At 46.7% G+C, this 57,393-nt stretch carries 53 protein-coding genes and 6 pseudogenes (2 of these 59 cut by a window edge); 30 read left to right on the plus strand and 29 right to left on the minus strand.

The genetic code is table 11. The annotated features are described in order from the left end of the window. Both HUN05_10690 and HUN05_10695 read left to right on the plus strand, forming a co-directional pair. Window positions 1–513: pseudogene (locus HUN05_10690) on the plus strand (peptidylprolyl isomerase) (it extends 426 nt beyond the left edge of the window). Window positions 514–721: 208 nt separating this feature from the next. Continuing rightward, window positions 722–1,630 (plus strand): lysophospholipid acyltransferase family protein, encoded by a 909-nt coding sequence (locus HUN05_10695; protein ID WDP85539.1) that lies wholly within the window; start codon window positions 722–724, stop codon window positions 1,628–1,630. 94 nt (window positions 1,631–1,724) lie between these two features. On the opposite strand, the gene mtgA is transcribed toward HUN05_10695, so the two are convergent. Beyond that, the gene (gene mtgA, locus HUN05_10700) at window positions 1,725–2,426 is read right to left on the minus strand and encodes a monofunctional biosynthetic peptidoglycan transglycosylase (protein WDP85540.1); all 702 of its coding nucleotides are present in this window, start codon (window positions 2,424–2,426) and stop codon (window positions 1,725–1,727) included. A 140-nt stretch (window positions 2,427–2,566) separates the two neighbouring features. On the opposite strand from mtgA, the gene HUN05_10705 reads away from it, so the two are divergent. Further along, entirely contained in the window at window positions 2,567–2,857 is a 291-nt protein-coding gene (locus HUN05_10705; GenBank protein ID WDP85541.1) for an AF1514 family protein, read from the plus strand. Here the strand turns inward: HUN05_10705 and HUN05_10710 are convergent. Beyond that, the gene (locus HUN05_10710) at window positions 2,854–4,023 is read right to left on the minus strand and encodes an IS4 family transposase (protein WDP88025.1); all 1,170 of its coding nucleotides are present in this window, start codon (window positions 4,021–4,023) and stop codon (window positions 2,854–2,856) included. The two genes, HUN05_10705 and HUN05_10710, sit on opposite strands and share 4 nt — an antisense overlap. Window positions 4,024–4,530: 507 nt before the next feature. On the opposite strand from HUN05_10710, the gene HUN05_10715 reads away from it, so the two are divergent. The 6 genes from HUN05_10715 (at window position 4,531) to HUN05_10740 (ending at window position 8,737) form a co-directional block, all read left to right on the plus strand. Further along, window positions 4,531–4,875, plus strand: a complete 345-nt coding sequence (locus tag HUN05_10715; GenBank protein WDP85542.1) for a hypothetical protein — start codon at window positions 4,531–4,533, stop codon at window positions 4,873–4,875. A 129-nt stretch (window positions 4,876–5,004) separates the two neighbouring features. Then, window positions 5,005–5,535, plus strand: a complete 531-nt coding sequence (locus HUN05_10720) for a FecR domain-containing protein (GenBank protein ID WDP85543.1) — start codon at window positions 5,005–5,007, stop codon at window positions 5,533–5,535. Window positions 5,536–5,546: 11 nt separating this feature from the next. Next, a complete protein-coding gene (locus HUN05_10725; GenBank protein ID WDP85544.1) occupies window positions 5,547–7,091 on the plus strand; it encodes a calcium-binding protein in 1,545 nt (514 codons plus the stop codon). 93 nt (window positions 7,092–7,184) lie between these two features. Next, complete coding sequence (locus HUN05_10730) at window positions 7,185–7,346, plus strand: hypothetical protein (protein WDP85545.1); 162 nt, start codon at window positions 7,185–7,187, stop codon at window positions 7,344–7,346. Window positions 7,347–7,424: 78 nt separating this feature from the next. Beyond that, window positions 7,425–7,961 carry a hypothetical protein gene (locus HUN05_10735; protein WDP85546.1) on the plus strand — a complete coding sequence of 179 codons (537 nt, stop codon included), beginning with the start codon at window positions 7,425–7,427 and terminating at the stop codon, window positions 7,959–7,961. A gap of 107 nt (window positions 7,962–8,068) precedes the next feature. Beyond that, window positions 8,069–8,737, plus strand: a complete 669-nt coding sequence (locus HUN05_10740) for a TetR/AcrR family transcriptional regulator (GenBank protein WDP85547.1) — start codon at window positions 8,069–8,071, stop codon at window positions 8,735–8,737. Here the strand turns inward: HUN05_10740 and HUN05_10745 are convergent. The 5 genes from HUN05_10745 to HUN05_10765 form a co-directional block, all read right to left on the minus strand. Next, the gene (locus tag HUN05_10745; GenBank protein WDP85548.1) at window positions 8,732–10,150 is read right to left on the minus strand and encodes an aspartate aminotransferase family protein; all 1,419 of its coding nucleotides are present in this window, start codon (window positions 10,148–10,150) and stop codon (window positions 8,732–8,734) included. The genes HUN05_10740 and HUN05_10745 overlap by 6 nt on opposite strands. A gap of 8 nt (window positions 10,151–10,158) precedes the next feature. Next, window positions 10,159–11,304: a DUF819 family protein gene (locus HUN05_10750; protein WDP85549.1), complete on the minus strand. Its 1,146-nt coding sequence runs from the start codon at window positions 11,302–11,304 to the stop codon at window positions 10,159–10,161. A 207-nt stretch (window positions 11,305–11,511) separates the two neighbouring features. After that, complete coding sequence (locus tag HUN05_10755) at window positions 11,512–12,222, minus strand: DeoR/GlpR transcriptional regulator (protein WDP85550.1); 711 nt, start codon at window positions 12,220–12,222, stop codon at window positions 11,512–11,514. A gap of 139 nt (window positions 12,223–12,361) precedes the next feature. Beyond that, window positions 12,362–13,531, minus strand: coding sequence for an IS4 family transposase (locus HUN05_10760; GenBank protein WDP88026.1), 1,170 nt, complete (start codon window positions 13,529–13,531; stop codon window positions 12,362–12,364). Window positions 13,532–13,723: 192 nt separating this feature from the next. After that, entirely contained in the window at window positions 13,724–14,893 is a 1,170-nt protein-coding gene (locus HUN05_10765) for an IS4 family transposase (protein ID WDP88027.1), read from the minus strand. Window positions 14,894–15,071: 178 nt separating this feature from the next. Here HUN05_10765 and HUN05_10770 point away from each other — a divergent pair. The 3 genes and pseudogenes from HUN05_10770 to HUN05_10780 all read left to right on the plus strand — a co-directional run bounded on the left by HUN05_10770 (window position 15,072) and on the right by HUN05_10780 (window position 17,823). Continuing rightward, window positions 15,072–16,631: pseudogene (locus HUN05_10770) on the plus strand (FAD-dependent oxidoreductase). After that, the gene (locus HUN05_10775; protein WDP85551.1) at window positions 16,628–17,056 is read left to right on the plus strand and encodes a hypothetical protein; all 429 of its coding nucleotides are present in this window, start codon (window positions 16,628–16,630) and stop codon (window positions 17,054–17,056) included. The pseudogene HUN05_10770 and the gene HUN05_10775 overlap by 4 nt, the downstream one beginning before the upstream one ends. Then, window positions 17,020–17,823, plus strand: coding sequence for an FAD-binding protein (locus tag HUN05_10780; GenBank protein ID WDP85552.1), 804 nt, complete (start codon window positions 17,020–17,022; stop codon window positions 17,821–17,823). The genes HUN05_10775 and HUN05_10780 overlap by 37 nt, the downstream gene beginning before the upstream one ends. Before the next feature lie 16 nt (window positions 17,824–17,839). Here the strand turns inward: HUN05_10780 and HUN05_10785 are convergent, their stop codons facing one another. Further along, complete coding sequence (locus HUN05_10785) at window positions 17,840–19,105, minus strand: MFS transporter (GenBank protein WDP85553.1); 1,266 nt, start codon at window positions 19,103–19,105, stop codon at window positions 17,840–17,842. Between the two features lie 367 nt (window positions 19,106–19,472). Between HUN05_10785 and HUN05_10790 the strand changes: the two genes are divergently transcribed. The 7 genes and pseudogenes from HUN05_10790 (at window position 19,473) to HUN05_10820 (ending at window position 25,434) form a co-directional block, all read left to right on the plus strand. Then, entirely contained in the window at window positions 19,473–20,063 is a 591-nt protein-coding gene (locus tag HUN05_10790; protein ID WDP85554.1) for a TetR/AcrR family transcriptional regulator, read from the plus strand. 21 nt (window positions 20,064–20,084) lie between these two features. Then, window positions 20,085–20,249: a hypothetical protein gene (locus HUN05_10795; GenBank protein WDP85555.1), complete on the plus strand. Its 165-nt coding sequence runs from the start codon at window positions 20,085–20,087 to the stop codon at window positions 20,247–20,249. A gap of 6 nt (window positions 20,250–20,255) precedes the next feature. Further along, window positions 20,256–20,483, plus strand: coding sequence for an SCP2 sterol-binding domain-containing protein (locus HUN05_10800; protein ID WDP85556.1), 228 nt, complete (start codon window positions 20,256–20,258; stop codon window positions 20,481–20,483). A 10-nt stretch (window positions 20,484–20,493) separates the two neighbouring features. Continuing rightward, window positions 20,494–21,702 (plus strand): annotated as a pseudogene (locus HUN05_10805) (aminopeptidase P family protein). A 384-nt stretch (window positions 21,703–22,086) separates the two neighbouring features. Continuing rightward, entirely contained in the window at window positions 22,087–23,298 is a 1,212-nt protein-coding gene (locus HUN05_10810; GenBank protein ID WDP85557.1) for an IS256 family transposase, read from the plus strand. 146 nt (window positions 23,299–23,444) lie between these two features. Then, on the plus strand, window positions 23,445–23,975 hold the full coding sequence (locus HUN05_10815) for an acetate--CoA ligase family protein (protein ID WDP85558.1): 531 nt from the start codon (window positions 23,445–23,447) through the stop codon (window positions 23,973–23,975). Next, complete coding sequence (locus HUN05_10820; GenBank protein WDP85559.1) at window positions 23,968–25,434, plus strand: CoA-binding protein; 1,467 nt, start codon at window positions 23,968–23,970, stop codon at window positions 25,432–25,434. Before HUN05_10815 ends, HUN05_10820 begins: the two co-directional genes overlap by 8 nt. On the opposite strand, the gene HUN05_10825 is transcribed toward HUN05_10820, so the two are convergent. From HUN05_10825 to HUN05_10850, 6 genes are all read right to left on the minus strand, one after another. Continuing rightward, on the minus strand, window positions 25,435–25,665 hold the full coding sequence (locus tag HUN05_10825; GenBank protein ID WDP85560.1) for a M23 family metallopeptidase: 231 nt from the start codon (window positions 25,663–25,665) through the stop codon (window positions 25,435–25,437). After that, the gene (locus tag HUN05_10830; protein ID WDP85561.1) at window positions 25,629–26,639 is read right to left on the minus strand and encodes a peptidoglycan DD-metalloendopeptidase family protein; all 1,011 of its coding nucleotides are present in this window, start codon (window positions 26,637–26,639) and stop codon (window positions 25,629–25,631) included. Before HUN05_10830 ends, HUN05_10825 begins: the two co-directional genes overlap by 37 nt. Before the next feature lie 191 nt (window positions 26,640–26,830). Next, on the minus strand, window positions 26,831–28,189 hold the full coding sequence (locus tag HUN05_10835; protein WDP85562.1) for a hypothetical protein: 1,359 nt from the start codon (window positions 28,187–28,189) through the stop codon (window positions 26,831–26,833). Between the two features lie 147 nt (window positions 28,190–28,336). Continuing rightward, window positions 28,337–29,032 (minus strand): methyltransferase domain-containing protein, encoded by a 696-nt coding sequence (locus HUN05_10840; GenBank protein WDP85563.1) that lies wholly within the window; start codon window positions 29,030–29,032, stop codon window positions 28,337–28,339. A gap of 200 nt (window positions 29,033–29,232) precedes the next feature. Beyond that, window positions 29,233–30,522: a 2-oxoglutarate synthase gene (locus tag HUN05_10845; protein ID WDP85564.1), complete on the minus strand. Its 1,290-nt coding sequence runs from the start codon at window positions 30,520–30,522 to the stop codon at window positions 29,233–29,235. Beyond that, the gene (locus HUN05_10850; GenBank protein ID WDP85565.1) at window positions 30,515–31,630 is read right to left on the minus strand and encodes a pyruvate flavodoxin/ferredoxin oxidoreductase; all 1,116 of its coding nucleotides are present in this window, start codon (window positions 31,628–31,630) and stop codon (window positions 30,515–30,517) included. Before HUN05_10850 ends, HUN05_10845 begins: the two co-directional genes overlap by 8 nt. A 209-nt stretch (window positions 31,631–31,839) precedes the next feature. Between HUN05_10850 and HUN05_10855 the strand changes: the two genes are divergently transcribed. Further along, window positions 31,840–32,529, plus strand: coding sequence for a GntR family transcriptional regulator (locus tag HUN05_10855; GenBank protein ID WDP85566.1), 690 nt, complete (start codon window positions 31,840–31,842; stop codon window positions 32,527–32,529). A 227-nt stretch (window positions 32,530–32,756) separates the two neighbouring features. On the opposite strand, the gene HUN05_10860 is transcribed toward HUN05_10855, so the two are convergent. Further along, window positions 32,757–33,365, minus strand: a complete 609-nt coding sequence (locus HUN05_10860; protein ID WDP85567.1) for a short chain dehydrogenase — start codon at window positions 33,363–33,365, stop codon at window positions 32,757–32,759. 373 nt (window positions 33,366–33,738) lie between these two features. Between HUN05_10860 and HUN05_10865 the strand changes: the two genes are divergently transcribed. Beyond that, a complete protein-coding gene (locus HUN05_10865) occupies window positions 33,739–34,593 on the plus strand; it encodes a LysR family transcriptional regulator (GenBank protein WDP85568.1) in 855 nt (284 codons plus the stop codon). Between the two features lie 163 nt (window positions 34,594–34,756). Here the strand turns inward: HUN05_10865 and HUN05_10870 are convergent, their stop codons facing one another. Both HUN05_10870 and HUN05_10875 read right to left on the minus strand, forming a co-directional pair. Then, entirely contained in the window at window positions 34,757–35,161 is a 405-nt protein-coding gene (locus HUN05_10870) for an OsmC family protein (GenBank protein ID WDP85569.1), read from the minus strand. A gap of 202 nt (window positions 35,162–35,363) precedes the next feature. Beyond that, on the minus strand, window positions 35,364–36,506 hold the full coding sequence (locus tag HUN05_10875; protein WDP85570.1) for an iron-containing alcohol dehydrogenase: 1,143 nt from the start codon (window positions 36,504–36,506) through the stop codon (window positions 35,364–35,366). Window positions 36,507–36,697: 191 nt separating this feature from the next. Between HUN05_10875 and HUN05_10880 the strand changes: the two genes are divergently transcribed. Genes HUN05_10880 through HUN05_10890 form a run of 3 tightly spaced genes read left to right on the plus strand, consistent with a single transcriptional unit; the run spans window position 36,698 to window position 39,888 of the window. After that, window positions 36,698–39,241, plus strand: a complete 2,544-nt coding sequence (locus HUN05_10880; GenBank protein ID WDP85571.1) for an AAA family ATPase — start codon at window positions 36,698–36,700, stop codon at window positions 39,239–39,241. A 60-nt stretch (window positions 39,242–39,301) separates the two neighbouring features. Continuing rightward, a complete protein-coding gene (locus HUN05_10885) occupies window positions 39,302–39,559 on the plus strand; it encodes a DUF3862 domain-containing protein (GenBank protein ID WDP85572.1) in 258 nt (85 codons plus the stop codon). A gap of 26 nt (window positions 39,560–39,585) precedes the next feature. Further along, window positions 39,586–39,888 carry a hypothetical protein gene (locus HUN05_10890; protein ID WDP85573.1) on the plus strand — a complete coding sequence of 101 codons (303 nt, stop codon included), beginning with the start codon at window positions 39,586–39,588 and terminating at the stop codon, window positions 39,886–39,888. Between the two features lie 7 nt (window positions 39,889–39,895). On the opposite strand, the gene HUN05_10895 is transcribed toward HUN05_10890, so the two are convergent. From HUN05_10895 to HUN05_10930, 8 genes and pseudogenes are all read right to left on the minus strand, one after another. After that, window positions 39,896–41,224, minus strand: coding sequence for a UvrD-helicase domain-containing protein (locus tag HUN05_10895; protein WDP85574.1), 1,329 nt, complete (start codon window positions 41,222–41,224; stop codon window positions 39,896–39,898). Between the two features lie 329 nt (window positions 41,225–41,553). Next, window positions 41,554–42,000, minus strand: a complete 447-nt coding sequence (locus tag HUN05_10900; GenBank protein WDP85575.1) for a hypothetical protein — start codon at window positions 41,998–42,000, stop codon at window positions 41,554–41,556. A 66-nt stretch (window positions 42,001–42,066) separates the two neighbouring features. Then, window positions 42,067–42,384: pseudogene (locus tag HUN05_10905) on the minus strand (transposase). Between the two features lie 14 nt (window positions 42,385–42,398). Continuing rightward, window positions 42,399–42,923 carry an IS630 family transposase gene (locus HUN05_10910; GenBank protein WDP85576.1) on the minus strand — a complete coding sequence of 175 codons (525 nt, stop codon included), beginning with the start codon at window positions 42,921–42,923 and terminating at the stop codon, window positions 42,399–42,401. Beyond that, window positions 42,920–43,231 (minus strand): hypothetical protein, encoded by a 312-nt coding sequence (locus HUN05_10915; GenBank protein WDP85577.1) that lies wholly within the window; start codon window positions 43,229–43,231, stop codon window positions 42,920–42,922. Before HUN05_10915 ends, HUN05_10910 begins: the two co-directional genes overlap by 4 nt. Window positions 43,232–43,284: 53 nt before the next feature. Then, window positions 43,285–44,139: pseudogene (locus HUN05_10920) on the minus strand (IS4 family transposase). A 194-nt stretch (window positions 44,140–44,333) separates the two neighbouring features. Further along, entirely contained in the window at window positions 44,334–45,548 is a 1,215-nt protein-coding gene (locus tag HUN05_10925) for an ISL3 family transposase (protein WDP85578.1), read from the minus strand. Between the two features lie 507 nt (window positions 45,549–46,055). Beyond that, window positions 46,056–46,241 carry a hypothetical protein gene (locus HUN05_10930; GenBank protein WDP85579.1) on the minus strand — a complete coding sequence of 62 codons (186 nt, stop codon included), beginning with the start codon at window positions 46,239–46,241 and terminating at the stop codon, window positions 46,056–46,058. A 68-nt stretch (window positions 46,242–46,309) separates the two neighbouring features. On the opposite strand from HUN05_10930, the gene HUN05_10935 reads away from it, so the two are divergent. After that, on the plus strand, window positions 46,310–47,662 hold the full coding sequence (locus tag HUN05_10935) for a TolC family protein (protein WDP85580.1): 1,353 nt from the start codon (window positions 46,310–46,312) through the stop codon (window positions 47,660–47,662). A gap of 68 nt (window positions 47,663–47,730) precedes the next feature. On the opposite strand, the gene HUN05_10940 is transcribed toward HUN05_10935, so the two are convergent. Both HUN05_10940 and HUN05_10945 read right to left on the minus strand, forming a co-directional pair. After that, complete coding sequence (locus HUN05_10940) at window positions 47,731–48,945, minus strand: ISL3 family transposase (GenBank protein WDP85581.1); 1,215 nt, start codon at window positions 48,943–48,945, stop codon at window positions 47,731–47,733. A gap of 54 nt (window positions 48,946–48,999) precedes the next feature. Continuing rightward, a complete protein-coding gene (locus tag HUN05_10945; GenBank protein WDP88028.1) occupies window positions 49,000–50,169 on the minus strand; it encodes an IS4 family transposase in 1,170 nt (389 codons plus the stop codon). 316 nt (window positions 50,170–50,485) lie between these two features. Here HUN05_10945 and HUN05_10950 point away from each other — a divergent pair, with 316 nt between their 5' ends. Both HUN05_10950 and HUN05_10955 read left to right on the plus strand, forming a co-directional pair. Further along, window positions 50,486–51,145, plus strand: coding sequence for a transglutaminase-like cysteine peptidase (locus tag HUN05_10950; GenBank protein ID WDP85582.1), 660 nt, complete (start codon window positions 50,486–50,488; stop codon window positions 51,143–51,145). 4 nt (window positions 51,146–51,149) lie between these two features. Further along, the gene (locus HUN05_10955) at window positions 51,150–52,595 is read left to right on the plus strand and encodes a diguanylate cyclase (protein WDP85583.1); all 1,446 of its coding nucleotides are present in this window, start codon (window positions 51,150–51,152) and stop codon (window positions 52,593–52,595) included. On the opposite strand, the gene HUN05_10960 is transcribed toward HUN05_10955, so the two are convergent. Both HUN05_10960 and HUN05_10965 read right to left on the minus strand, forming a co-directional pair. Beyond that, window positions 52,521–53,681, minus strand: a complete 1,161-nt coding sequence (locus HUN05_10960) for a hypothetical protein (GenBank protein ID WDP85584.1) — start codon at window positions 53,679–53,681, stop codon at window positions 52,521–52,523. The genes HUN05_10955 and HUN05_10960 overlap by 75 nt on opposite strands. 56 nt (window positions 53,682–53,737) lie before the next feature. Continuing rightward, window positions 53,738–53,920, minus strand: a complete 183-nt coding sequence (locus tag HUN05_10965) for a hypothetical protein (GenBank protein ID WDP85585.1) — start codon at window positions 53,918–53,920, stop codon at window positions 53,738–53,740. A 247-nt stretch (window positions 53,921–54,167) separates the two neighbouring features. Between HUN05_10965 and HUN05_10970 the strand changes: the two genes are divergently transcribed. The 3 genes and pseudogenes from HUN05_10970 to HUN05_10980 all read left to right on the plus strand — a co-directional run. After that, the gene (locus tag HUN05_10970; GenBank protein ID WDP85586.1) at window positions 54,168–54,638 is read left to right on the plus strand and encodes an EAL domain-containing protein; all 471 of its coding nucleotides are present in this window, start codon (window positions 54,168–54,170) and stop codon (window positions 54,636–54,638) included. Further along, a pseudogene (locus HUN05_10975) lies at window positions 54,635–56,775 on the plus strand (type I secretion system permease/ATPase). Before HUN05_10970 ends, HUN05_10975 begins: the two are co-directional and overlap by 4 nt. Continuing rightward, window positions 56,772–57,393 carry the 5' end (the start) of an HlyD family type I secretion periplasmic adaptor subunit gene (locus tag HUN05_10980; protein ID WDP85587.1) on the plus strand. 710 nt of this gene lie beyond the right edge of the window, so the window shows 622 of its 1,332 coding nt (coding positions 1–622); the start codon lies at window positions 56,772–56,774; the stop codon falls past the right edge of the window. The pseudogene HUN05_10975 and the gene HUN05_10980 overlap by 4 nt, the downstream one beginning before the upstream one ends.

Raw genomic sequence — 57,393 nt, forward strand, 5'->3', positions numbered from 1 at the left:
TCTGTGTTCGGCCGGGTGGTCAAAGGGATGGATGTGGTCAATGCCATAAGACAAGGGGATGTGATCAATAGCGTTAAGATCATTGCCAAGGGCGATGATGCAGGCGCCTTTCAAGCGGATCAGGCCGGATTTGATGCCATTGTCAAAACGCTTGAAAATAAAAAAAATCCCGATGCGTTAAAGACCGATTCCGGGTTGATGTATGTTCTGGTAAAACCCGGGACAGGCCCTGTTGTGAACCGGGGCGCCATAGTTTAGGTCCATTATACCGGGGTGATTTCAAAGGGCAAAAAATTTGATTCCTCCAGGGACCGGGGCCGGCCCATAGAATTTGTTCTGGGCAAAGGCGAGGTGATCCCGTTCTGGGACCTGGGGATTGCGGGAATGAAAAAAGGGGAGATGCGCAGGTTGCTTGTTCCCTATCATCTGGCCTATGGCCAGAAAGGATATCCCGGTGTTATTCCGCCGAAAGCCACCCTTATTTTTGATGTGGAACTGGTGGACTTCAATTAGGAAATATCTTGTTTTTTCACCCAGGGACTGCGGATTCAAAGTGAACTCCTCTCATCTGTGAATCTATTTTTTCTGGAAAAAAATCCAAATTATTTTGAGAAGAGAGTTTATGGTCCAGGCAATGATTTTTGCCTGGATCTTTTGTCAGGATAGATTGGAGCAAAGGCGATCTTAGGTTGCCATGACCCCTTAGGATAAAGGTATAATAATGACAGATGATACAATTTACCGGTTGCTGAAACTTATCGTCCAGCTCATCGGCTGGATTCCCCGCCCCATCTCCAGAGCCTTTTCCAATTTTTTAGGACGGTTATGGTATCAGATTGATAAACGTCATCGAACCGTTGTTCAGGAAAATATCAGCCACGCTTTTGGGTTTTCTCAGGACAGCCCCCAGGTCAGAAATATGACCCGGCAGATTTTTAAAAATATAATCGGGATCCTGTTTGAAATCGGGTGGGCATATAATCTTAAAGAAGAAAAATTTCCCCGGTATTTTATCTTTAAAGGGTATGAGAACCTGGAATCCGCCCTTGCAAAAAAACGTGGAGTGCTGGCTTTGACCTGTCATATGGGCAATTGGGAATTGCTCTGTCAGGCCATTTCCCAAACCGGTTTGAAAAATGCAATCCTTTACAGGAAAATGGATTTCCAGCCCCTGGAAAGATTTATGCTGGAAATCCGCCAGCGCTATGGTACCAGGCTGATTGCACTGAAAGGGGCCAGTCGGAAGATTGATGGGCTGCTGGCCCAGGGCCAGGTGGTGGGGACCCTTCTTGATCAGAATGTGGACTGGTATGAAGGCTGCTTTGTGGATTTTTTCGGTCGGCCTGCCTGTACCAATCGGGGCGTGGCCTCTTTGGTTATGAGGACCCGCGCCCCCGTTGTTCCCATGTTCATCCGGCGGGAAAATAAGAGGTATATTATTGAATTTTTGCCTGAAGTGCCTCTGGTGTTAACCGGAGATCAGACAAAAGATCTTGAGATCAACACACAAAATTATACCTCTGCTGTGGAATCCATGATCCGCCGATGCCCTGAGCAATGGTTTTGGGTTCACAATCGCTGGAAAACAAAGTCTTTTTGTCCGTGGCCACAGAGGGCTGAATCCAAATAGCAACTATCCTGAGTTTTTAACCTTGGTATTAAGAAAAATTACCGGCAGGCAGTTGTTTGGCTGTTAAATACCTGCCTGTTTTTTTTGAGAATCTCTATAACAGGGGCATGGCCTTCATCTGGGAGAGTATCCATTTTTTGCGTTTGATCACATGGACGGATGGATTTCGGGCTGACCATTTATGGGGACTTGGCAGGATCGCCGTCATCAGGGCGGCCTGGCCCATGGTCAGGTCTTTGGCATCCGAGGAAAAATAGGCCCGGGCCCCTGCCTGGGCGCCCACGATTCCCGTGCCCCAGTCTACGGTGTTTAAATAGATCTCAAGAATCCGTTTCTTATCCCAGATCAGTTCAATGAGGATGGTATACCAGGCTTCTGACAGCTTTCTTGCTATACTCCTGCTTGAAGGAAGAAACATGGACCGGGCCGCCTGCATGCTGATGGTGGACGCCCCCCTGAATCCGTGGTGGTTCATCACCTGTGAAATTGCATTTTGAATTTCTTTAAAGTCAAACCCGTTATGGGTTAAAAACCGCTGGTCTTCTGATGCCAGCACCGCCTGTCTTAAGTGGGGCGAGATATCTTCCAGGTCCTGCCATTTATAATTTGCCTTGAGATAAGGGACATCAAAGCATTTGCTTCTGGCCCATTCATAGACCATGTTCACAGTGCCCGGGGGATTAAAAAATTTAAAGGCCAGAACCTGGCAGAATGAGAGGACAATAAGGGTCAAACAAAGTTTCACCCCTGTTTTTATGATCCATGTCCTGAACTTGTTTTTTGTTTTTTTCTTCATTTAATCGTTCCTGGTTTGCTTTCTACCCGTAAGCCTGTCGGTTGTCAAATTAAAAAAAAGCCTTATCTTTTTTTCCAGCAGCCCTGTAAAAAGGGGTGAAAATTTAACGACAATATCGACAAATCTCCATGGAGGTTTTTATGACTCAGATTCACCATATCACCCAAAACCAGTCCCAAGAATATATTGATATCCAGATCAATCCCTCAGACCTGGATTTTACCGCCGCCAAACAGATTGCAAAGGACAAGGCCTTTGAAATTTGCGATCACCCCATGATCCTGTCCTGGAAAAATGGGAAGACCGGTCAGTCCCATCCGGATTATGAATGCGGCATCAATGATCGTCCTTTTTGGATCAGATATGCCCAGGGCAGGGGCGCTAATCTCACCATTGACATTAACAAGGGAGAATCAGTGATGTCCGGTTAGGTTTTTGCTTGCTCAATAATTTTTTGATCTTTGACAATATTGTCCCTGTTTGAACTATGAGAGCCCTGCTCCTCGCAGCCAAACAGGTCATTTAGAATGGCGGTTCGCAGCTGCCGAACTCTTTTGATCGTGACCTTTTCATTAAACTGTTTTTGGCAATGGATTGTCAGTAACAGGTAAGTGATAAGGCCGCCAAGAATCTGAACCATAAGGCCGTATTCACTGCGGGCAATGAGATGATATACCTTCAGATGTTCTTTCCACCATTTGAAAAAATCCTCAATGGTCCACCGGAGTTTATAAATTGTTGCTATTTGTTCCGCTGTTAAATCATGCCTGTCAGTTGCCACATAGTATTTGACGCCAGCAATTTTATAGCCAACAACCCGAACAGGCCTTTTCGTCTGGTTTTGATTCGGAGTACCAAGTTTAACCAGTGCATCATAAAAAATGTAGCTGTCGGAAGGGGTCTCGTGGTTATCAATAATTGTTCTTGTTGTCCTGGTTTTTATACGGCAGACAAAATGTTTGCCTTGCTCCTGAAGCAGGTCAAATTCTTTATGGGATTGATATCCACGATCCATAACACCTGTTTGCCCCTTGGAAAGTATTTTGGGAACAAAAGTGCGTTCAGCGCCGTTGCCTTCAGTCAAAAAGATTTTGTTTGGGATTCCGTGATTAATGTCAAATCCGCAATGTACTTTGGCTTTTTTACTTCCTTTTCTGTAGTTCGCCCAGTGCATTGAAAGGACTGCATTTATGAGACTACCGTCAATGGAAACCAACTCTCCTAACTCGGCGTGTTCACCCGGATGACACTCAAGAGCCTGTTTATAAAGATCCTCAAAGATAAATTGCAGTTGTTCGAGTCCCCTGTGATTGATGGCTTCACAGAAACTACTACGGCTGATACCACCGTCTGGCGCAATATTTTCTTTAGCAAAAACATTCTCCTTGAGATCCTGAATTAAATGTCGGGCAGACTTGTGCTCCTGAAGATGGAAATAAACCAAAGCATTTATCTGGTCTTCGAATGTCATTTTTAAAGGGCGGTCTCCTCGAGATTGTAATTCCGGTGCTTTTGAAAGTGACTTTATCAGAGAGCACCTGAAATTGTCAAAGTTCAGGGACCGTAGTTGTTTTTTAGGGACTGAGATGTGCGTCATTTGAGCTCCTTGAGTTAAATTTTCAAGGCGCACAAAAATTTTTACGCACATTTGTCAACACAAAACAGACTGTTTTTTCAATGATTTTAGATGCTTTTTATATGCAACAACCTAACCGGACACTACTGAGGGAGAATACGTGTTTATGGTCCTTAAAATGTACTGGCCAATCGAGACCTGCCTGACAGGGTATTGTCTGTCCCTTGGGTCTGGCTTGGAAAAATATTCAATGTTTTGCCTTTTTTAGATTTTTCAGATAATCAGGTACCATCTGGTTATCCTTTTTAAGGGGGTGTTAAAACAATGAAAGAATATGCTGAACTTTATGGGATTGGCCGGAGTGGATAGATGAACGATAGGGCCATGAGCAATGGTCTGTTGAAATGAAAAAAATAACGCCCAAAGATGAGAGGCCCTTTGTCTTTTTTTAATTCCTGTTTCAGGGCTGGGGCAGATATAATATCTGCATATCCAAATTTTTGGATATGGATATCGGTCCTGTCCGCAATGTTTTTCATGGTCAGCCTGGCTGCTGTGTCCTGGCTTGTGGGAAAAATTCCAACCTATCATTTTGTGGACGTCAGCCAGGACCGGGGCCCGGGAAAACTAAAAAAAGGGTCTCTGGCTGTCAGGGCCGTGAAAAATCTTGGCGGACTGGTATTGATCCTTGCCGGAATCATCATGCTTTTTATACCGGGCCAGGGCCTTTTGACCATATTGGTCGGAGTGATTTTTCTTGAGTTTCCGAAGAAAAAACGATTAATCCTGTTTCTTGTGGGAAACAAACAGATTCAACAAGGGCTGAACTGGATTCGCGACAAAAAAAAGGTCCCCACCCTCAAGTTTCCCTGACCTGATTTTTCGCCTTGGATGAAAGACGATGATCTTTATATTTGTGCATTTTTGATTTTCAGGGTATATTGAAAACATTGTTTAAAACAGGTTGTGTTTCATCAATTTCCAAGGCGTTAAGGATATCTTATGGCTGATAATTCAGTGGGAAAGGTCATCCAGGCAACAGGAGATGCCGTTGCCGTGTCAGACGGCACCAGTCGGGTTCTGAATTCCGGCAGCGAAATTTTCAAAGGGGATGTCCTGGTGACCAAGCAGGGCAGTTCCCTTGAGATTCTGTTCAAAGACAATACTTCCCTTGCCCAGAGTGAAAACAGTGAAATCCAGGTGGACAACTATGTGTATGATCCTGATGATGCCTCTAATTCGGATTTGCTATTAAACATGTCTAAGGGGATTTTTCGCACCATTACCGGGGAAATCGCAGAAAAGAATCCAGATCATTTCCAGCTTAAATCTCCCCTGGCGACCATTGGGATCAGGGGAACCACAGTGGTCAGTGAAGTGGGGGATGATACCGAGCGTCAAGGTGTGGAGGAGATCGGCACTGACAAAGTCCTGGTGGTGCAGGATAACATGGGAAATATCCAATTTATTTCCCAGCCCAGGCTGGTGGTTGATTTTATCAGGGGCCAGGCCATTTCGCCCCCCGTATTTTGACTCCAAAGGAGTTGGAAGATTTTAGGGAGGCCGCTCCCATTACTGCCAAAGGAGAATCCCAAGATTCCCACGAAGATGGGGCAGACGACCAGGATTCAGGAGAGGAAACAGAGGGTTCCGGGGAAGATGGGGCTCAGGAAGAAGGCGCATCCCAAGAGGGGGATGCAGAGGACTTACCCCAAAGTCTGACTGTGATGGAGGCAATTGAGTTTTCCGAGATTCAGAGCGATTCCCAGTTCATGGCCGAAGACTATGGGAGCGGGGCTGACCGGGAAACCGCCACCCAGCGACAGGATTCTGATGTATACGGGGCCGATCCGGCAGAGACTGAACAAGAGGACAAGATTGATGATGATTTGACCCTGACGGGCACTGCCGGGGATGATATCCTCAAAGGCGGGCCGGGAAATGATACCATTTTAGGGCTTGGCGGCAATGATTTGCTGGTGGGCGAGGGCGGTAATGATGTTCTGGACGGCGGATCTGGAAATGACCGCCTTGTGGGCGGTGCCGGAGATGACCAACTCAACGGCGGGAATGTTCCCAAAGAGTTTCCAGGGAATATTGCCGACTATCATGATGATCCCGGTCCTGTGAGGGTTTCCATAAATTATACCTATTCTGACGGCAGGGGCCGGTTTGACGGGTCCACAGCCACGGACGGCTGGGGCAATACCGATACCCTGGTTGACGTTCTCATCACTGGTGGGTCCCGGTATGACGATACCCTCACGGGAACCAATGATGCCTCGTCAACGGCCGGAGAGATGTTTGTCCTGACCCTGGGCAACGATACCATTGACGGCCTGAGCGGTGACAAGGATGAGATTGACTTTGAATATCTGGATACCCTCGATCAATTCAGTCACGGGTATGTGAACCTTGAGACAGGAGAGGCTAAAGCCTATGCTACCGATGATACATTATTATCCGTTGATACCCTTTTCAACATTGAAGATGTCTACGGCAGCCAGGGCGATGACACCATCCTGGGCAGCTCAGAGGATAATTTTATCAAAGGGGCCGAGGGCAATGATTTGCTCAGTGGGGGGGATGACGGGGAAGATACCCTCCGTGGCGGGATTGGCAATGATACCTTTCGGCTGATGGATTCAGGCAACCGGGACCGGATTGAAGATTTTCAGATCCATGAAGGCACGGGCAATGATATTATTCAGTTCATTCAGACGGATTTGGGGTTTGGGCCCACCGGGGGCTCCCTCTATAGTTCGGCATCTTCGGACGATCCCACATTAAAGCCCGTCGATTATAAAATCATAGGGGTCTTGGATATGGCCCAGACCGACTGGAGCAATGAGGCGGATGTCATAACCAATTCAATGAATTTTACAAGTTTAACAGGCTCTCCTGGTGAAGCAGAAACTTATTTTGTGGTGAGCAATGGCCAGGATGCCCGGGTGTATTTCTGGACAGGGGATAACAATAGTAATAACGGCACTGTAGATGATGCCGAATTAACGCTGTTGGCAGAACTTCACGGGGTAGATGAAAATGACCTGGCAGATCTGGATGCCGGCAATTTTGATCTTGCCTGATGGTTGACATTTCGTTCTTGGGCGTTAACTTATAGTCATTGCACAAGCAATCTGGTTATACCCCATTCAAATCTTAGACAGGGAGGACGATCCATGGCAGATACCAAAGAGAAAAAAGAGTATTGCGATGCCCAGGACCAGAAAGAAGTGGTTGAAAAAATGACAGCCTGTGATGAAAACTCAAAAGATGACAAAGAGCGTGATCAATGCTATTCCAAGGTGATCAAAGAGGATGACGGGTGCATGTCTTCCTGATAGTTTAAACCCATTGTTTTTTTCCGGCCCGGTGGTTCCCGGGCCGGTTTTTTGTCTTTGCCCTTTTAAGGAGATGCCGTGGAAATAGAGTCCTCCAAAATTCAGGCCTATTTATACCAGCTCAACCAGATGACCCAAAGTGATCCTTCGGCCAATGTGTCAATGTATGCGGTGGGAGATGCGCTTGGACTTGAAAAAGAGGCTGCGGCGAAAACGGCTGAAACCCTTTTCATGGGGGGGCAGGCAGAACTTAAAACCTTGTCCGGCGGCATCGGGATTACAATCATGGGGATCAAGGCCCTGGGGATCACACCCAAGGCTGATCCGGATGCCCCCCGTCTTTCTTTAAGCCATGAGATCGGTTTGACCAGCAAAGACCGTCAAACCACAGACCTTTTGCTTGACCGGATAAAATCCGGACTGGGCAAAAAAGAGACCCAATATGATCTGCTTGATCAGGTGATCATGGACATAAAGACCATTGAGGTTCACCTGCTCTCTGTCCATCCTAAAACCGCCGTGGTCCGCGAATTGTTCAGATCCATTTTTCAGGCCCTGCCTGCCCAAGCGTTTCCTGAAATATCCGGGCAGTTGGATGGCCTGGTAAATACCTGATGCCCTGTTTTTTTTCTTTTTGAAATTCATTTGATTGACTTGGAATTCACCATGGTGTAATTTTATGTGCTGAACCTATATCAATCAGGGAAGGACCGGAAATCCAGATGAGTTCCAAAGACCGTAAAGCATGGGAAAAACAGCAGAGGGAAAACCGCATCATTGACATGGCCGAGCCTGTTTTTTTCAAAAAAGGGTATGAGGGTACCACCATCATAGAAATTGCCAAAGCCTCGGGATACAACAAGCGATCCATTTATCTATATTTCAAAGACAAGGAAGAGATTTTTCTGGCCGTGGTGCTGAGGGGACTTGTCCGCATGCATGACATGCTTGAAAAGGTGTCAACCACCTCTGACATCAGGGATATGGGCCAGGCATTTTTTGACTTTTCCCTGGCCCATCCTGATTATTTAAAACTGATCATGGTCTATGAGGCCAATACCTGTGTGTATCAGTCGTCCAACAGACTCGCTTCAACCGGTTCAGATGAGAGACCTTTTTATAGAAAAAAATGCCAGGATAAAACCGATGCCATTGCCGCAGTCATGACCCAATGTCTTGAACACGCCATGGCCCAGAACCAGATCAGAACAGACCTGTCCCCGGAGCAGCTCATGCTCATTCTCTGGGGCCAGGTTTTTGGGGTGATGCAGATCATCCTCATGCGGCAGCAGGATTTTAAAAAAACCTATGGGATTTCCTACAAAGCGTTATTCAATGCCTTTTTAGACATGGCCAGTTTGAGTCTTTCCCCTGATGTTTCCCAATCATGATCTGAACTTGAGAAATAAGCGTCCAAGCTTGTCCGCCCATCCCTGATCCTGGGTCTCTTGTTTTGAAAAATCAATGGCCCGGCCCTGGGGGCCGTACATATCCCGCATCATTTTAATGACATTTTTTTTCACCATTTTTCGAAACGGGACTTTTGATACCATGCCGTAGGTGGCAGCGCCTCCCTGGGTGGCAAGCTTGGGCCGGGCCCTGACATATGCACTACTGGCTGCCAGATCATTTAAGTATTGATCAATCACTTCATGGTGAAGGGGGGTAACCATGGCATGGAGGCATTCAGGCTTTTGCTGCCGGTCAATATGCCATCCTTTTTCCTCCATCTGGTCGCCAACGGCATAAATCCCCAGTTTTTTATCTGTGGATGCAAAGGCAAAAAGACTCATTTCAGGCGTGCCCAGGATATTCAGCCCCTCAATGGCATTTACGCCCTGGATCAGTGCCTGGGTGGTATCCATTATTTTTTTTGCACGGTCCAGGTACCCGTTTTTGCCCATGGCCTGCATGGCCGCCCAGGCTGCGGCAATGGATCCCCCGGGACGTGTGCCCAGAATGCCAGGGGAGGCAAACACCCCGCCCGGCCATTCCGTATGTACGAAGAACTGGTGCTCCATGATGTCCATGTTCCGATAAAGAATGGTAGAGGCACCCTTGGCCGCGTACCCGTACTTGTGGGTATCAGCCGAGATGGAGGTTACCCCCGGTACCCTGAAGTCAAAGGAGGAGACAGGGTATCCGAGTTCTTCAATAAAGGGAAGCAGGTATCCGCCCACGCAGGCATCCACATGAAGGGGAATATTTTTTTCTTTGGCGATTTTGCCAAGTTCCCCAATGGGGTCCACCACCCCGTGGGGATATCCCGGAGCCGAGCCCAGGATCATGACGGTGTTTTTGTTCGTGGCCTTTTCAACTTTTTGTACATTGACCTTGAAATTGTCGTCCAAAGGGATGCGCACCGGTTTGACCCCGAAATATGCCGCCCCTTTTTCCCAGGCCACATGGGCGGATTCCGGAATGATCATCTCGGGTTTTTTTATTTTTTTATTTTTCTTGCCCATATCCCTGTAGGTTTTTACGGCCAGAAGACAGGATTCCGTCCCCCCGGCCGTCATGATACCGCAGACATCTTGGTCTCCGCAGAGCAGATCCGCAGTCATGCGGACCACCTGGGTTTCAAATTGTTTCAGGCTTTGGAAGGCCATGGGATTAAGCCCGTTGGTCGAAGCGTACATATTTCCGGCCTGATTTAAAAATTCTGAATAGGCCTCATCCAGGTAATAGACCAGGCTCCAGGTTCTGCCGGCTTTATAATCCGGGTCATTTTTGCCAAAGGTTTTTAATTCCTCCAGGACCGTATCAAAATCTCGGCCCTGTTCAGGAAGGGTGATTCTTGTCATGATTTGCCTCAATGGATTAAAGATTTAACAATATAGGCCATGGTAATGCCCAGATAGTTGCCCACGGCATAGCCGATAATGCCTGTGGTCAGTCCGGACAGGATAATGGTCTTGTTTTTAAGGGCTCCTGCCACCACCGGCACAAACGGGGGAGAACAGATGGCCGAGGCCGAGGTGATGATAAAGGTGTCTGCATCGATTTTAAATATTTTGCACATCAGGGCATGAAGGGCCAAAGTGCCGAAAACACAGACCATGACATAGGCGAGCAGGGGCAGGTTCAGGTTGGCAAGCCTTTCCAGAGATGACATGGAACTGACGGTGAGACAAAAGATCATGATCAGATACATCCCCAGCTGAAAGGTCTTTTTAATGTTCTGGACTTTGGGCACAAAAGAGGCGCCAATGCCAAGGGTGGTGATCAAGAGGATGGTGACGGCCGTGGACTGGGCCTTGGGGACAATCTGACTAATGCCAAGGGAGGTACCGACAATCAGAATGGACAGGAGCAGGGCTGCGGTAAGCCCCTTGAGGGTCCCGGGGGCAAGCATACCCTTGTAATCATCAATATCTTCACTGTGATCCGCCCCTCGATTGTTTGAATGATTTTCCGGGAGTTTGAACCTGGGCAAAAACAGCTGGCAGACCTTCTGGGCAATGGAGATGAAAAAGACAATGCATAAAAGCGTCACAAAAATATCATAGGTGTGAAAGGTCAAATATAGTTCGGGATTGACATCCAGGGCAGTTTTAATGGCGGCCAGGTTCGGGGTGCCCCCGGTGTATACGCCCACGGCCATACCCACAAGTTTCCAATTGTCTATACCGGAAATCCATAAAAAGCCTGCACAGGAGACCAGGATGATGGAGAAAATGGCAAGGACCATGGATAAAAGGGTTTTGCCGGCAAGACTGACCCATTGTTTTAAATCCAGGGAAAAAAGAAGCAGGGGCAAGGAAAGGGCAACCGTGACCTCGCAAATACTCTCCTGAATTTTGCTGACCTCCGGGGGGAGAATGTTGATATTGCCCAGAATCAGTCCTGCGGCGTAACAGAGAATGATCATGCCGATTTTGTCGGCCAAAGGATACCTCATGCACAACCAGATGATAAATGCGGGGAAAAAAAGATAGAACACCAGAGTTGCTGCCATTAATTTTCTCCTTATTCGACTATGGTGATTAGAATTTCACTATGGTGAAATTAAATTCTTTAAATGGAGATGTCAATCTTTTTTTCCAATGCCAAAATTTTTGGCCGGGGGTGTTCCGGCAGGGGGGCAAGCCTGATGAGGTTACAAGATTGGGGCGCGAATGGGAATCTGGGGGGTAACCGGTTTGGATGGAAAGAAGAAAAAGTCTTAAGCTTTGGCAATGATGACGCGTATGCCTGTGTCTTCAAGCATTTTTTTAAAGTCCGGTTTGATGCCGGCATCGGTGATCAGGATATCAATTTTTGAAATGGGGGCTGTTGTAAAATTTGCGACCACCCCTATTTTACTGTGATCTGTGACCACCACCACAGGCCCTTGAGTCCTTTCAATCATAAGCCGGGTGACTTCGGCCTCCTCCTGAATCGGGGTGGTCAACCCGAATTTAACGCTGAGGCCGTCCACCCCGATGATGGCCTTTGAGCCGCAGACCTGGTTTAAAAGGGAATGGGCAAACAAACCGATCATGGAGTTGGATTCGGGCCTGAACATGCCGCCGGTGAGGATCAGTTCTATCCTTGGATCGGAGACAACCTTCAGGGCATTGGTATTGCTGGTGATCACCCGCATCTGTTCTCCTGACAAATGCTTGAGCACCTGGGTGGTGGTGGAGCCTGTGTTGATGAGCAGGGTATCCCCGGGCTCTACCACCTGGTTTACAGCCTTGCCGATCATTTCTTTTTCCCCGGGGTTGGCCTGGTCTTTTTCCCTGTACAAAGGTTCGGTTTTCATCCTCTGCCTGAGGATGGCCCCCCCGTGGGTTCTGTCTAAAATCCCCTGGCTTTCAAGCAGATCAAGGTCCCTTCGAATGGTCAGTTCGGTGACATTGAACTGCCGGCTTAATTTAACGACCTTGACCACTCCGTTTTCTTGGATGATTCCCTGGATTCTTTTTTGCCGGTCTGTATGTGTGTGCCATGGCCATGTATTATTAGAGTTTTATGATGAAGTCAAGGCGGGAAACGATAAAAATAAATAATAAAAACTCAGTGATGTCCGGTTAGGTTTTTGCTTGCTCAATAATTTTTTGATCTTTGACAATATTGTCCCTGTTTGAACTATGAGAGCCCTGCTCCTCGCAGCCAAACAGGTCATTTAGAATGGCGGTTCGCAGCTGCCGAACTCTTTTGATCGTGACCTTTTCATTAAACTGTTTTTGGCAATGGATTGCCAGTAACAGGTAAGTGATAAGGCCGCCAAGAATCTGAACCATAAGGCCGTATTCACTGCGGGCAATGAGATGATATACCTTCAGATGTTCTTTCCACCATTTGAAAAAATCCTCAATGGTCCACCGGAGTTTATAAATTGTTGCTATTTGTTCCGCTGTTAAATCATGCCTGTCAGTTGCCACATAGTATTTGACGCCAGCAATTTTATAGCCAACAACCCGAACAGGCCTTTTCGTCTGGTTTTGATTCGGAGTACCAAGTTTAACCAGTGCATCATAAAAAATGTAGCTGTCGGAAGAGGTCTCGTGGTTATCAATAATTGTTCTTGTTGTCCTGGTTTTTATACGGCAGACAAAATGTTTGCCTTGCTCCTGAAGCAGGTCAAATTCTTTATGGGATTGATATCCACGATCCATAACACCTGTTTGCCCCTTGGAAAGTATTTTGGGAACAAAAGTGCGTTCAGCGCCGTTGCCTTCAGTCAAAAAGATTTTGTTTGGGATTCCGTGATTAATGTCAAATCCGCAATGTACTTTGGCTTTTTTACTTCCTTTTCTGTAGTTCGCCCAGTGCATTGAAAGGACTGCATTTATGAGACTACCGTCAATGGAAACCAACTCTCCTAACTCGGCGTGTTCACCCGGATGACACTCAAGAGCCTGTTTATAAAGATCCTCAAAGATAAATTGCAGTTGTTCGAGTCCCCTGTGATTGATGGCTTCACAGAAACTACTACGGCTGATACCACCGTTTGGCGCAATATTTTCTTTAGCAAAAACATTTTCCTTGAGATCCTGAATTAAATGTCGGGCAGACTTGTGCTCCTGAAGATGGAAATAAACTAAAGCATTTATCTGGTCTTCGAATGTCATTTTTAAAGGGCGGTCTCCTCGAGATTGTAATTCCGGTGCTTTTGAAAGTGACTTTATCAGAGGGCACCTGAAATTGTCAAAGTTCAGGGACCGTAGTTGTTTTTTAGGGACTGAGATGTGCGTCATTTGAGCTCCTTGAGTTAAATTTTCAAGGCGCACAAAAATTTTTACGCACATTTGTCAACACAAAACAGACTGTTTTTTCAATGATTTTAGATGCTTTTTATATGCAACAACCTAACCGGACACTACTGATAAAAACTTGAATCTTCGATAAAAAAAGCATAAAAAAGAACATTATCATTCAGTGATGTCCGGTTAGGTTTTTGCTTGCTCAATAATTTTTTGATCTTTGACAATATTGTCCCTGTTTGAACTATGAGAGCCCTGCTCCTCGCAGCCAAACAGGTCATTTAGAATGGCGGTTCGCAGCTGCCGAACTCTTTTGATCGTGACCTTTTCATTAAACTGTTTTTGGCAATGGATTGCCAGTAACAGGTAAGTGATAAGGCCGCCAAGAATCTGAACCATAAGGCCGTATTCACTGCGGGCAATGAGATGATATACCTTCAGATGTTCTTTCCACCATTTGAAAAAATCCTCAATGGTCCACCGGAGTTTATAAATTGTTGCTATTTGTTCCGCTGTTAAATCATGCCTGTCAGTTGCCACATAGTATTTGACGCCAGCAATTTTATAGCCAACAACCCGAACAGGCCTTTTCGTCTGGTTTTGATTCGGAGTACCAAGTTTAACCAGTGCATCATAAAAAATGTAGCTGTCGGAAGGGGTCTCGTGGTTATCAATAATTGTTCTTGTTGTCCTGGTTTTTATACGGCAGACAAAATGTTTGCCTTGCTCCTGAAGCAGGTCAAATTCTTTATGGGATTGATATCCACGATCCATAACACCTGTTTGCCCCTTGGAAACTATTTTGGGAACAAAGGTGCGTTCAGCGCCGTTGCCTTCAGTCAAAAAGATTTTGTTTGGGATTCCGTGATTAATGTCAAATCCGCAATGTACTTTGGCTTTTTTACTTCCTTTTCTGTAGTTCGCCCAGTGCATTGAAAGGACTGCATTTATGAGACTACCGTCAATGGAAACCAACTCTCCTAACTCGGCGTGTTCACCCGGATGACACTCAAGAGCCTGTTTATAAAGATCCTCAAAGATAAATTGCAGTTGTTCGAGTCCCCTGTGATTGATGGCTTCACAGAAACTACTACGGCTGATACCACCGTCTGGCGCAATATTTTCTTTAGCAAAAACATTCTCCTTGAGATCCTGAATTAAATGTCGGGCAGACTTGTGCTCCTGAAGATGGAAATAAACCAAAGCATTTATCTGGTCTTCGAATGTCATTTTTAAAGGGCGATCTCCTCGAGATTGTAATTCCGGTGCTTTTGAAAGTGACTTTATCAGAGGGCACCTGAAATTGTCAAAGTTCAGGGACCGTAGTTGTTTTTTAGGGACTGAGATGTGCGTCATTTGAGCTCCTTGAGTTAAATTTTCAAGGCGCACAAAAATTTTTACGCACATTTGTCAACACAAAACCGACTGTTTTTTCAATGATTTTAGATGCTTTTTATATGCAATAACCTAACCGGACACTACTGATTATCATTCTATAATGATAAAAACCGTTAAAAAACAAGAGTGTCTATATATGAGTGAAAAAAAATCGGAAACCCAGGTATTGATCATCGGAGGGGGGGCCACGGGCACCGGCATTGCCCGGGACCTGTCCTTGAGGGGAATCTCATGTATTCTCATTGATTAGACAGATATCAATGCCGGAGCCTCGGGCGCAAACCACGGCCTGCTCCATTCAGGTGCCCGTTATGTGTTCAAGGACGGCCCAACCGCATCTGAATGCCAGAGTGAAAATATTTTGTTGAAAAAACTGGCCCCCCACTGCATTGAGGACGAAGGCGGGCTTTTTGTGGCTGTTGATCAGGATGATGATCAGTATATTGCAGATTTTTCCGGCCTGTGCACCCAATTTCATATTCCTGTCAAAGAAATCGGCCTTGATGAGGCCCGGAGAAAAGAACCCTGTCTGGCCAAAAATATCAAGGCCGCATTTGAGGTGAACGATGCCGTGGTAGACCCTTTTATGCTTTCTTTGGACAATGCCGCCCATGCCCAGGGGTTAGGGGCCGTTATTTTAAGGAATACCAGGCTTGTGGGATTTAAAATGGAAAAGGGGCGGATTGGGGCTGCCCAAGTGGAAAATTCAAGGACCGGGGAAAGATATTGTATTGAGGCCCTTGAGTATGTGAATGCCTCAGGGGCCTGGGCCGGAATTGTTGCAGCCATGGCCGGGTCGAATATGCCCATGAGCTATTCCAAAGGCTCGCTTCTGGTGACCCAGACCCGGATGAATACCCGGGTGATCAATCGATTGAGAAAGGCCTCGGATGGAGATATCCTTGTGCCGGGAGGAACGGTGTCCATCATCGGCACCACCTCCATTAAGATCGATACCTTGGATGATATAAGACCGGATGCCAATGAGGTGGATGCCATCATCAGGGAAGGGGCCCAGATGATTCCCGCTCTTTTAACCGCACCCTATATCCGTGCCTATGCAGGTGTCAGGCCCTTGGTGGAAAACCCTGGGGGACAAGGCCGGAACATCAGCCGGAATTACACTCTCAATATCCATGAGCAAGATGAGATCTTCAACCTGGTGACCATTACCGGAGGCAAGCTGACCACCTTCAGGCTCATGGCTGAAAAAACATCGGATGTTGTGGCCCTCCGGCTTAAAAATACCCGTCTCTGCCTTACCCGGACCCAGAAACTGCCTCCCAGCGCCAAAGGGGCGTGGACTGAGCCGGGCAGGGCGCCCAGGGTATGGATGAACACCCCAGGTCCAAAAGATACCCTGATCTGTGAATGTGAAATGGTTTCAAAACAGATGGTGGATCAGATTGTGGAGGCGCTGAAGGCCGAAGGGGTCACCCCGACCTTAGAGGAGGTGGGCCGTAGGAGCCGGATCGGCAAGGGACCCTGCCAGGGCTGTTTTTGCTCCTTTCGCCTGGCTGCCTATCTTTACCAGAGGGGCGAACTTTCAAATACCCAGGGCCTGGACCAGGTTAAAAAATTTATCAATGAACGCTGGAAAGAGTTTATGCCCCTTGTCCGGGACCAGGAGCTTGCCCGGGTGGAACTCCAGGACTCTTTTTTATCGGCTCTCTTTGAAATGGAGGAACAGCCATGATCTTATCTGGTGATAATAAAACCATTGACTGCCAGGTCGGGATTGTGGGTGACGGCATGGCCGGGATGGCCGGGATGGCCGCTGCTGTTTTTGCCTCTTGCTGCGGGCTGTCAACGATTCAGGCGGGATCTGTCTCTCAAATGTCGTTTGCAAGCGGATGTCTGGATCTTTTTTCACGTATTCCCGGGAATCCCGGCCCTGGGTTTGAAGACCCCTTTGAAGGCATTGAGGCCCTGGTGAAAAGAGTGCCGGACCACCCCTATGCCCGGATTCGCCGGCAGGAGATTGTCCGGGGCTTTAAAATTTTTACTGATTTTATGCGTGACGCCGGGATTGTTTTTCATGGCAAACCCAACGTTAATCAAAAAATGATTACTTGTGCAGGCAGATGGCCGAGACACTCAAGGCGGTTTCTCCCTGGATAGGCAGTGCAACCCTTGGATTTCCCGGCAGGGAAGACCAAGGCGACCTCATGTGCGAGCGCCTGGCCTGGGACCTTGAAACCCCAAAGATTTTGTCCAGATTTATAGATGAGCTTTTTGTCCATGTCTCAGGGTTTGATGCTGTGGGCCTGCCCCCTGTCTTTGGATTATACCGGTTTGAACAATTGAGGAAGACCTTGGAAAAAGCCCTTGGCAAACCGGTTTTTGAAATTCCAGGCCTTGCCCCTTCACTGCCCGGGATGCGGATCAAAGAGGGCTTTGCAAGCCGTATTCAAGACCATGGGGTCCAAAGGTTTTCCGGGAGGGTCAACCGGGTCACCATGGATTCTTTGGGCCGGTTTTGCTTTAAGGTGACCCAAGGCATGGATTCCTGGCAGATCAGGGCAAATACCCTGGTTCTGGCCACAGGCCGTTTTTTGGGCCAGGGCCTTGGGGTGAATCAGGAGGGCAGGATTAAAGAGCCGCTGTTTGATCTGCCCGTGACCCAGACAGATCAAAGGTCTCAATGGTTGAATCCTGATTTTTTTAATGGACAGGGGCATCCGGTAAACCGGGCCGGCATAGAAACCGATGAATTTTTCAGGCCCCTGGACGGTAAGGGCAAAGTCTTTCATCCGGGACTTTACACTGTTGGCACCATCATTGCCTACCAGGACTGGAAACGGGAAAAATCAGGCTCGGGCATATCCATTTCAATGGCATACAAGGCCGTTTCACACCTTTTGTCATCTTTGGAAAACAGGTCCTGAATTTTGCCCAGGTGCTTTAGGATTCCCCCGGGGGGGTATCCTTTTTACTGGGTTTGAAAGGATAGATCTTGTACCAGACCAGGCTGAGAATCTGGCAGATCATCAGCCCTGCAAATCCGGCCCTGTATCCTGCAGGGTCATAGGTGTTGGCAGAAGAAACCCCCCAGAGATTGATGATCGCGCCAATGGCCCATTGAACAATGAATGCCGCAATAAAGACCAATAGGTTGATTCCCGTGGTCACCCTTCCTGACAGGGTGATGGGAAAATTCAAGGTCAGGGCGGTATAGGACAGGATGCCTGAACTGCCGAAAAATCCAAACAGCATAAGAATGATGGATAAAGGTATGCCAAAGGGAAAAATCATCAGCCCCTGGATAAGGATAAACAAGGTCATGCCCGCCACTGCCGTTGTTTTTACGGGGATTTTTTTTTCCACCAGTTTTTCAGCCAGGACGCCAAGGCAGATAAATCCTGAAATCATTGCCATGGCTGACCAGGAGAGGGCCTGGGCCACGTCCGGTCTGGACATATTTCCCACATCCCGAAGCCATGGTCCTGACCACAACCCTATGATGGAGATGAATCCTGCCTGGGACAGAGTGGTTAAGGGGGCGATTTGCCAAAAAAAAGGGTTTTTAAAAATTCGGACAATGCCCTGGATCTGATCATGGACTGGAAAAGAATGCGGGGGTGTTGATTTGGGCACCACAAAAAAGAGAATCAAAGCTGCGGCCAGGCTGATCAGAGCCAGGGCCAAAAGCAGCCCCCGCCAGGAGGTTAGGCCAAGGGCCCATTCCACGGGCAGGGTGGCTGCAAGGGCTCCCAAGCCTCCTGACGCCATCTGAAATCCATTGATCCGCGGCAGCAGTTTTGCCGGAAACCAGATGGCATAGGACTTAAAGGCTGCCATGAGACAGGCAGAGACCCCGAATCCGATGAGGGCACGGCCTGCAATCAGGCTGCCAAGGGACTGGGAAAGGGCAAACAGGGCTGCGCCTGTCGCAGCAAAAACCAGAAGAGATGCCTCCACCACCCTGGGGCCGAACCGGTCCAGGAGAACGCCCAAAGGCAGTTGAGCCAGGGCAAAGGTAATGAAATAGGTGGCCGTTAACAGGCCGAGGTCTGACGGGTCAATTAAAAGATCGGCAGTAATATTCGGGGCAATTACGGCATTGACGGTCCGAAACAGGTAAGAGAGAAAATACCCCAGGGCAAAGGGGAGAAATATTCTCAGGCTCTTTGTTTTCCCCATGGCGCATGGCAGCTGGTCTTGCATCATTATTTTTTCCTGCTCAGCAGTAAACTTAAAAAAATTAGACCGCCCTAATAAAGAGAGTCTATCATTTATTGGCTATTGGATATCATATTTTAAAGTGTGTACCCAGGTATATTTTGGCCAGGATTGATTCTTTTTAAATGATCCGGAATAGGGTGCCCTAGGGGGCAGTGCCGGATAGATGGGGCTGCCATTTTTTTGGGCCAAACAAGGCCTGGGACAATAACACGGCCGGACAATCATGCCGGCGCCCAGCCACCATCGGCCAATAGGATAAAAGGCCTTGACAGGGTCAGGGGTTCTCGTTTATGAATGAATAAAAAAACAAATTATTTATTTATTCATTTAACCTATACAAGGTTTGGCAGGTATGAAAAAAAAAGAAGACACCAAACAAATCTATAAAGCGGCATTATCTGTTTTTTCCCGGTACGGTTTTAAAAAAACCACCATGGACGATGTTGCAGGAAAACTCGGCATGACCAAGGGTAACCTTTATCTTTATGCCAAAAATAAAAAAGCCTTGTACATTGATATGATTTCATGGGCCTTGAAACGCTGGCAGTCAAAGGTGGCAAAGGCGGTGGGCAATGAAAAAGAGATCAGGCAAAAATTTGAAACCCTTTGCCAGAAAGCGGTTGATTATCTGTCTGAAGATAAGGAACTTCACCGGATTTTAGTCAATGATCCCGGGATTTTCCCCATGTTTCCGGATCAGGATCCCTTTGAATCCATCAACAAAAAATCCGTGGCCATGATCCGGTCCATCCTTGACCAGGGCATAGCGGCAAAGGTGTTCAGGCCCGTGGACACGGACCAGATCTCCCAGGTCATTTTTCTGATCTATAAGGTGTTTATTATCCAGACCTATATTAAAGGCCAAAAGGTTCATATCCATAAAATGCTGTCGGAGACCATAGGGCTTATGACCCATGGGCTTTTTCTTACGGCGGAAAATTAATCCCTAACAAAGGAGGCAGAAATGACATCTTTGGTTTACCTGAGCGATTCCTGGCGGGACGAGGTTGAAAAGAGGCTTAAACAAGATCTCAGTCCAGAACGAATGAATTTTATCTCTTCATCCATGTCCAATATCTATACCGGGTGCCCGGACGGACAGGACCGGTTTTTGTTTTTTGAGTTTTAAAAAGGGGTGTTTAAGGCGGTTTCCACAGGCCCGGGTGAGCCGCCCAAGGCTGAATTTAAAATTACCGGCAGTTACGATGTCTTTGCAAAAATTTCAAAGTCGGAATTAGGCTCCCACAAGGCCCTGATGACCGGGAAACTCAAGCTCAAGGGCAATATGATCAAAGCGTTGAAGCTGGCCTCTGTGGCAGATCGTATCAATAAAGTCATATCCACCATTGATACCCAATTCTAGGAGAAAAAATATGACAGATCCCTATTATATTGATTTTAAATTCCGGGTGACCCAGATCCAGAGGGCCATGGCCGACTATAATATTGACGTCTACCTGGGCTCAAGGCTTCGCACCCTGTCCTGGGTTTCCGATGTATTCTGCCCCTGGAGAAGTTTTGTGGTGATTCCGGCCCAGGGCATGCCGGCTCTTTTTTCCTTTGTCATTGATGCGGCACGGATTGCCGATGAAACCTGGATGGATTCAGACCAGGTCTTTGGGTTTGCCCCCATGGGCGGCCAGGACTAGATTGAACAGATCGCCGATTATATCAATGATTTTTCAGGCGGAAAAAAGATCCGGGTGGGCATTGAATCCGGGATGTCCAACTATCTGCCCGAAGGCAATTTAACCCAGTATGAATATGAAAAATATCAGGCGGCCATTAAAAATTGCGAATTGGTCAACGCACATACCATCATTGACCGTCTGGCCCTGATCAAGGATGAGGGAACCATCAACCGGTTCAAGGAGGCCTCCCGGATTGTGGATATCGGTCATGAAGCCGTGTTTGAAGCCCTTGAGAACGGGGGGTGGAAGGGGATGACCGAAACTGAGATCGCAGGGCTTGCAGGATATGCCATGCGAAAGGCCGGCAGCGAATTTGAATGGTCCTTTACCGGGGGCAATGAAATCGCCTCGGGACACCGCACCGGCTACACCGGAGGTGCCTGCACGCCTGCCACCCGAAGAGAACTTCAACTGGGTGATCCCTTGATGGTGGATATTCATTCCATGTACAAGCTGGGGCTCGGCGACCATTCCCATAATTATTTCATTGGCCGGGCCACGGACCGCCAGCGCTGGCATGCAGACAATTTTGTTTCCATCGTGGAAAAAACCCTTGGGGCCTATCGGGCCGGAATATCACCTTGTGACCTGGCCGAAGAAATGATGGATTTTGCCGACCAGCGCGGGTTTGCAGATTATATGGTCCCGGGTTTTGAACACGGCATCGGCATGATGGGGGATGAATGGAGAATCGGACTCAATGACGGGCCTTTTCCCTATTGGACTAATCCTGAACACATTTACCGGGAAAATGAGGTGCTGATCTGTGCCATGCAATATGCCTGCCCCGAAGAAGAGATCGGGTTCAGGTATGAAAATCCCATTGTCATTCATCAGGACCATTGTGAAGCCCTGTCCAAATTCAGATTGTCCGTGGATGATATCCTTTAACCTGTGCTGATCCCTGCCCCTCTTTCAGGGGGGCAGGCCAAAAAATTGATGATAAATTTTTTACCTGCCCTGCTGGGTCATAAATGATTTTTTTACATGGGGGGAATGATTGCATCAATCTGTCTGAAAAAAAGCATCTTTCCCGATGGGGTTTAGGATTTTAAATAGTGTTTATATTCATAGTCTTCGATTAATACATGCAAAATAATCCAGTTGGTTAAAAACTCACCAATGGCATTCAGCTCGTTCTGGGTGCCATTTGATATGTCCTGATGCAGCTGGAAAATATCAACGATAAGCTGTTCATGGATTTGCCGAGGGCGTTCAAAATTCTGTGTCAGTTGAATGAAAGCTGATATACTCAGCTAAATAAGGAGAACTGACATGACCGAAGAAAACACCGAATTTGATTTTCAAAAAGCCCTTAAAGGCATCCAGGAAGGTAAACCCTTCACAGGTAAGGGCGGCGTCCTTACATCATTAATCAAAAATCTTGCTGAAGCTGCTCTTGAAGGAGAGTTGGAGTCCCATCTCGGGCAGGAAGTTTCTGCCAACCGCCGTAATGGAAAAAGCAAAAAGACCATTAAATCCCTGGATGGTAAATTTGAGCTAAAAACCCCGCGTGACAGGGTCGGAACCTTCTCTCCACAGATCGTCAAAAAACATCAGACAACGCTCAGCGATGAAATTGAAAGAAAGATAATAGCCCTTTACGGCCTGGGCATGAGTTATAATGATATGGCTTCCCATTTACAGGAAATCTATGGACTTGAGATTTCAAATGCCACTCTGAGCACCATTACCGATAAAATCATCCATACCGTCAAAGAATGGCAGGCCAGGCCGTTGGAAAATGTGTACCCAATCATATGGCTTGATGCCATACATTATAAAGTACGAGAAAACGGAAAGGTCGGCAGCAAAGCCGTTTACACAATTCTTGGGGTGAATATCGAGGGCCGCAAAGAGGTTCTTGGGCTGTACATATCCGAGAATGAGGGTGCGAACTTCTGGCTGCAGGTGTTAACAGACCTTTCAAACCGAGGGGTAAAAGATATCCTGATTGCCTGTGTTGATGGTCTAAAAGGTTTTCCCGAGGCCATTGAGACCATATTCCCGGACACAGAAGTTCAACTCTGCGTAGTCCACCAGATCCGAAATTCATTGAAATACGTTGGTTCCAAAAATAAAAAGGAATTTATGGCAGATCTAAAACGTGTTTATAAAGCGGTCAATAAGGATCTGGCCGAAGAAGAACTGGATATCTTGGAAAATAAATGGAATGACAAATACCCGATTGTGATAAAATCCTGGCGGAACAACTGGGAACGCCTCAGTCATTTCTTTAAATATCCAGAAGAGATTCGACGGATAATATACACCACAAATACCATTGAGGCTGTGCATCGACAGTTTCGAAAACTGACCAAAACAAAGGGATCATTCCCGAACCAGGACAGCCTGTTAAAGCTGCTTTACATGGGGATCCAGAACGCCAGTAAAAAATGGACAATGCCGATTCAAAATTGGTCACTGACAATTTCCCAGTTGGCAATTTTCTTTGAAGGCCGGCTGGATAAAGAGCTGGGAATTTGATAGGGATTTATTTACAGATGGAAAAGATGGTTCTAGGAACTCCACTCCAGCAAAAGTCAACTCCTCCGACGTGGCTGATTGAAGGCCCATTCTCGGACCTGACTTTTACTTCCGCTGGCGCTGAGGCAGATCCGAGAACCGAAACCGTGACACAGAATTCTGAACATTCCCTGGATGCGGCCCAAAAGATCGGGTATCCCGTGGCTTTAAAGGGCTGTGCCTGGGAATTGATGCACAAAACTGAATCCGGATGCATTGAACTGGGGCTGGACAGTCCGGACGGGGTGCTGGTCCAGGAGATGGTTAAAGGCCCCAGGGAACTTGTTGTCGGCCTGAGCCGAGATCCCCAGTTTGGGGTCTGTGTGATGATCGGATTCGGCGGGGTCATGGCCGAGGTCGTCGGGGACAGGGTGTTCAGGGTGGCCCCCTTTGACAGGATCGAGGCCCTTGATATGATCAATGAATTAAACTCAAGGCCCATGCTGGACAGGTTCCGGGGGCAGTCTTCTGCCGATTTGGAAGGGCTTTGTCAACTCCTTGAAGGCCTGGGACAGTTCGGGCTTGACAATCCATCTGTCCGGGAAATTGATATCAACCCCTTGATCGTTTCCCAGGACGGCAGCATCAGGGCCGCAGATGCGCTTATCATTCTCAAAAAAGGGGGATCCGATGATTGATTCAATCGCACAAAGTCCCTTGTTTCCCATTGCCCAGTCCAGATCCATTGCTTTTTTCGGGGCATCCAATAATTTTTCATCCATGGGATCCACCATATTAAATTCCATTCTGATTGACGGGTTTAAAGGCAGGATCTATCCGGTTCATCCCCGGGAAAAAACAGTGTTGAACCTTGACGCCTATGATCATGTCCAATCCATCCCTGAAACGGCTGATCTTGCCTTTATTGTTTTGCCCACCCCCATTGTTGCCAAAACCCTTAAAGCCTGCGGTCAAAGAGGCATTTCCCATGCCGTGATCGTCTCTGCCGGGTTTAGCGAGGCCGGAGAAAAGGGAAAAATCCTGCAACAGGAAGTGGATGAGATTGCCAGCAAGTACAATATCAGGTTCATGGGACCCAATTGCATCGGGGTGGTGAACGCCCATTTAGGGCTCAACGCCACCTTTCTTTCCCCCTTAGGCAGGCCCGGGTTTATCGGCATGGCCTCCCAGAGCGGCAGTTTTATCACCCAGATGTTTTCCTATCTTGATACCCGGTTCGGCCAAGGGTTCAGTACAGGTTTCAGCCTGGGAAACGAGGCCAATATTGACATGGTTGACTGTATTGAATACCTGGGGGCCTGTCCCCATACCCGGGTCATTGCCCTGTATATTGAATCCATACGCAGGGGGCAAAAATTTATTGAGATTGCCCGTAAGGTTTCAAAGACAAAACCCATTGTGGCCTTTTACGCAGGCGGATCTGATACGGGCAAACGGGCCTGCCTTTCCCACACCGGTTCACTTGCAGGGCCGGATTTGCTTTATGATGGTGTTTTCAGGCAGAGCGGGATTATCCGGGCCCATTCCATAGAAGCCTTGTTTGATTTTTGTTATACTCTGGGGTCTTCGCCCCTACCCAAAGGGAACCGGGCCGTGATTCAGACCCACTCCGGCGGTCCGGGTGCGGCTGCGGCCGATGCCTGTGAACGGGTCGGAATCGATTTGCCGCCCTTGTCACCTCACACCCTTGAAAAAATTGCCCAATTTGTTCCCCATACCGGGAGTATTCAAAATCCCGTGGATCTGACCTTCACGAAAAATCCTTTGGATTATTTTTATAATATCCCCAAGATATTATTGGCGGAAGAAAATTCAGATGGGGTGATGATTTATTTTCTGGCATCGGCTGGGATGGTTGAGCGTGCTTTGACCGGTATGGGTGTTCCTGAAGACAAAATCCAAGCCCAGGCCGAGAAAATTGTGGCAGATCAGTGTGAATCCGTGGCCGCTTTGAGAAAAACATACCAGAAATCAGTGATCGGGTTTTCCTTTTTGACCCGGGAAAATGATTTTATCGCAGGACTTCAGGACAGGGGGATTCCGGTCCTGCCCAGTCCTGAACGGGCGGCAAACGCCTTTGGGGCACTTGCTGATTACACCCGGTTAAGGCAGAAAATTTTAGACCAGTCCGCCTGATCATACCGATAGTTTGTCCTGGGCATTGCCGGCCATGAGCAATTGTTTGAACAATTGCTGGGTTTTGGCCAGAAATTGTTTCATTTCATCGGGATTGACCGGGGTTGCCGGAGGTGATTTATGGGTGAGCGGATCAATGGGCGCCCCGTCTTTTTTCATCCTAAAGCAAAGATGGGGACCTGTGGCATATCCTGTCATGCCCACAAACCCGATGATTTCTCCCTGGCCCACACGTTTGTTTTTTTCATGCCCCGGGCAAATTTGCTCATATGGTAATACCGGGTTACATACCCCCTGCAATGGCGGATAATGATATGGTTTCCCATGGTTTTGGAAAATCCCATTCCAGCAATCACACCGTCTCCCACGGTTTTTATGGGCGTGCCTGTGGGTGTGGCATAATCCACAGCCGGGTGGGACCTGACCTCTTTTAATATGGGGTGCATCCGTTTGAGGGTGAACTTGGATGAAATCCGGGAAAAGGCAAGGGGGGCTTTTAAAAAGGCTTTTTCAAGGGAGTTGCCCTTTTCATCATAATATCCTGTATCTCCCTCTGCGTTTTTATGCAAAAAGGCTGTAAAATTCACCCCTTGATTGGTGAATATGGCGGCCTGGATTTTTCCATACCCTGCAAACCGGTTTTCCTGGTATTGTTTTTCCACAAGGACCTGGAATTTGTCTCCCGGCCGGAGATCCCTGATAAAATCGATATCCCAGGCAAAAATATCAGCCAGTTTTAATGCCAAAAAACTTTTTTCTCCTGATTTCCTGACCGCCTCAAACAGGCTGGATATGATCTGGCCTGATACGGTTTCAAGCCTGATATCATAGTCAATGGGCTCAAGGTCAATGGAAAAATGCGTCGCTTGTTTTTGGATGACCAACTTGTTTTTAGGGCCGGTCTCATATTCAAACCGGATCAGATTTTTCTGACTCAGGATGAATTTATACGGGTGGCCCGAGGTGATCTGCTCCAATGGAAAAATATCAAAGCTTGTGCGGTTGAGGGCAAATATGGTTTTTAAAGGAAGAAAGGGGTTGAGCAGAGAGGAGGCCGTGTCCCCTTTTTTTACAATGCCTTTGAGGATTTTAATATCAGAGCCAAGAGGCGGGTTGGGTTTTATTCCGGGTTTATCTGCCCCAACACTTGAAGTAAAATATAGAAAAAAAATAATAACAAAACATATACAGGATTTGTGACGCATACCAGGCCTCTTTTATAAATTAATCCAGACTCAATTGTTCGGATTCAGGGTAATCAAAAAGAGAATTTCAACTTTCATGCCACAGGGATTGAAGCTGTGATCATGGTCCTGATCATGGCCGGGGAATGAAAAGGACCCTGTTTAAGGGCAACGCGAGCCAATGATATTTAACCAAAACCTGTGTTATCTGATCAGTTTATCTTGAAAACATGAATTACCGGTTTTGTGTTTTCTGCAAAGGGTTCAAGGATAAATAACCTGGAACCCCCAGGATCATAGGCAATGCTTGCAATTCTTGAGATTCTTTGGTTGCCTGTGCCCAGCATCCCGGGTTCAACCCCTTTGGTGAGAAAAAGGATTGAATCAATATAAAAAAAAGCATAGGGCTGGGGTTCAAATGCCTGGATTTGTCCTGTGGCCACTCTGGCCAGGTCCTCCGGATTGTAGAAGATAATGGCGGCATTAAATTTTTGGCTCCACCACCCCCGGTAGTCGTCATGGGCTGAACATCCCCCAAGATCGGCAGGGGGGCAGGCGGATCCGTCTTTTCGCCGACAGGTGGTGAACTGGTCCTTGAACGCGGTTTCAATGCAGGGGTATTGTTCCCCTTCTGGATGGCGCCATCCATACCAGTATTTTGCCCCGGTTGCCTTGGTGCCGGCAAAGATCAGGCAAGGCTTGTGCTTTCCAATTGAAATCCATGCACCGCCTGCCCAGTCATCGGCATACTGGTACCCGGTTAAGGCTCTTTTGATTTGGGAGCAGGTTTTACTTCTCTGATATAATAGCAATGTCTTTTCTTCCAGCCTTGTTCCATTGGGTGGGGGATTGCCCGACAGCCAGGGGGCATAGGCAAATAGGCTCGGTCCCATGCCTGACCACCCCCCGTCCCTGAAGCGTCCTGAAACCAGATATCTTCCCCCCAGATATTTATCAGCCCAGGCTTTATCAATGCCAAAAAGGTAAGCATTGGTGCTGTAAAGGGATTGGTTTCCGATATACCATCCCCCCCTGATTTGGGAGGATTCAAGGCCGGGGTTGAACCAGGCATGGGTGGGCACCTGCTCTTGGGGTGTTTCATGAAAATGCTGCCCCCAGCACAGATGGATTTTTTTACCGGTCTTTGGGGTCTCCATGTATGCCATGCCCACCTGGGGAATTTCAGAATAGGGGGCAAAAAGGGGGCCTCTGATGTTGGTGAACTTCTGGACAAATTTTGCCCGGTTTAACCGGGTAATATGTTTGGATATTATGGGGATGGGAATATCCACCTGAGCCACCTGGTTTCCGTTTTCAAATTCACCATACCCAAGTCTCGGGTGACCCATGATGAACAAAGATCCCTTGTTCAAGGGGGCATAGGTCATGGCATACCCCCCGTAAGAAAAGCTGTTTTCCCTTCCCTCTGGGCCGGGCAGGGAAAAGGCCCCTTGATAGATGAAATTTTCCGGATAGATCAATCCAGGGGCCTTATCTGAGCCTGCAAAAGAGTCCAGGCCAAGGGTTAACACCCATAAAATGAGTAAAAGTGAATCTGTTGTTTTTGCCATGATATCCTCCTTTGGCTGATACAAAGGGGTGGAAAAAAGACCGGGTCCTGAAGGGTTCAAAAATGGATTAAGGCGATTTTACCCGTTGATATGGAAAATTAACTACCAGGATTCATGGGAGGTGTAAAGCATTTTGCCGGGGATAGGCTAACGGTATTTGCCGGCAATGATCATGCAGTATCCGGTTTTATCCGTTCTTGCCGGGGTGCCCAGCTGATTGAGAAGTCGGGTATGGTTTTCAATGATATCGATTTGAAACCCTGCATTTTCAATATTGTTGAGCAGTTCCACCAGGGTTACTGCGCCTGAAATGCAGGAGGATCTAGTTTGATTGGATCTATCCCGGGCCAGGGCAGAGTATTTTCTGATGTAAAGGTCTGTGAGTACGAGTTTCCCGTTGGTTGACAGAACACGGTACATTTCTCGAAGCCAGGCCGCCGGATCATTGGCTAAAGAGAGAACGCATTCGCAGAATATGCCGTTGAACCGGCCGGGTTTAAAGGGGAGGGCTGGCAGGGCCGCCTGAACCAGAGTCTTGGAATGATATGTTTTCTGCCCTTTTTTTTCCAGGGCGTTAAAATCCGGGTCAATCCCTGTCCCCTTTATGCCCCAGGATTCATAAAGATATCCCAGGGTCATGCCGTAGCCGCAGCCGGCATCCAGAATGGAATCGACCTTTGTAAAATCGCAGAATTCAACTGCCCGCTGGTTGAGCAGATATCCTCCGGGCCTGAGGGTGTGTTTGTCGAGGGAAACCAGGGATTTTTGCCTGAGCCAGAAGGGTACCCCGCCCGGGGAAAGCCCCTTTAAGGTTGTCCGGCGGTTCAAGGTTTTATTGGCCATACCCTTTTCCCTTTTTTAAAAAATGAGTTGGATTTAGAAAAGGGTTTTATGTGCCTGGCTGATATTAGTCAAGAAAAACAGGTAAATATAACCGTTACTGACCAAGGGCAACCAAAAATTACGACATATCAGGGTGAGCGAATTTAAAATGGTCTGGAAAACCAGCCGCAGCCTTTATGGCTGCGGCTTGAATTTCAGGGTCAGGCCACCTTGTTGATGGTCTCCATGGCCAGGGATAATATTTTTTCATTGAATTTTGATTCCAGGGCTGAAACCAGCATTTCACGGGTCAAAACCCGTTCCTTTTTGGCCAGGACCCCTAAAGAGGCCAGAGCCCAGTCCTGTTTTTTGACCTTGAGTGCGGTAAAATCAATCTCTTCCACTTGGGCAGGGGTATTGGGGATGGTTACGCTTTTTTCCTTGAGCACAAAGGCGTCAGGGCTTAAATCTGCAAAGATCTGCTGCCGCCGGAGAACGCCTTCATCACTCAAGGCCAGGACAACCCCGGGGGATTTAAGACCGGTGTATCCTATTTTCTCCGGGGTGAGCAGGATTTCGGATACCGACTGCCCCCTGAGCACCGTGATATTGTAATCGTTTTTAATGGAGGCGTTGAGCCCGGCCCGGATGCCTGCAAAACAGACCATTTCACCTGCCGTCACAATGCGCATGCCGGCCGACCCTAAAATCACCACCTCCTGACGTCCGGGATCTTTGAGCTCATATTCTTTTTCAATGATTAAAGGGGCCGGAAATTTGCCCTTTTCCTTTGCCAGGGAACGGTATTGGGCTCCATATTCAGGGCGAAGGTTTTTTTCTACCACCCCGGTTTGTTTCGGCATATCTTCGATCATCTGGTCAATGACTTTGGGGGTGAGTCGGTTTCTCTTGGTATACCGGCCCGTGCACATGCCAAGGGTTTCCACCAGGGCAAGCCCTTTGTGGTCGATGGCGTTGCCCAGTTCCTGGGGCAAAGCGGAATCAAGGCCTGAACACCTGGACACATAGGTGGCGCCGGCAGCCTTTGCCACCTCGCAGATGTCCATGGGGATCTCGGCCTGGTTGAGAAATTCAGATCCCACCACAGCGTCGGAAGGGGTGGTGGCTGAATATTGTCCCCCGGTCATCCCAAAGTTGAAATTGTTTAAAATGATCAGGGTCAGATCCAGGTTTTTACGGCAGGCCGCAAGCACATGGGCGCCGCTGATACCAAGTCCGCCGTCCCCCATGGTGACGATCACGGTCAAAGACGGATCTGCCAGCTTGAGGCCGGCAGCATAGGTCAGGGCCCGGCCATGGGCGCCGTGAAGGGTATGGACCTTGAAAAAGGTGTCAAAGAGGCCCGAGCATCCGATATCCGTGACAATAACGGTTTTTTCGGCTGAAAGTCCCAGGTTGATCAGGGTTTTGTCCAGCCCTTTGGTGATTTTTTCATGGGTACATCCCGGGCAGAATACAAGGGGTCGGTCCGTATTTAAAAAACTATTCATTTTCAATGGCCTCCATTATCTTTGCCGGCGGAATCAATACCCCGTTCATCTGTCCGTAAAATTGAACTTTTTTGCCTGCCAGCACCCGTCTGATTTCATTGACGTACTGGCCCAGATTCATTTCAACCACAAGAATACGCGAAAATTTTTGGGCGGCCCGGATCAGAACCTTTTCTGGCACCGGCCACAGGGTTTTTACAGAAAGGGTGGAGACCGCTCTGCCATTTTGGGTCATGGCCCTGGCCGCATCCTCGGCAGCCCTGGAGGTGATGCCGTAGGAGATGACAAGGGTGTCGCTTTCGGGCAAGAAATTTTCTTCATACAGGGCGATTTCGTCCCGATGGGCGTGGATTTTGTTTCTGAGCCGTTTTTGGCAGGCTTCAATGGTGCTGGGGTCAATGGTTATGAATCCATCAGGCCCGTGGGTGGATGAGGTCTGGCGTACCAGGGTTTTTCCGCCAATGGGCAGAAAGGGCGGGGCCTTGTCAGCTTCCGCCTCAAAGGGAAGAAAGCGACTTCCCTCAAAAGGCCTGCGCTGGATAATTTCGGGCAGTTCAATCCCTTCCAGGTCAAAGCTCTCCTTGGTCATGCCGATCTCTTTGTTCGAGGCAATAAAGACGGGACAGCGAAACTTTTCCGCATAGTTAAAGGCCTGGACCGTCAGAACATAGCAGTCCTTTACATCTTTGGGGGCCAGAACAATCACAGGCACCCCTGAGGTGGATCCCCACCTGAGAAATTGGATATCTGAATCCGCTCCCCGTGTGGCTGATCCTGTGGAGGGGCCTAACCGCTGAACATCGGCGATAACCAGGGGAATTTCAGAGCCGATGGCAAATGATATGTGTTCGGAATAAAGGCTGATGCCAGGTCCTGAGGTGGCGGTGAGTACTTTTTTCCCGGCCATGGCAGCGCCGATGCAATATCCCATGGAGGCGATTTCGTCTTCACCCTGAACGCAGGTGCCGCCTGTGACGGGCAGTATTTTGAGCATATTGTTGAATATGGTTGTGGCCGGTGTTATGGGGTAGCCTGCAAAAAAGTTGCAGCCTGCTGCCACAGCACCTCTGGCAACAGCTTCATTGCCTTCCATAAATGCTAACGCCATTATTGTTCTCCTTGAAAGGTCTGGTTTATCCATGATTTCTAATTATTTAATCAAAAATCTGATTAAATTTCTTATCTGTTTACCCATAAACATGATCCTTGTCAAGGCATAAGTGAATGATATTCAGTCTTTTTTCCATGAATCTGCTTTTACGATTACAGATGGATTTTTATTGATTTTATGCTTGCCTTGGTATATTGATTGGCCCCATGGGAACAAAAAAGAAAAAGACAAAAGAGGATTTTACCCAAGAAGCCTATATGGGGATCCGGCGGATGTTTTTCCTCAATGAAATTATTCCGGGGCAAAAGATTTCCTACGGAGATCTTGCCAAACGGTTGAACATGAGTACAACCCCTGTGATTCAGGCCCTAAAGCGCCTGGAATTCAAGGGCCTGGTCCGCCACGAGCCCAACAGGGGATATTATACCGAAAACATCAGCCTTGAAGAGATCACCGAGATCTATGAGTTCAGGGAACTGATCGAGGTCTCTTTGCTGCCCTCCATCATCCAGCTGATGAACAAGACAAGGCTTAAACGGCTGAAAAAAGCCCTGGACAATCATCTGGACGCGGTCAGGGATATTTTTCTCAAAGACCGGTTGCTCAAGGATATGGAGTTTCATCTTTGCCTGGCCCAGCTCTCTGACAACCAGATCAGGATCAACGCCTTAAAATCATTGTTTGATCTGCTCTATTTAAAGTACAGAGGAAATATCCTCTTTGTCACCCCCATGGAAACCGTGGATGACGAGCATATCCAACTCTACGAGTATATCAGCCACGGCAACCTTGAAAAGGCTTCAAAGGTTTTGTCCCAGCACATCGCCAATGTTAAGGACCATGCCATTTTGAGCATTGAGCGGATGAACCAGGAAAAAAATATCAAGCATATCTAAGCCTGCTGACCTTGCCGTCCATGCTGCCCAGGCTGATATTGAGACAATCATTTTAGGTTTCGCTTTCAACTGCACTGACCCCATTTTTTGAATAAAAACCTGTTATGATCTGTGTCTGCCCCGGTCAATCCGCAGGTTTGCATCCCGGCTTTTTTTTTGAGCCTTAAAATCCTGTCTGTTAAGCTCGACACCTTATTTTCCGGGATTTTACCTTGAAAGCTCTTGGTTTAACCATTGTCATACATTCTTATGATTTCCCCGGTAGATGAACCTTCAACGCTTTTGATAAACCCGTTGACGACCTTATGCATGGGGATGGGATTGTGCCCGGGAAAATAGGCCTCATAATGTTCGACAGCATCCTCCACAAGCCCGGAAGAGACAACGTTGATGCGGATATTATTTTTGAGTTCCAGGCAGGCGGCTTTAACAAAACTGTGGATTGCACCACCAACCAGGGCTGCGCTGGTCGTCATCAGGACCGGGTGGTCGGCAAGAATTCCCGTTGAAAGTGTAAAAGATCCCCCGGGGTTTAAATGGTCTTTCCCGATTCTGACCAGGTTGACTTGCCCCATGAGTTTGCTTTTGATGCCGATATAAAAATCATCTTCGGTCAATGAATCAAACTCTGCCCATTTGGCCTCGCCGGCAGTGCAGATTACCGCATCCACCTTACCGATCTGTTTAAACATCTTTTTGATGGATTCACTGTCTGCCATGTCAAGCTGAACATCGCCTGAATTTCTTCCGGCAATAATCACCTCATGTTTTTTGGAAAAATGGGCACTGACCTTTGAACCGATTGTGCCTGTTCCACCGACAATTAATAGTTTCATGTGTTCTCCTTTTGATGTTTTAATTTTCCCTGGGCTATAATCTAAACGGTATTGTATCAGTAGTCTAATGAATTGTTTTGATAACAATAATCAAAAATTGTTATACTTGTATTGGTGACCCAGTCCTGAAAATTCTATTAAATTTCTCCATTGACGTTTAAGGGAAATGATTTTAGGGTACCTCTAATGATCAGGAATTTGGTTTGAGTTTAAGGTGCAGGCAAATTTTAACCAGATGAAAATATTGAATATTTCGAGGATTCAAATTTGCCTGCAACAAAGGAATCGAGCCAAAAGACAATTATTAGAAGTGGCTTTTAACTTGTTTGAAGGTTTGGGCGTTTAATATTTATGATTAAAATTTGTGATTATTATGAATTTACAAATCGATAGCCTGCGAACATTTTTTGCATTGGCTGAGGCAAAAAATTTCACAAAGACAGGTAAACTGGTCAACCTGTCCCAGTCTGCGGTCAGCATGCAGATCAAACGCCTTGAAAATGAGGTCGGTAAAAAATTATTTGACCGGATCGGAAAAACGGTAAAGCTGACAGAAGAGGGCCGCATCCTTATCAAATATGCCATGCGGATTATAAAGGAACATGACGAGGCTGTGTCAGCACTGTCCAAACCGAACCTTGAAGGCAATATCCGGTTTGGCTCTCCTGAACATTATACCGCTGGCATGCTGCCCAAACTTTTGGCCAGTTTTTCCAGGTCCTACCCTGATGTGACCGTTGAGATGCGTTGTGAAAACAGTGATGTAGTAAAAGCGGCTGTAGATGTCGGCGAGCTTGATCTGGGGATCTGTACCCAGATCAGTGAAGGGGGCCAGGTCATTGCCCATGACCCTGTGGTCTGGGCGGCCAATCCCGGTTTTGTCCTGCTCAAACATAAACCCCTTCCGCTGGCCACCTTTGAGGAGGACTGTATTTTTAGAATCTGGGCACTTGGGGGGCTGGAAAAAGCCGGGATAGAATACAGAATCGTTTATGTCAGCCGAAGCATATCCGGGTTATTGGATGCGGTGGAAGCAGGGTTTGCCATTGCTCCCATCATCGCTAGCAATGTGCCTGCTGAATTAAAAATTATGGGAATAGAGGATGGCCTGCCGGTATTACCTGTTTCCAATATTGTATTACATAAATCAAAGAAAAATCCTTCGCAAATCATTGACTGCTTTTCAGAACATATCATAAACGCTTTCAGAGAAAAAACCCAATCATAACTCACCTATGACCTATTCACGATCTTAAAACCAATTCATTTCATTATGGGCTTGAATGATTTGAAACGGATGGTCTAAGAGCGGGCAAAAAACCGAAAAACCGGAATGGGAGCATTGATGAGCTTTCCGATGTCCAATCCTATCTTGACCACAATATCGGGGTTTAATCTTTAAGGTATGCCACCCTTGAATAAATGGGCAGTTCCGGATTGATCTGGTTTTTAACGGAACAGGCATTCATGGCCTTGATCACCGCCTTGATATATTTTTCAGGAAAGTCCGGGTTAACATGAAGGGTGATCTCTATTTTTTCCATGAGTTTTTGCCCCTCTTTAATTTGGGGGTTCAGGGTCAGGCCCATGCCCTGGGTGGAAATGTTTCTTGTCTCGCAAAAGGTTTTTGCATACAGCCCGGCACAGGCGCCCAGGCCGGCCAGGAAAAGGGCAAAGGGTTCAGGTGCGGCCTCTTCACCTCCGTTTTGAGTTTCCTGGTCTGTCTGGATTAAAAAATTTTTGAATTTGACATCCACCCGTTTGTTTCCCGGAAAGCTTACCTTGAATGAATCCATTTTTTCTCCTTGGGCTGATTGATAATGATTGGTGTTTAAATTTTTGTTAAAAATCTCGAAGATGCCGGCAGGGACTTTTTTCGGCATCCTTGAGATTTCGCTATTTTCTGGGCGTTTAAATAAAAATCAAGCCATGATATTGCAATCATAGGCCTTTTGCTTTTTTGGGTCAGGTGTAAACACCCTGTTCGGGCCATGCAGCCTATTGAAACGAGGCCTTTAAGATTTCAAGGGCCTGTTCATCGGACAGGGGGACCGGGTCGGCGGCATATAAATGGCCCATGGTTTTGCGGGCATTTTGGGCCACCGCTTTGAGTTCGTCTCTGGTGATGCCGTAGTCTGACATTTTAAGATCATGGACATGGCATTCTTTTTGGAGGCCGGTCAGGGCCTGGACAAAATCTGTTGCGCCCATGGCCGCGGCCATGGGTTCAAATCTTTGGGGGACTTGGCCGCAAAAATAGGTGAAATAGGCCTCTGAGATCATGATGAGTCCTGCCCCATGGGGAAGATCCGGGTGAAAAGCGCTCAAGGCATGCTCAAGGGAGTGTTCGGAAATGCAGCGTGAGGTGGATTCCACCATTCCGGACAGGGTGTTGGCCAAAGCCACATATCCCCGGGCCTCGATATCATTTCCGTCTTTGACCGCCTTTGGCAGATACTGGTTCAGCAACCGGATGCTTTCAAGGGCGTAAAGATCACTCATGGGGTTGGCTGTTTTGGCGATAAACCCTTCAACGGCATGGAACAAGGCATCAAATCCCTGGTAGGCGGTCAGGCGGGGGGGGACCGACACCATGAGTTCCGGGTCCACCACAGAGAGCTTGGGAAAGGTGCAGGCAGGATCGCCAAACCCGATTTTTTCATCCTTGTTGGTGATCACGGTCCAGGGGTCGGCTTCCGTGCCTGTGCCGGCGGTGGTGGTGATGGCCACAATGGGCAATGCCCCGTTTAAAACAGGTTTGCCAAGGCCTGTGCCCGAATGAATATAGTCCCAGTAATCCCCTGTGTTTTTGGCCATGACTGCGATGGCTTTTGCCGCATCAATGGACGAGCCGCCCCCCAGTCCAATGATAAAGTCGCAATTGTTTTCTCGGGCCATGATAGCTCCCTGGGTCACATGTTCCTTAACGGGATTGGGCAGGATTTTATCAAAGACCAGGGACTGGATCTTCTGTTGGGCCAGAAGATCTTGAACCCGTTTCAGATATCCGTATTTATGCATGGAGGTCCCATTGGAAATAACGATCAATGCGTTTTTACCGGGCAGTTTTTCCGTGGCCAGCTGGTTGAGTTTGCCTTTGCCGAACAATATTTTTGTGGGGATATAATAATCAAAGTCCATGATGGCGTCCTTTGCTGAATAGGTTGGGTGTGTATACATTTTTGTAAAAATAAGTCTCAATTGGGGTTTGTCATCAACATTTTTATCAAAAAGATATCCCGGGGCGCCTTTTTTTAAAGAGGCACCTGGGGTATCTTTGCCTTTGGAAAAAAAGTTGTCTAAACTTCAGGGGTCCGGTATGTTAAATCCTTATGATCAGACAAGACAAAAACAACCCGTATATTCCCGAGACCCTCAAAGGGGTGGTGGACCGGGTGACCTTTCACAACCCGGACAACGGGTGGGCCATTTTAAAGGTGCTGCCCTTTGGCTCTCCCAATGTCCGGGAGACGGTGGTGGTCCATCAGACAAAGGTCTTTGCCGGGGCCACCATGGAATTTACAGGGGCCTGGACCGTGCATCCCAAATTCGGCAGGCAGTTCAAGGCGGTCACGGCCAAGGAGAACAAGCCGGCCACGGCCTCTGCCCTTGAAAAGTATTTAGGCTCCGGTTTGATCAAGGGGGTAGGGCCTAAAACCGCCAAAAAGATTGTCTCCCATTTTAAAGATCTGACCCTGGATATATTTGAATCCGACATGGAACGTCTGGTGGAAGTGCCCGGCATTGCCAAAAAAAAATTGGATATGATATCCCTTGCCTGGCAGGAGCACAGGGCCATCCGGGATGTGATGATGTTTCTTCAGTCCCACGGGATTTCCACCCTTTTTGCCGTGCGTATCTACAAGGAATACAAGGAAAATGCCATTGCCTGGACCACCCAGGACCCCTACCGCCTGGCCAATGATTTTTACGGGATCGGTTTTTTTTCCGCAGACAAGGTGGCCTTGAGCATCGGCCTTGAACCCGACAGCCCCCAAAGGATTTCTGCCGGCATCCGCCATGTATTGTCAGCGGCCCGGGATTTCGGGCATTGTTATCTTACCGTTGTCCAGATCCGGGACCAGGTCAAAGCCCTTTTGTCCCTGGACCTGTCTGAAAGGCTGGACGCCCTGCTGGCAGGCATGGAAAAAGAGCGCCTTGTCATGAAGCGCCGCCTTCCTGATGATCAGGGTCAGGTCCAGGACTGCTACTATTCAAGATCCCTTTACTATGACGAGGCCTATGTGGCCAAACGGGTGGGCGAAGGAGCTGCGGACCTGGACATAGACATGGCCCGGGTCAAAAAATGGATGGCCCTTTTTTGCCAAAAAAGCCGGATGGATCTGAGCCGGGAGCAGGCCAGGTCCATTGAACAGATTGCCAAATCCAAGTTTTCCGTTCTCACGGGGGGGCCCGGATGCGGAAAAACCACGGCCACACGGGTGATGGTCAAGCTTTTAGAGGCCATGGGACGAAAGGTGGTATTGGCCGCTCCCACGGGCCGGGCCGCCCAGCGCATGACAGAGGTCATCGGCAGGGAAGCCAAAACCATCCACCGTCTTCTCGGGTGGAAAGGGGGGCAATTTAAGAAAAATGAAACCAGCCCTTTAAAAGCCGATTTTCTGGTGGTGGACGAGTCTTCCATGCTCGACATCAGTCTTACGGCCTCGCTGCTCAAGGCGGTTCCTGAGACGAGCCAAATCGTTTTTATCGGGGATTATGACCAGCTGCCCTCCGTGGGGGCGGGCAATGTGCTCAAGGATATCATCGGATCGGGCAGGGTGCCCTGTTTGAGACTGACCCAGGTCTTTCGCCAGGCAAAGCAATCTTTGATCATCAAGTATGCCCATGAGATCAATCAGGGAAAAATGCCCTGGATCCGTTCCCCGTTCAAGCATCCTGAGATCTGGGAGGAGAATGCCGACTGTTTGTTCATTGATTCTGACGAGGTTACAAAAGAGCAGATGGCCTTTATTTCAAGGGTCAAACGGATATACAATGACAAAACGGCCAAAGCATTGCCCGAACAGGAGGATAAAAAACCGTCTGACATCTGCGAGCCTGATTATTTTTACGAATTCCGGGTGAATGAATCCTGTTCCCCCTATGAGACTGAAATCCAGGTGCCCAAAAAATTTGCCCATGTTGATCTGGATCGCCTGGCCAAGGCTGGCGGTAAAATTGATGAACTCATGGCCGTGGTCAAGAAAGTCCATCCCTGGTCTTCCCTCCACTACGGTCTTTCCGCCCTGGATGTGGTGAAAAAACTTTACTTGGACTGGATCCCCAAATACCTGGGAAAAAATACCGAGATTCAGATTCTCTCCCCCATGACCCGGGGAAGCCTTGGCACCCTTTCTTTGAATCAAAAGATTCAGGAGACAGCCAATCCCTTTGCCAAAGGCAAGCAGCAGCTCACCGTGGGCCAGCGGGTGTTCAGGACCGGGGACCGGGTCATTCACCGGAAAAACAACTATGATCTGGGGGTGTTTAACGGAGATATCGGCACCATTGTCGAGATCAATACCATGGATGTCACCCTTCGGGTCCGGTTTTTTCCGGACAATAGGATAGTGACATACAAACAAACCGATATTATGGAACTGGATCTGGCCTATGCCATTACCATCCATAAATCCCAGGGCAGTGAATTTGAAGTGGTGATCATCCCGGTGCTGACCCAGCATTTTAAAATGCTCTTCCGCAACCTGATCTATACCGGGATCACCCGGGCCAGGCGTCTGGCCGTATTTGTGGGAACCCGTAGGGCCCTTGCCATGGCGGTTCAGAACCAGGATATTAGTCAGCGGCAGACCGCTTTGAGGACCTTGTTGATCCAGGGCAAAAATTTAGGTATAACCGGAGACAGGAAATAAGACAGAGCCCAGGGTTTGATTTTAATATTTGTGGAACCTGCGAATCAAAGGAAATTTAAGATGAGATTTATTCAATGGCTGGCTGTGGTGATTGTCTGTGCTGCTCTAATCTGCGGATGCAGTAAACTCACCCGGGAAAATTACGAGAAAATTGAAATGGGAATGACCTATGACCAGGTCGTTGAAATCATTGGCCAGCCTGATACCTGCGATGCTGCCATGGGGGCAAAACAATGCATCTGGGGAGACAAGGACAAAAATATCACCATCGGTTTTATGGGTGATAATGTGATCCTTCCTTCCATGACAGGACTTTAATCTGACAATCGTATTTGGAGACAGGTATGCAGTTTATCGTGATCGGGCGTGACGGAAAAGATGAAAAAGCCCTGGACCGGCGGATGGCGGCCCGGCAGGCCCATCTGGACACCGTAAAGAAAATGTATGAATCAGGCCGCTGGCTCTATGCCGCAGCCATTCTGGATGATGAGGGGAAAATGGCAGGCTCAGTCATTGTCTGCGAGTTTGAATCCAGGCAGGCCCTTGAAAAGGAATGGCTGGACCATGAGGCCTATGTCAAAGCAAATGTCTGGGAAACCGTTGAGATTACCCGGGCTGCCGTAGCGCCTTTCTGGGCACCTGAATAGTCAGTTTTCAGCAAGCCCCATACCTTTGCTGGGGCCCTGAATCAGGGGCTTGGCTTTTTTTCTGGCAGAGTTTGATAAAGGCCGGGATATCGCTTTTTTTATCAAAGCGCAAATGGGTCATGGCAACATAGATGAGGTTGAACTCATCTGAAGGGGTGCCATGGGAGGGTATTGGCATTCCCTCTTTGACCAGGGGAATAAAATCATCCATGAGCAGAACCTGGGCCCATTTAAGACCCTTGGCCTTGTGGGCCGTTGTCAGCAGGATACCTGGCTGTTTTCCATCCGTCTCAAGCCCTTTGGCTTTTTTCACCACCTGGTCCACGAGAAAGGGAAGTTTTGACCGGTATTTTTCAACCAGCCGGCACTGGGTTAAAATTTCAAATTCCTCCATAGTCCGGGCATAGGACTTTAAGGCCTCAAAGCTTTTAAACCCCCGGATATAGGGATCCAGTATCTTTGATCTTTCCCTGTCATAGAGATAAAACACATCCTTTAGCCGGCCAAGATTATAGGCCTTAACCCCGCCTGCAAATCCGATGTCATGGCGGTTCATCAGGACCACGGCCCTGTCAAAGAGGGTGGCGTTGGTCCGGGCGATAATGGTGAATTCCTTTTTATCCCAGGCGGCTTTTTCAGGCACCTTTGTGCCCAAAAGGCTGCGGGTTTCTTTTTTAAAGGTATGAAGCACCATATTGGCGGCCCTTGCCACATTATTGTCAAACCTGAAACTCTGGGTCAGATACAGGGTCTTCTGGGCCTTAAAGGATGTGAGACTGTCTTTCGCCCCTCTGAAGCTGTAAATCTGCTGGTGGATGTCTCCCACCAGGATCAACGAAGGACCTGGCCTGTTTAGTTTTCTGTGATCTGTCTGGGAAAAGACAATGGCCTCGGTCACCGGATTGATATCCTGGGCCTCGTCCAAAAGAATGCAGTCATAGTCAAGAATTGGGGCGGACAATTGGTATAGTTTGAGGTATCCGTCGTGGAGCATGCCGATGTCAGGATGGGTTCCCTGGCACATGATCCGGCCAAGCTGGTTGGCAAGACCCACCAGGTCCGGTATGGGGGCCTTGTTTTTTTTGTAAAATATTCTGGCCGGAACAGGGATGTGGATATGGTTCACCCGGGGTTCTTTGGATACCAGGTATGCATTGAGGGTATCCATGGCAAACCGCGCATCTTCGTACCGGTCCAAATCCAGGGCTGCCATGACCTGGTTTGCCCTGAACCCCGGGGTCAGCCTGTCCTTATATTTAAACCCCTTTGTTCTGAATGCCAGGCCATGGGTGGTCATGGCCCTGACATTGGCAGGAAAACGTTTGGCTGCCTCCACCTGGACGCTCTTGTTAAAGGCAATGTATAAAAAATTTAAATGGGGCCGCTGCCGGGTATAGGCCTACAGGGTGGTGGTCTTTCCCGTGCCGGCAAAGGCCATGATTTTAAGGCTGCCTCCGGGGGGAAGATCCAGGTCTATGATCCTTTGTTGTTCCGGGGTCATTTGCATGGGCGTATCAAGTCGCGGAATCCTGAAGATGAATTGATCTTGTTCAAGCTAGGGCAGGGTCCGGCTAAATGAGTTTCTCCTTGGGCAGCAGGTCAACGATGGCGGCAAAATACCATGATACGTCCAAATTCTCAAGGTTTTGACCTGGTCATACCCGGTCAGAACCCTGCCGGAATCAATAAAGAGATGTGAGAGCCTTTACCGGGGTTCGATTTGATCCTCACCTCTCCGCCGATGGCGTCAAATCGTTTTTTTATGCTGAATAACCCGAAACTCAAAGATTCGGTTCTTGTGTAAGGATCCATTTTAAATCCAACCCCATTGTCTCTGACCTTTATTATGATATCTTTTTTATTTGCGCTTAACACCACCCCAGCCTCTTTGGTTTCGGCGTGTTTAATGATATTAACGACCAGTTCCCTGACAGACCGGTATATGAAAATTTTCTTATTGTCGGACAGATTTACGGCGCCTTCAATCTGGTTCTCATATGTGATGTTCATATTGTTTTTTGTATTAATATCATCCACAAGCCATTGGATGGCCGCGCCAAGACCTAAGCTGTACAATATTGGCGGGCTGACCTGAAAGGTTACCGTTCTCATGTCGCTGACGTCCTGCTCAACATGATCTTTGATATCAATCAAATCCTCAAAATCAGTGATGTCCGGTTAGGTTTTTGCTTGCTCAATAATTTTTTGATCTTTGACAATATTGTCCCTGTTTGAACTATGAGAGCCCTGCTCCTCGCAGCCAAACAGGTCATTTAGAATGGCGGTTCGCAGCTGCCGAACTCTTTTGATCGTGACCTTTTCATTAAACTGTTTTTGGCAATGGATTGCCAGTAACAGGTAAGTGATAAGGCCGCCAAGAATCTGAACCATAAGGCCGTATTCACTGCGGGCAATGAGATGATATACCTTCAGATGTTCTTTCCACCATTTGAAAAAATCCTCAATGGTCCACCGGAGTTTATAAATTGTTGCTATAGCAATGCCGATAATTATTTATACATCCTGATAATTTCATCAATCGTTTCGTTTTCATTGTATTCACGGATGGTTTTTAGGGCCGCAAAATCGTGTTCAATCGGATTGAGATCCGGTGAATACGGGGGCAAAAACAAAAGAGCTGCACCAGTTCTTTCTATCAAATATTTGGTTTCTTCGCCCTTGTGGAAGGATGCGTTATCCATCACAACGACATGATTATCGTTCAGATGTGGACTCAACTGGTGTTCGATCCAAGCATTAAAGATATCCGCATTGCATGTTCCCTGAAACAAAAATGGTTCTTCAAAACTATATTCGATGCGGGCAGCAATCAAAGACGTTCGAGGGTGCTTTGTTCCTGCAATCAAACCATGAACACGCTGCCCTTTGAGAGCATATCCATAGCGACGGGTTGTATAAGGCGAAAAGCCGCTTTCATCAACATAAACAAACGTTTTGCAACGACGTACATAACGTTCACGAAGACGAAGATATGCCTTTCTTTTGCTGTCGCTTCGCTCCCTGTATCCCGTCATCTTTTTTTTCGAGTGATTCCGAGTTGTTTCATATTATACCAGATACAGGCACGGGATACTCCGAAATGCTGCGCCCTTTCCGATTGTGTCATGTCATCATTTGTCTCCACATGGAGGCGCAAAGCTTCCAGATCCAAACTTCGTGGTCCTTTTGGACCGGGTTTCTTGTATGACAAACCATCTTCGGCAGACGTCCAGTTGTGAACACTTCCACGGGATACATTAAACTGACTGGCAGCTTCCGTCTTGCTTCCTCCATTTTCTACAAAATCTATAACGCGTTTGCGTAAATCTGATGAATATCTCATGGGGAAAATATAAGTTGTATAAATCCTTGTTCAAGTAATTGTTTGCTCTGCTATATTTGTTCCGCTGTTAAATCATGCCTGTCAGTTGCCACATAGTATTTGACGCCAGCAATTTTATAGCCAACAACCCGAACAGGCCTTTTCGTCTGGTTTTGATTCGGAGTACCAAGTTTAACCAGTGCATCATAAAAAATGTAGCTGTCGGAAGGGGTCTCGTGGTTATCAATAATTGTTCTTGTTGTCCTGGTTTTTATACGGCAGACAAAATGTTTGCCTTGCTCCTGAAGCAGGTCAAATTCTTTATGGGATTGATATCCACGATCCATAACACCTGTTTGCCCCTTGGAAAGTATTTTGGGAACAAAAGTGCGTTCAGCGCCGTTGCCTTCAGTCAAAAAGATTTTGTTTGGGATTCCGTGATTAATGTCAAATCCGCAATGTACTTTGGCTTTTTTACTTCCTTTTCTGTAGTTCGCCCAGTGCATTGAAAGGACTGCATTTATGAGACTACCGTCAATGGAAACCAACTCTCCTAACTCGGCGTGTTCACCCGGATGACACTCAAGAGCCTGTTTATAAAGATCCTCAAAGATAAATTGCAGTTGTTCGAGTCCCCTGTGATTGATGGCTTCACAGAAACTACTACGGCTGATACCACCGTCTGGCGCAATATTTTCTTTAGCAAAAACATTCTCCTTGAGATCCTGAATTAAATGTCGGGCAGACTTGTGCTCCTGAAGATGGAAATAAACCAAAGCATTTATCTGGTCTTCGAATGTCATTTTTAAAGGGCGGTCTCCTCGAGATTGTAATTCCGGTGCTTTTGAAAGTGACTTTATCAGAGGGCACCTGAAATTGTCAAAGTTCAGGGACCGTAGTTGTTTTTTAGGGACTGAGATGTGCGTCATTTGAGCTCCTTGAGTTAAATTTTCAAGGCGCACAAAAATTTTTACGCACATTTGTCAACACAAAACAGACTGTTTTTTCAATGATTTTAGATGCTTTTTATATGCAACAACCTAACCGGACACTACTGAATAATTATGTATTTATCTAAATAAAAATACCTATATTTGTCGGTTTTGAATTTAAAAATTATGGTTCATCCGATTAATGCGTACCTTTTATTGTGAAGGTCCAAAAGTTTCAACCTGAAAAACTCCGAATCCCTGTATCCATAAGCTTTCCGTTTCATGGTTTTTATCTTGTTATTTGTCCCTTCTAAAGGACCTGTAGATATCCTGTAATCATAGTATGAAAGGATTCTTTGCCTGTGCACAGCCAAGGTCTTGGCAAATTTCATCAACATTGGAATTTTGGAAATATTGGCCAGATTGATCCAATTGCTGACTATCTTTTCAGCTGTTTCTTTTTTCTTTTGATTCCATATTTGCCTGAGTTCCTCTTTCATGTAGTAGACTACCAATAGCGGCTGATTTATTTTCAATGCTTCTTCTAACCGTTGGGCCTCCTTCTTGTCATCACTGAGGTTTTCGGGATTTTTTAACAAAAGCCACCGGACTCCCTTCAGAAGTTTTTGTTGCCCGGTATTGGCAAGAAGGTTGTAGAGCTTTCGCCTGAAATCCGACAGTTTCTCATTGAACAATTTAACAACATGAAATCTGTCAAAGACAATTGCTGAACCAGAAAGATTTTCAATAACAGCACTCAAGTATGCCGGGGACATATCGATGCTGACGGCTTTGATTTTTGCTTTCGATATTTTCACTTTTGTCCAAAAAGATTTCAAAGCTTCACCACCTTTTCCTTCTCCCACGTGCAGAATTCTACCGGATTCCAGATCCATCACGATGGTCAAGTATTTATGCCCTTTCCCTATGGAAATTTCATCTATGGCAATCTGCCGGACTTTCTCAAGGGGGATATTTCGATAACGCCTCAGCAGGTCTTCTTTCTGGATCTGCTTTATCGTATCCCAGCTGATCCTTAAATGGATGGCAATATCTTTGATTGTCATGAACTGAGACAACTCCAAGACATACCGTTCAAAAGCCCGGGTATAGCTTTTCCCCTCCTGGGCAAAGGATAGTTTGATTTGCCGGACAAATTGACAGAACGAACACCAAATTCTCTGGATAGCCGTCCTGAGAATCACGGGTTTTGAACCTACCGGTATTGTTCTGAGATCTCTTGTCACAATCCCTTTCCTGGTGACGGACCTGGAATTACATTCCGGGCATTTTACCGCCTCCGGTTTTGGTATGAGTTCAAAAGTGATTATTCCACCGATGAAACGTGTTGTTTTATAAAAGTAGTCACGAAGGCCAAAGGCATGGTATATGAAGCTTGTGGACATTAATTCATTCTCCGATTTTGTGCGAATAACACAAAAAAATTAGAACATGATCATGTTCACACCATCATTTCAAGCATAAAAATCCTTACTGTGTTATTGCCTTCCCAGTGATGTTTCTCAGTCCAGGTACGCGATTTTCTGATGAACCAAAATTATGACAGGGCAAATCAACACGGTCAGTCTCTTTTGTTTTTCTATATTTTTCTAAGAATCTCTTACTGTTTTTGTCCATGGACCCTGGGGGGTATAATTGGGGTTTTGCCTTTTTTCTAAGGGTTTCCCTGATTCTTTGGGTCTTTTTTTGCTACTTTTGGGATTTTTTTTTACTTAATTTTTTTGAGTATTTCATTTTCTTCCCAATTGCGACCAATAATTATTTGACAATCCATACCCAATGAAATAATTCTCATGAATAGCAATGCCGTCATATAAAGCTATTGTGAATCTTAAATCATATATTTTATTTTGATCTGTTCAGATCCTGAAAGAAGACGCAGGGGTTCAGGATCAGTTCAGTTCTTTTAAGTAAAAAGAGGGGATGATGAGTCGTCTGTCAAAAGTTTTTAAAATTGCATTAATTTCTGTGGTGGTAATGGGGTTGTCTGTGATTTCAGGGCAGGCAATGGAAGGGATCAGTCTTGATGATGCATTAATGTCTGTTGCCAAGACAAATCCCCAGATTAAAGAATCCATGGAATCCTATGGAAGTATTGTGGCTGAAAGGAAGATTGCCAGAAAAGGGTATCGTCCTACAGTAGGCGTTGAAGCATACAGTAGGCGTTGAAGCATATACCGGTCCCAAGTACACCAACGGGGTTCCCACAAATGATATTTCCGAAAAACTCTGGGAAAATTCAGCAACCGCTTATGTTCGTCAGAATCTGTTTGAAGGATTTGGCACAGAAGCATTTGTTGATGAAACCGAAGCCAGGATCAAGTCTGCGGCCTATGATGTTTTGAATACGGCCAATACGGTTTTTTTGAATGTGGCTGAAGCCTATGTCAATGTATTAAACGCCAGGGAGCAGGTTGCGATTGCAGAGAAAAACGTGCTGACCCAGGCAAGAATTCTCAAACAGATCAAGGAACGTTCCGAGTCCGGATTTGGCCGGGTCTCTGATTTGACCAATGCCGAGTCAAGGCTTTCCCTGTCCCGTGGAAATTTTATTTCCCGCCAGCAGGACCTGAATCAGGCGTTGACAAAATTTCATCGTCTTTACGGCCGGATACTCACCCCGGAACAGTTCGTTCTTCCTGAAACAAAATTTGTCCTTCCTGAAAATGTTCAGGAAGTTGTGGACCTTGCCTTTGGAAACCATCCTGCATTGCGGGTGGCAAGGTATAACATCATTGTACGCAAGTTTTCCAGAGAACGGGCAAAAGCTGCGTTTTGGCCCTCTCTTGACCTGCTTGTCAGTGGTGGTTTCAGAAAAGATATCGGCGGCGAAAGAGGAGAGACCAAGGATCTGGGTGCTGCCCTTCAGCTGAACTACCTTCTCTACGATGGTGGTGCAAGGTATGGCGAAACTGAGAAAAATTACAAACGTATGCTCCAGGAATACCAGAAAGCCTATGATGAAAGACGGAATGTCAATGAAATCGTTCGTCTGGCCTGGAATATTCAGGTTGCCGAGAAAAGTAAAAAAGACTTTCTTGCCGAGCATGTCCGTTTGAGCAAGAAGACCCTTGATGAGTTTGTTGAAGAGTTCCATGCCGGCAAACGTGATCTGCTTGAGATCCTGGATATGGAGATCGAATATTATAATGCCCAGTCTTCAATGATTGCTTCCAACTACTCATACCTGGTGGCCTATTATAGAACGGTTCAGGCCATTGGTTCCCTGCTGGTTGAATTTGATACGGACCTGTCTGAAAAAGTCGGTCTGACAGAAGCAGAGGCCTTTGATATCTATTCCTGTGATGAGCTTGCAAAAGAGCTTGACGTTGAAGGCATCGTGGTTGATGTTGATGCCGATGCCCAGGATGACTGCGCTGATCAATGCGACAACACCCCCGAGGGTGCTGAACTTGAAGCGTTTGGATGCAGTGAGATTGATCCTTCTGAATCCGGTTATGAAATACCCAAGGAGCTTAAACCTTATATCGAAAACTAAGACCTTTTGTCTCCAGGGCCTTTTTAAGGCCCCGGAGACATACCCTGCATACCTATGAAAATAAGGGTTCATCCGATTAATGCGTACCTTTTATTGTGAAGGTCCAAAAGTTTCAACCTGAAAAACTCCGAATCCCTGTATCCATAAGCTTTCCGTTTCATGGTTTTTATCTTGTTATTTGTCCCTTCTAAAGGACCTGTAGATATCCTGTAATCATAGTATGAAAGGATTCTTTGCCTGTGCACAGCCAAGGTCTTGGCAAATTTCATCAACATTGGAATTTTGGAAATATTGGCCAGATTGATCCAATTGCTGACTATCTTTTCAGCTGTTTCTTTTTTCTTTTGATTCCATATTTGCCTGAGTTCCTCTTTCATGTAGTAGACTACCAATAGCGGCTGATTTATTTTCAATGCTTCTTCTAACCGTTGGGCCTCCTTCTTGTCATCACTGAGGTTTTCGGGATTTTTTAACAAAAGCCACCGGACTCCCTTCAGAAGTTTTTGTTGCCCGGTATTGGCAAGAAGGTTGTAGAGCTTTCGCCTGAAATCCGACAGTTTCTCATTGAACAATTTAACAACATGAAATCTGTCAAAGACAATTGCTGAACCAGAAAGATTTTCAATAACAGCACTCAAGTATGCCGGGGACATATCGATGCTGACGGCTTTGATTTTTGCTTTCGATATTTTCACTTTTGTCCAAAAAGATTTCAAAGCTTCACCACCTTTTCCTTCTCCCACGTGCAGAATTCTACCGGATTCCAGATCCATCACGATGGTCAAGTATTTATGCCCTTTCCCTATGGAAATTTCATCTATGGCAATCTGCCGGACTTTCTCAAGGGGGATATTTCGATAACGCCTCAGCAGGTCTTCTTTCTGGATCTGCTTTATCGTATCCCAGCTGATCCTTAAATGGATGGCAATATCTTTGATTGTCATGAACTGAGACAACTCCAAGACATACCGTTCAAAAGCCCGGGTATAGCTTTTCCCCTCCTGGGCAAAGGATAGTTTGATTTGCCGGACAAATTGACAGAACGAACACCAAATTCTCTGGATAGCCGTCCTGAGAATCACGGGTTTTGAACCTACCGGTATTGTTCTGAGATCTCTTGTCACAATCCCTTTCCTGGTGACGGACCTGGAATTACATTCCGGGCATTTTACCGCCTCCGGTTTTGGTATGAGTTCAAAAGTGATTATTCCACCGATGAAACGCGTTGTTTTATAAAAGTAGTCACGAAGGCCAAAGGCATGGTATATGAAGCTTGTGGACATTAATTCATTCTCCGATTTTGTGCGAATAACACAAAAAAATTCAGTGATGTCCGGTTAGGTTTTTGCTTGCTCAATAATTTTTTGATCTTTGACAATATTGTCCCTGTTTGAACTATGAGAGCCCTGCTCCTCGCAGCCAAACAGGTCATTTAGAATGGCGGTTCGCAGCTGCCGAACTCTTTTGATCGTGACCTTTTCATTAAACTGTTTTTGGCAATGGATTGCCAGTAACAGGTAAGTGATAAGGCCGCCAAGAATCTGAACCATAAGGCCGTATTCACTGCGGGCAATGAGATGATATACCTTCAGATGTTCTTTCCACCATTTGAAAAAATCCTCAATGGTCCACCGGAGTTTATAAATTGTTGCTATTTGTTCCGCTGTTAAATCATGCCTGTCAGTTGCCACATAGTATTTGACGCCAGCAATTTTATAGCCAACAACCCGAACAGGCCTTTTCGTCTGGTTTTGATTCGGAGTACCAAGTTTAACCAGTGCATCATAAAAAATGTAGCTGTCGGAAGGGGTCTCGTGGTTATCAATAATTGTTCTTGTTGTCCTGGTTTTTATACGGCAGACAAAATGTTTGCCTTGCTCCTGAAGCAGGTCAAATTCTTTATGGGATTGATATCCACGATCCATAACACCTGTTTGCCCCTTGGAAAGTATTTTGGGAACAAAGGTGCGTTCAGCGCCGTTGCCTTCAGTCAAAAAGATTTTGTTTGGGATTCCGTGATTAATGTCAAATCCGCAATGTACTTTGGCTTTTTTACTTCCTTTTCTGTAGTTCGCCCAGTGCATTGAAAGGACTGCATTTATGAGACTACCGTCAATGGAAACCAACTCTCCTAACTCGGCGTGTTCACCCGGATGACACTCAAGAGCCTGTTTATAAAGATCCTCAAAGATAAATTGCAGTTGTTCGAGTCCCCTGTGATTGATGGCTTCACAGAAACTACTACGGCTGATACCACCGTCTGGCGCAATATTTTCTTTAGCAAAAACATTCTCCTTGAGATCCTGAATTAAATGTCGGGCAGACTTGTGCTCCTGAAGATGGAAATAAACCAAAGCATTTATCTGGTCTTCGAATGTCATTTTTAAAGGGCGGTCTCCTCGAGATTGTAATTCCGGTGCTTTTGAAAGTGACTTTATCAGAGGGCACCTGAAATTGTCAAAGTTCAGGGACCGTAGTTGTTTTTTAGGGACTGAGATATGCGTCATTTGAGCTCCTTGAGTTAAGTTTTCAAGGCGCACAAAAATTTTTACGCACATTTGTCAACACAAAACAGACTGTTTTTTCAATGATTTTAGATGCTTTTTATATGCAACAACCTAACCGGACACTACTGAAAAAAATTAGAACATGATCATGTTCACACCATCATTTCAAGCATAAAAATCCTTACTGTGTTATTGCCTTCCCAGTGATGTTTCTCAGTCCAGGTACGCGATTTTCTGATGAACCAAAATAAGGCAGCAGAAAAATTTCTCTGCACATGGAATATTCAGGCAAAGATACGGGTCTAAGGGCGGTCATATGCATAAGATCCGGATTTTTTGTTCTGTTTTTGTTCTGTTTTTATTTGCCCAGATGATTGTGGGCGCCTCCCACCGGTTCTATGTCAAGCAAGCCCAACTCAGTAAATATGAACAAAATTACGGCCCACGGGCTGTTAAACGCCTGAACGCCCTTTTATCCCTCATGGACGCCCGTCAAAACGATCCCGATGAAGAAAAACTTGCAGCGGTTAACCGGTTTTTCAACCAGATCCCCTACAGAACGGACCGGAAGAATTGGGGAAAAAGCTATTATTGGGCCTCACGCCTTGAATTTTTGGGCAAAGGCATGGGGGATTGTGAGGATTATGCCGTGGCCAAATATTTAACCCTGACTCAGCTAGGGGTTCCCCAGGAAAGATTATTTATGACCTATGTCAGGGCCAAGGGGTTTTCCGAAGCCGCACATATGGTGGTCTCATATTATACGGACAGAAAAGCGGTTCCCCTGATCCTTGATAATTATGACAAACGAATTCTTCCTGCCACCCAGAGAAAAGATTTGATCCCGGTCTATAGTTTTACAGGTCAAGATCTTTTTTTGCAAAAACAAAAAGGCCTTGGAAAAAGGGTTGACCCTTCCAAAGTGAAGAACCTTCAAAAGCTTAGATCCATTGATCTTGAAATATACAGGGGCTAATAAAATGACTTTATTCAAACAGATCATGATGTTTATCACGGCCTTGCTTTCCTTGGTTTTGGTCATTGTGTTCAGCATTAACTTTAATGTGTCCAAAAGCTTTGTTCAAAATGACCTTTACCAGCGGGCCAAAAATTCAGTCAACTCCCTGTCCCTTTCTCTTGGGGATGTCAGTGATGATGTGTTTTTGATGGAAACCACCATTAACGCCATGTTTGACGGCGGGCATTTTCAGCGGATCACCCTCAAGGATATAGATGATAAACAGGTTTACGGAAAAGAAGAAACCCTTGTGATTGAAGGGGTGCCTGATTTTTTTATCGGGTTTATCAATCTTGAGGCCCCGGTTGCCAAAGCCGTGGTTTTCAACGGGTGGAATATCTTTGGCAGTCTTGAGGTCCAGGGACATACCGGAGAGGCCTGTCTGAGAATGTGGGGAATTTTTAAAAGCCTGAGTTTTTCCTTTTTTATTCTGTGGACAGGGTGTATCCTGGTGTCCAGCTTGATGCTCAAGCTGATGCTCAAATCATTGGACCGGATCCGTGAGCAGGCCCAGGCCATTGGAGAAAATAAATTCATTATCAATCCCCACATCCCGTCCACCGTTGAATTAAAGCAAGTGGTTCTTCAGATGAACAAGATGGTGGAACCCGTTCAAAATAATTACGCCAGATCCATTGAGACCATTAAGGAAGCCAAGCTGCTCAGGTTTAAGGACATGGTCTCAGGCCTTTACAACAAGGCATATTTTGTCCGCATGATGCAGGCCAACTTGGAATCCCAGGCAGCGGTCTCAAAAGGCGAAGTGATTCTGCTGACGATTGAGGGGTTGCCACAGTTGAAAGAGGTCGAAGGCTACGGGGTTTCAGAAGCCTTTATAAAAGAGGCGGCCGGTATTTTAAAGGATAAAACCCAGAAAATTGAAGGCCGGGTGGTCACCTGTATTAAAGAGACGGAATTTGGGTTGATTCTTCCCTGTATTTTACCTGAGAACGCCATGGATATGGCTGAATCAATTTTAAAAGATCTTTTAAAATTGATCAAGAAAGGAACGGTACTCGAAGACTATCTCCAGGTTTATGCAAGTGTTGCCTCCTATACTTACGAAGACAATACCTCCACCATTTTTTCCAAACTCGATTATTCCATGATCCTGGCCAAAAACAGCCAGGACAATACCCCGGTCCATTTCAAGGAAAAGACAGATACCCTTTTGGGCAGGGGAGAGTGGAAAACCCTGATCGAGACAGCCATTGATTCCAATAATATTGTTTTTTCCTGCCAGCCGGTGTTGACCTTGGAAGAGCAAACCTTTTACCGTGAAATTTTTATTGCCATGAAAGATGATCATGGGGGCGCATTCCCATTTTCCCGGTTATACCGCTGGCACTGGATTGTGCATGTTTGCCATCTGCTTCAGGCAGTTCCAACGCCCTGCTTTATAAAATGATCGCAGCATAATCATTTTTTCTGCATTCTCCCGATACCAAAAGATGCATGGACCTTTAAGACGTAAATTCACGACTCTCCGAATCGAACTTTCAATAGCACCGCTGCCAATAGGTAAGTTCAACGCTTTTACAGTTGAGAAATTAAGCCTCAGTTCATTGCGCACAAAATAATCCCGTTCCGTCTTGATAGCCTTACTGTTTCTGCCTCTACAAAGCTTCTGGACGGCCTGTACCACCTCAATCGCCTTTCCCTTCAGCAGAAGACCTCGCTGCTTCGATACCCAGCGTTTGCGTTCCTTGGATGACCAGGTCTTCCTTAAGCCTGCTACTGTACCCAGATGCTCAACTGCATGGTAGAAATCGAGAAGTTCATACACACGCTCAGGAGCCAAACCCAATGCTTTTAGCAGTCCGGGGATTCGATTCCAAATCCAATGTGCCCCATCTGCAACAAACAGTATTTTGTCTGAGTTCTGAATATGAAGGGAGTTCAAATAACCCTTTAACAAGTGGAATACACCATCCGGTCCATTGAAACAGCCATCAATAAATGGTGAAAAGCTTTTTTCTTGTTTTCCATGGGCGTCCACTACATAAATGATCAAAAGCTTGGGTTCTCGCCATGCCCCACGAAATCGGGTTCTATCCTTTTGGGTTTTTGGTCCCCTTTTCTTCTCTCTGAGCCGAGTGCGGCCACCATCAGTGCTGATAACGACTCGCCGCCCTTCAAGTAAATCTCTATCATTTAATGGGATTCGGCCCGCTTGTTGTTCGGCTCGAGCCCGCTCTGCGTACCGATAGGTCAGTTTACGGATGACCTTTATACCCAACGTCATCCCACGGTCACAAAGCACTTGACGGACTTCTTCAAAAGAACTTAATAAGGCTGACCAAGAACTCACCATAGAAGCCAAAGCAGGCGAGCAGCGATCATGGATTCCAAGAAGGATTAAGCCAGCGTATGCACCTTTATATCTTTTTCCTTTTCGGCGGTCACAGGACCTTCGATAGTATCGAACATGAATATCAACCGAACTATCTGTACAAAGCTGAATCCAAACGGTCTCAAGCCCTTCGCTTTTCATCCGTCCCGGCCAATTGGACATCAATTCTTTTTCTTGGTCGACCTGTTCAGAGGAATCTACTGAGGCCTGGATCTTTTTTTTAAAAAAAAGGCGCTTATCCGATTTGTATACTCAAGGATTTCCTGCTCCATCTGTTCTAATTCGTTAGCGTTACGAACCAAGCGATTTGGATCTTCTTCCAGTTCTTTGAGGCATGCAAGGACTTCATCAACAGTATTACAATCTTCAGCTTTCTTCATTAGCACAATCCATTTATGTTCATTTCAGCGTAACAGAGGATATCATTCTTTTTGCTCTAAAAGACAGGCCTTTTTAAAACCGGGAAAATAGGAATGCGCCCGATCATGGTATTGTGAAAAGCGCTGGTTTTTTTATGCCCATGGCAATGGAGCTTGGGCTTGCACGGACCATAGACCAGCATGTGATGACACAGGTTGCCCGATTGATTGGGGAAAAAAGCAAAAACCCGTTGAGGATGCCTTTGGCGTGAATGTCAGCGCGGATTTTATCCAGGACCGGAATTCTTTTATCTGGGCCAGAAATTTTCTTTCTGCCCAAAAAAGTCTGTCAGCCCATTTGGCATTTGAAATGTCAGAAGCGGTTCTGATCCGGTATCCTGAAATTTCCCTGGATTTTGCAGGTCTTGTCAGGGGCATGGGGTTTAGTTTTGGCATTGATAATTTTACCATCAATGATGACTCTTTGGCCATGCTCCAGCAGCTCACCCCTGATTATATCAAGGTGGATTATGCCTATCTTTATGACTATAGGGATCAGGCAAAATTCAAAATAACCTTAACCATGCTTCAAAGTATTACAGAGAGTCTGAATATAAAACTGATTGGTACTAAAATCGAAACCTCAAACCAGCTTGATGATCTGAAAGCCGCAGGTATCCAGTATTTCCAGGGACGACAGGTGGCCCAGATTCAACCTTTGGAGAGACATGACGGATAAAAAAAAATGATCCCCTGCTGCTCTGCCTAGCGACCCTGACAAAGCTTGAGAACCAGCCGGTAAGCCCGGAAGCACTTGTCAGCGGACTTCCTTTTGATCCGAAAACAGATAAGAATCGATTGTTTTCCATTGGAAATTCAAAGGCAAATTTTTCCCGGGCATCTCAAAATGCCGGATTCAAATCCAGCCTGTTTAAACGCAAATTAAAGGATATTCCCGCTGTGGTCCTGCCGGCCATTCTTCTGGTAAAGGACGATGGCGCCTGTATTCTTACGGCCATAGACCATGTAACCCAAAAAGCGGAGATCATCTGCCCTGAAGTGGATGAGACCCCCACATCTGTGGATATTGATACTTTAGAAGACCAATATCTCGGATTTTCTTTTTTCCTTAAAAAAGATTATCTGGGCAAACGGGTGGAAGAGTTTACGGCCAAGGAACGGGATAAGAAAAGATGGTTTTTTCAACCCTGCTCAGGTTCAAGGGTATTTACGGTAACGTGCTGGTGGCAAGTCTTTTTATTAATCTTTTTGTCATCGCAGGTCCCATGTTCACCATGAGCGTGTATGACCGGGTGATTCCCCACAATGCCATTGATACCTTGTGGATGCTCACCATCGGTATTGGTGTGGTTTATCTCTTTGATATTCTCCTTAAATTTTTAAGGACTTATTTTCTTGAAGTGGCTGCCAAAAAATCCGATGTGATTCTTTCTTCGGTGTTGTTTGAGCAGTGCATGAATATGAAAATCAAAGACAAACCCAACTCAGTCGGGGCCTTTGCCAATAATATCAAAGATTTTGATACCATCCGTTCGTTTTTGTCCTCAAGCGTGATCACCGCATTTATCGAGCTTCCCTTTGCCGTGATTTTTCTTTTGGTGATTTACACCATCCACCCTCTTTTGGTCATTGCCCCTTTGACTGCCATTTGTTTGATTTTAATTTACAGCATTATCATGAGAGGTCCCTTAAAAAAGGTGATTGACGTCACCCAGGAGGCGGTTGCCAGAAGAAACGGGATTCTAGTGGAATCCTTGTCCAACCTTGAAACCATTAAGGCCTTTAACGCATCCAGTTCCATCCAGTGGTTCTTGGAGGAGAGCACAGGCGATATTGCCGAACGAAGTATTAAATCCAGGGTATTGTCCACCTCTTTGACAACCATTGTGGCTTTTTTATCCCAGGTTTCTTCTGTGGCCGTGGTGGTGATCGGTGTCTTTCTCATCAAGAAAGGGGAGTTGAGCATGGGCGGTCTGATTGCCGTGAACATTCTCTCGGGCAGGACCATCGCCCCAATGTCCCAGGTGGTTTCCCTTGTTACCACCTTCCAGCAGATGGCTGCCAGTTTAAGATATCTCACCGAGCTGATGAACCGGGATGTGGAACGGCCCGAGCATAAATTGTTTGTGAGATGTCCGGTGTTCAAAGGGGAGATTGAATTCAAGGATGTGGCATTTGCATATCCCGAGGAAACCAATCCAGCCATTAATGATGTCAATATCAAGATAAAACCTGGAGAACGGGTGGGAATCATAGGCCCCGTGGGCTCGGGTAAAACCACTCTTGGTAAATTGCTGCTTAACTTTTACGATCTGGCCAAGGGCAGTATTTTTGTCGACGGCATTGACATTCAGCAGATTGATCCTGCTGATCTGCGTCATAATTTAAGTTATGTGCCCCAGGATGTATCTCTTTTTTCTGGCACGGCAAGGGAGAACATCGTGTTCAAAGCCCCACACACAGAAGATGAGACCGTGATCAAAGCGGCTGCCATCGGGCTGGTGAATCATTTTTCAGACAAACATCCCAAAGGGCTTGACCTTCAGGTGGGAGAACGGGGATCCAGGCTTTCAGGGGGGCAGCGCCAGTGCATCGGCATTGCCAGGGCCTTTATCCACCCCAGCCCCATTATTCTTTTGGATGAACCCACCAATGCCATGGATTATGCCTCTGAATCCCAGGTGGTGAAAAATCTGGATGCTGCGACCAAAGGAAAAACAACGATTATCATCACCCATAAGCCCTCAATGGTGAACATTGTTGACCGGTTCATTGTCATGGAAAATGGTAGAATTGTGTTGGACGGTCCGAAAAAAGAGGTGCTCAAACAACTTGGGGGAACAGCGAAAAAATGAAAAAAAACGTGTACTCAGCCAGGGATATTCAATTCATGAACAGCCTGAACGGTGCTGTGGTTGAAAAAAGTCCGGTAAATATGACCATTGTCCTCTATATTATTGTTTTTTTTGTGGGGGCCTGTCTTGTCTGGGCAAATTTTGCGGAAATTGACGAAATGACCCGGGGATTCGGCCGGGTCATTCCTTCCTATAAAATCCAGGTGATCCAGAATCTTGAAGGCGGGATTGTGGAGGACATTCTTGTCAATGAGGGGGATGCGGTTAAAAAGGGTCAGGTTCTTGTCATCATCGACGACACCGGAGCCGGCTCTTCCTTTGAAGAGAGCAATATACGGATTGTTGAGCTTCGTGCAAGAAGCCGCCGGCTCAATGCTGAGGCCGCAGGCAAGCCTTTTAACGTGGAAGAAAATCTTGAGTCTAACTATCCGAGCATCGTGAACGAAGAAAGAAAACTTTATCTGGCCAATCAGAAAAAGCTTAAATCTGAAGTGGTTGTGCTCAAGCAGCGGCTGCGCCAGAGAAAGATCAGCCTTGAAAAGGCCACCCAGAGCATCCGTCAGCTCAAGTTGAGCAAGGATATGATCCAAAGGGAGATGGACCTGACAGAGCCTTTGT

It is taken from the genome of Desulfobacter sp., assembly GCA_028768545.1.
In the GTDB taxonomy this organism is placed as follows: domain Bacteria; phylum Desulfobacterota; class Desulfobacteria; order Desulfobacterales; family Desulfobacteraceae; genus Desulfobacter.

What these genes read in the sequence shown, in the direction of transcription:
- HUN05_10950 (WDP85582.1), top strand. Translation starts at nt 50,486, where the DNA reads ATGCATAAGATCCGGATTTTTTGTTCTGTTTTTGTTCTGTTTTTATTT.
- HUN05_10925 (WDP85578.1), bottom strand. Translation starts at nt 45,548, where the DNA reads ATGTCCACAAGCTTCATATACCATGCCTTTGGCCTTCGTGACTACTTT.
- HUN05_10885 (WDP85572.1), top strand. Translation starts at nt 39,302, where the DNA reads ATGAGATTTATTCAATGGCTGGCTGTGGTGATTGTCTGTGCTGCTCTA.
- HUN05_10900 (WDP85575.1), bottom strand. Translation starts at nt 42,000, where the DNA reads ATGAGAACGGTAACCTTTCAGGTCAGCCCGCCAATATTGTACAGCTTA.
- HUN05_10945 (WDP88028.1), bottom strand. Translation starts at nt 50,169, where the DNA reads ATGACGCATATCTCAGTCCCTAAAAAACAACTACGGTCCCTGAACTTT.
- HUN05_10795 (WDP85555.1), top strand. Translation starts at nt 20,085, where the DNA reads ATGACATCTTTGGTTTACCTGAGCGATTCCTGGCGGGACGAGGTTGAA.
- HUN05_10875 (WDP85570.1), bottom strand. Translation starts at nt 36,506, where the DNA reads ATGGACTTTGATTATTATATCCCCACAAAAATATTGTTCGGCAAAGGC.
- HUN05_10840 (WDP85563.1), bottom strand. Translation starts at nt 29,032, where the DNA reads ATGGCCAATAAAACCTTGAACCGCCGGACAACCTTAAAGGGGCTTTCC.
- HUN05_10710 (WDP88025.1), bottom strand. Translation starts at nt 4,023, where the DNA reads ATGACGCACATCTCAGTCCCTAAAAAACAACTACGGTCCCTGAACTTT.
- HUN05_10870 (WDP85569.1), bottom strand. Translation starts at nt 35,161, where the DNA reads ATGGATTCATTCAAGGTAAGCTTTCCGGGAAACAAACGGGTGGATGTC.
- HUN05_10810 (WDP85557.1), top strand. Translation starts at nt 22,087, where the DNA reads ATGACCGAAGAAAACACCGAATTTGATTTTCAAAAAGCCCTTAAAGGC.
- HUN05_10775 (WDP85551.1), top strand. Translation starts at nt 16,628, where the DNA reads ATGATCTTATCTGGTGATAATAAAACCATTGACTGCCAGGTCGGGATT.
- HUN05_10880 (WDP85571.1), top strand. Translation starts at nt 36,698, where the DNA reads ATGATCAGACAAGACAAAAACAACCCGTATATTCCCGAGACCCTCAAA.
- HUN05_10890 (WDP85573.1), top strand. Translation starts at nt 39,586, where the DNA reads ATGCAGTTTATCGTGATCGGGCGTGACGGAAAAGATGAAAAAGCCCTG.
- HUN05_10835 (WDP85562.1), bottom strand. Translation starts at nt 28,189, where the DNA reads ATGGCAAAAACAACAGATTCACTTTTACTCATTTTATGGGTGTTAACC.
- HUN05_10830 (WDP85561.1), bottom strand. Translation starts at nt 26,639, where the DNA reads ATGCGTCACAAATCCTGTATATGTTTTGTTATTATTTTTTTTCTATAT.
- HUN05_10745 (WDP85548.1), bottom strand. Translation starts at nt 10,150, where the DNA reads ATGACAAGAATCACCCTTCCTGAACAGGGCCGAGATTTTGATACGGTC.
- HUN05_10965 (WDP85585.1), bottom strand. Translation starts at nt 53,920, where the DNA reads ATGAAGAAAGCTGAAGATTGTAATACTGTTGATGAAGTCCTTGCATGC.
- HUN05_10940 (WDP85581.1), bottom strand. Translation starts at nt 48,945, where the DNA reads ATGTCCACAAGCTTCATATACCATGCCTTTGGCCTTCGTGACTACTTT.
- HUN05_10730 (WDP85545.1), top strand. Translation starts at nt 7,185, where the DNA reads ATGGCAGATACCAAAGAGAAAAAAGAGTATTGCGATGCCCAGGACCAG.
- HUN05_10915 (WDP85577.1), bottom strand. Translation starts at nt 43,231, where the DNA reads ATGAGATATTCATCAGATTTACGCAAACGCGTTATAGATTTTGTAGAA.
- HUN05_10790 (WDP85554.1), top strand. Translation starts at nt 19,473, where the DNA reads ATGAAAAAAAAAGAAGACACCAAACAAATCTATAAAGCGGCATTATCT.
- HUN05_10860 (WDP85567.1), bottom strand. Translation starts at nt 33,365, where the DNA reads ATGAAACTATTAATTGTCGGTGGAACAGGCACAATCGGTTCAAAGGTC.
- HUN05_10850 (WDP85565.1), bottom strand. Translation starts at nt 31,630, where the DNA reads ATGGCGTTAGCATTTATGGAAGGCAATGAAGCTGTTGCCAGAGGTGCT.
- HUN05_10955 (WDP85583.1), top strand. Translation starts at nt 51,150, where the DNA reads ATGACTTTATTCAAACAGATCATGATGTTTATCACGGCCTTGCTTTCC.
- HUN05_10760 (WDP88026.1), bottom strand. Translation starts at nt 13,531, where the DNA reads ATGACGCACATCTCAGTCCCTAAAAAACAACTACGGTCCCTGAACTTT.
- HUN05_10930 (WDP85579.1), bottom strand. Translation starts at nt 46,241, where the DNA reads ATGGATTCTTTAATCTGGGGATTTGTCTTGGCAACAGACATTAATGCA.
- HUN05_10910 (WDP85576.1), bottom strand. Translation starts at nt 42,923, where the DNA reads ATGACGGGATACAGGGAGCGAAGCGACAGCAAAAGAAAGGCATATCTT.
- HUN05_10695 (WDP85539.1), top strand. Translation starts at nt 722, where the DNA reads ATGACAGATGATACAATTTACCGGTTGCTGAAACTTATCGTCCAGCTC.
- HUN05_10715 (WDP85542.1), top strand. Translation starts at nt 4,531, where the DNA reads ATGTTTTTCATGGTCAGCCTGGCTGCTGTGTCCTGGCTTGTGGGAAAA.
- HUN05_10720 (WDP85543.1), top strand. Translation starts at nt 5,005, where the DNA reads ATGGCTGATAATTCAGTGGGAAAGGTCATCCAGGCAACAGGAGATGCC.
- HUN05_10845 (WDP85564.1), bottom strand. Translation starts at nt 30,522, where the DNA reads ATGAATAGTTTTTTAAATACGGACCGACCCCTTGTATTCTGCCCGGGA.
- HUN05_10780 (WDP85552.1), top strand. Translation starts at nt 17,020, where the DNA reads ATGGCCGAGACACTCAAGGCGGTTTCTCCCTGGATAGGCAGTGCAACC.
- HUN05_10705 (WDP85541.1), top strand. Translation starts at nt 2,567, where the DNA reads ATGACTCAGATTCACCATATCACCCAAAACCAGTCCCAAGAATATATT.
- HUN05_10820 (WDP85559.1), top strand. Translation starts at nt 23,968, where the DNA reads ATGATTGATTCAATCGCACAAAGTCCCTTGTTTCCCATTGCCCAGTCC.
- mtgA (WDP85540.1), bottom strand. Translation starts at nt 2,426, where the DNA reads ATGAAGAAAAAAACAAAAAACAAGTTCAGGACATGGATCATAAAAACA.
- HUN05_10765 (WDP88027.1), bottom strand. Translation starts at nt 14,893, where the DNA reads ATGACGCACATCTCAGTCCCTAAAAAACAACTACGGTCCCTGAACTTT.
- HUN05_10855 (WDP85566.1), top strand. Translation starts at nt 31,840, where the DNA reads ATGGGAACAAAAAAGAAAAAGACAAAAGAGGATTTTACCCAAGAAGCC.
- HUN05_10865 (WDP85568.1), top strand. Translation starts at nt 33,739, where the DNA reads ATGAATTTACAAATCGATAGCCTGCGAACATTTTTTGCATTGGCTGAG.
- HUN05_10750 (WDP85549.1), bottom strand. Translation starts at nt 11,304, where the DNA reads ATGGCAGCAACTCTGGTGTTCTATCTTTTTTTCCCCGCATTTATCATC.
- HUN05_10785 (WDP85553.1), bottom strand. Translation starts at nt 19,105, where the DNA reads ATGATGCAAGACCAGCTGCCATGCGCCATGGGGAAAACAAAGAGCCTG.
- HUN05_10740 (WDP85547.1), top strand. Translation starts at nt 8,069, where the DNA reads ATGAGTTCCAAAGACCGTAAAGCATGGGAAAAACAGCAGAGGGAAAAC.
- HUN05_10960 (WDP85584.1), bottom strand. Translation starts at nt 53,681, where the DNA reads ATGAAAAGCGAAGGGCTTGAGACCGTTTGGATTCAGCTTTGTACAGAT.